Consider the following 47,003-nt stretch of genomic DNA (forward strand, 5'->3'; position numbering starts at 1 on the left):
GTTCTGGCGGGCCTGACGGCACGTCGAAACGCTGAAAAAAACCTGTTTTTATCCTGATCAATCACGAGGTGTATTTTTTTATTTTCATTCCTCCCACCTCTCACGCTTTTTTTCTTCCTCTCTGCTGCGATAATTACCCTAATGGCTTTGCAGAGGAAAATACTATGGATTACGAATTTCTGCGCGACATCACCGGAGTGGTGAAAGTGCGTATGTCGATGGGCCACGAAGCCGTTGGACACTGGTTTAACGAAGAGGTGAAAGAAAATCTTGCCCTTCTTGATGAAGTTGAACAGGCGGCAAATACGGTGAAAGGCAGTGAACGCTCCTGGCAGCGCGCCGGGCACGAATACACGCTGTGGCTGGATGGAGAAGAGGTGATGGTGCGTGCCAACCAGCTCGAGTTTTCAGGCGACGAGATGGAAGAGGGCATGAGCTACTATGACGAAGAGAGCCTGTCGATGTGCGGCGTCGAGGACTTTTTGCAGGTGATCGCTGCGTACCGGGCGTTTATGAAACAGAAGTAACGGACGTTCCCTCCGGAGGGTTCCGGAGGGAATCTGCGGGTTTCACCCTACAGTAAAAATCTCACAAAATTAGCGGTGGGGTTGGTTGCCGCAACCGGCGTTGCCTTCCCCGCGGTGAACGACCACGCCTGGCACTGGGAAGCGACTGGCATACCGTCGTTACGTACAAGGAATTTCACACCACCCGGGTTTTGCGGCGGCTCGCTGACCGGCATTCCGCAGGCTATCAAAAAATCAATGTCGCTGCTTTTGCTCTGCAGCTCCGCGACCCGTTGCTCCCAGCCCGCCGGGCGCACATTCCCCTGCGTGAAGTAATCCAGACAGATATCAATGCTGAACGGCTTATCGCCAGCATAGGTATTGGTGAAGTAATCGGTCACAACGATCCCATTCAGTGATTCTGCCGACACTTCACTGCTGTCGCCGATATGAACGATCTGGCCATCCGGCAATTGGACTGAAATATGGCCGGGGATCGCGTGACCCTCCACCTGAGGAAAGAAATCAATCGTGGAAACGTAGCGTTTTGGCCACATCGTCAGGGATTTATCGCTACGGGTGTTTTGCCCACACAGCAGCCAGTTCACGGCGTGAAAAACAGGGTCGTGACAGGGCGTCTTCTCACTTTCGTTATCGTCGCGATACAGGATGGCACAGGTTCCCGCCAGAAAGGTGATCGCCGAAGAGGGATCCCCGGAACGGGCAGGGAAGGCATCAATCAGTTTGTTAACGACGTCGCTAACATTGCTCATGTAGAAGTCACCGAGCTTCATGATGTCGTCTTCACTGTGCACATTAGACCAGCGGGTATTCCAGAAGAATTCTGGAAGCGTGACAAAGGTATGATCCCAGCTACCCGCGTCGGTTTCGAGGACCGTTTTGAGCTGAGCAATGACCTGACTCAGACGCAACGCCATCCGCTCTTTGGCGTGTGCCAGCAGATCTTCATCCGCACCTCGCAGGTCGTCTGCCTCGTGCGTAAAGGAGTCAGCACGCCAGGAAAGAATTCGAATTGTCATGTTACACCTCGTGATTGATCAGGATAAAAACAGGTTTTTTTCAGCGTTTCGACGTGCCGTCAGGCCCGCCAGAACCTGGCCACCGGCATGGTTCCATTTCGGAAATTCTTCCGCTGCGCCGTTGAAGTCGCCGCTGTTCACTTTGCGCAGCAGGGTTGAGCTCTTGAGATTGGCTGGCCCCAGATTAAAGGCGAAGCTCACCAGGGCATCGAACTGGTTCTGGGTGACGTCCACCGTCAGCATGCTGTTGACGTCATGCTCAAACCGCTGCAAATCCTCACGAAGGATCTGTTCCGCGGTTTCCGCGGTGATGGTTCGCGTGCCGCCTGGGGGGATCGGGTTTTCGACATGGCCATAACCGATGGTCGGAATACCGACGGCATCTTTGTAGGTGGTTAAGCGCAGGCCTTCATACTGTTTGATAAGGGCAATGCCGCCATTGCCGGTTGTTTTCACAGCATTACTCATGGTTTTTCTCCTTTATGGGGACGGGGGTCATACGGTGGATGAATTCATCAAGCAGGCGGAGCACCGCTTCTGGCGGCTCCTGAGCGACAAAATCAATTTCAATATCAATGTTTTGGCTGTCCGTTTTACCCTCATGAGGCTGGGGCGCCATGGTGACGTGGAAGTGTCCGCGCTCTCCCTGTCCCGTCAGCGTGCTTATGGATTCGGTCGCATCGCCGCGAACGGTCAGGCGCATCTTCATTCTCTCCATCGAGAGATTGCGCGGTGGTGCAAGCGTGACCAGCGGCACGTTCAAACGGTGCTCATCATCCAGCTGAAGCTCGGCGTAGTCCGGCCTGTAGCTGCCGTCCGGGGCCTGCTCAAACAGCTGGGAGAGCACGGCGATGTACTGATGGGTCATATACTGGTTGGCACTGAACGCCGCGTGCTGGAGCCCTTGTACCAGGGCATCTAAGCCCATAGCGTGGTTGCCCTTGTTGCCGGCAGGAGGCGGTGGCGTACCGTTATCGCCTCCACCGGCACCGCCGTTGTTTCCCCCACCATTGCCCCCGGTGTTGCCACTTTCCCCGGAGGGAGCGGGGGACGGTGTTACGTCCAGGGGCGCTTCAGACGCCAGCGTTGGCGGTGTATCCGCCGGGGTTTCGGGACTGGCTTCAGGCGTAGCAGCGTCGGGCGATTTACGGCTGAACCAGAATCGACGTGAATCAGGCATGCTTTTTCTCCTTCAGGCAGGTGCCCGCTAGCCGGGCACCTGTCAGGGGTAATAAATGCGTTTGAACGTGTGGCGTGGGTTAACCGTTACCCCCTTGAGGCGGCGCGACCGGGGCTGGGGCCGGTGCTGGGGTAATCAGACCTGAACTGTTGGTCGCAGGCAGTGTTGCAGGCTGATCTTCTGCGCGTTGCGCCGGTTTGGTGGCAGCATTTGTCAGATAATCGACCACGCGGCTGAGCGCCTCCGGCATTGGCTGACGTTTTACAGAGGTGTGGATGGAGTATTTGGCGCGGGTATCGGTCGAGCGGGTCTGTTCTGACTTATGGCTAACGCTCCCCTTCACGCTGACGGAAAATGGACCCCAGCCGATTTTGCCCTCCAGGGAGCCTTCCTGGCTGCTGCTTTCGTTGCTGGCCGCGCTCTGATGGATCTCAAGCTCGAAGTCGATAGTCCCTTCTTCGATACAGATGATGGGATGCACGACTGCCGCGAGCAGGGGAATACGCATGACTTTGGTCTGCGTACCGGTCGTCACGCCTTTCTCATCGACGAGCGTTTCTTCATAATCAAACTGTACCGAAACGGCCTTGCCGTCCTTAATACAGACGCTCAATAAGAAATCGGTATAACTTTTTGCCGCCTGGGTTTGAGCTTTAATCATTGCCTGCAGTGGCGCAGAAATCATACTGTCTAGCGGCAATGAACTAATAACTGAACCTATAAATCCGGCATCAACATTTGCATCTGGCATAATTCATTCCTCAATATTCGTGTGGTCGCAGAATATGTCTGCCCCTTAATCATGGATATCGATGAATAAAGCATCTATGAGCCTAAAGTTATGTTTTCAGAAATCATTGCGTCCGTATGGAACGGCCTGTATCGAAAGTTACATGGCGAAATGTGACGGGCTGTGCTTAATAAATTAAACCAGCATTATTCCTGCAGTTGAAAATTTCATCTGGTGTTATTGCTTTTCATCGCACAGCAGCTCTCGCGTTGAGGTCTGTATGAGAGTTTTAAGTGCCGCTAACAAGATAACGATTATTTAAGTGGGACGACAATGAATATACTTATTTATGATGAATTGCCGCTGTTCATTCATGGCATCCGCTGCCGTTGGGCTGAGCTTGCGCCCGCGCTGCACATCACAGCTGCACATAGCGAAGATGAGGTCTGGAAAGGTTTAATAAAAAACCGGGCTGATGTTATTATTCTGGATGCCGATTATGAAATTGAGAAAAAAAGAACATTATTAACGCAGTTAACATCACAGGCGGATAATGGTTTCGTGTTGATGAACTTTTCTCGTCTGGATAATGTGAATCCAATTTATTTTCTGGAGAATGGTGCGGCTGGCATTTTGACAAAGAAAATGGAGTCGGAAGAGTTATTGCAGGCAATCGAATGGGTGCGGCAAGGAAGAATATATTTACCGGATTGTTGCCTGCGCGAGCCTAAATTAATACGGATGCAAAATTACCCGTCCCCTCTGCGCGCGCTTTCACCCCGGCAGCGCGAGATCCTGCATCTAGTTGTACAGGGAAATAGTAATAAACAAATTTGTCGTGTACTGGGGATTGCGGAAGGAACGGTTAAGAATCATCTCCATGCCCTGTTTCGTCAACTGGGCGTCAGAAATCGTACGGAAGCGGCAATGATACTGGCCCAAACGCCGGTCTAGAAAACAGACAGAATAGTAAAGAAGGAAAAATCATCGCTTTTCCTTCTTTATCTACCTGCATGCGCGTTACACGGTCGGAATATTACGGCCGTAGTAGATCTCGCGCATCTCTTTCCAGAGCAGATCGGTAATCGCCTGACGCTCTTCTTCGCTTAAATCTTCCGGCTTCGTGTGGAACATATAGTGCTTAAGGTCGAATTCCTTAAGCAACATCTTGGTATGGAAGATGTTTTCCTGGTACACGTTCACGTCCATCATGTCGTACAGCGATTTCATGTCCTCGGACATAAAGTTCTGGATGGAGTTGATCTCGTGGTCGATGAAGTGCTTCATGCCGTTGACATCACGGGTAAACCCGCGCACGCGATAATCAATGGTCACGATGTCCGATTCAAGCTGGTGGATGAGATAGTTCAGCGCGTTCAGCGGAGAAATCACGCCGCAGGTTGACACTTCAATATCCGCGCGGAAGGTACACAGCCCGCCTTCCGGGTGGCTCTCCGGATAGGTATGGACGCAGATATGGCTTTTATCCAGATGGGCAACCACCACTTCCGGCAGCGGGCCCGGATGTTCCGTTTTGTCGATAAGCTGCGGGTCGACCGGCTCTTCGCTGACCAGGATGGTCACGCTCGCGCCCTGGGGTTCATAATCCTGTCGGGCGATATTCAGGATGTTGGCGCCGATAATGGAACAGGTTTCTGACAGGATCTCGGTCAGACGGTTGGCGTTGTAGAGTTCGTCGATATAGGCGATGTAGCCATCGCGCTCTTCCGCTGTTTTGGCATAGCAGATATCGTAAATACAAAAACTCAGGCTTTTGGTCAGGTTGTTAAAGCCATGCAGCTTAAGCTTTTTCAATTAGCTCACCCCCTTAGTGGATAATGCGTCTTGCAGGTACTGCGGCAGCGCAAACGCTGCGGTATGAATGGCCGGATTGTAGTAGCGGCACGTGAGGCCGGCGTGATGGAAGCGAGCCTGAATAATTTCGGTGGAGAGATGGCGTAATACGTCGTTATCCGTCGCCCAGGCGAAGGTCATGATCCCGCCGTAGTACGTCGGAATGGCGGCCTGGTAGAAGCTGACGTCATCGAAATAGGTGCCGAGCTTGCGATGGCTATCCAGCGCTTCATCCTGCTGCAGGAAGCAGACGCCGTTTTGGGCGACGAAGATCCCGCCCGGGTTCAGGCAGCGTTTGCAGCCTTCGTAGAAGGAGGAGGTAAACAGCGACGCGCCGGGACCGATAGGATCGGTGCAGTCGGAGATGATCACGTCAAAGGTCTGGGAAGTCTGGTTAACAAAGTTAACGCCGTCGTCAATCACCAGGCTAAAGCGCGGATCGTCATAGCTACCGGCATTGTGGTTGGGCAGGTACTGGCGGCAGAAAGAGACCACGCCCGCATCGATTTCCACCATGGTGATGGTTTCAATGGAACGATGGCGGGAGACTTCACGCAGCATTGCGCCGTCGCCACCGCCGATAATCAGGACATGCTTCGCGTGCCCGTGCGCCAGCAGCGGAACGTGGGTCATCATCTCATGATAGATAAACTCATCCCGCTCGGTGGTTTGCACCACGCCGTCCAGCGCCATGACGCGGCCAAAGGCGGCATTCTCGAAGATGATCAGATCCTGGTAATCGGTTTTCTCATGATAGAGCACGTTATCAACGGCAAAGTACTGCCCAAACTGGTCATGCAGCGTTTCATGCCACAACGTGTTGTCGGCCATACGCGGACTCCTCCTTTGTTAACATCCGTAACACTCATTAAAAATGAGCGAAACATCATAGCTAACTCTAACCGTGGTTGCACGGTCAGAGGTTCAACAGGAGGCGTCGTCGGGAAGGTTATTTGACGTAGGCGAGCAGGCTGAGTGAATCGCGAGCCAGCGCTTTACATTTTTTGGCGGTGGGAATACCAATACCGCTCAAGTCACGGTAGCTGTCTTCACCGAGCGCCTTCATGTCGAAGCTATCGTAGTTGCTGAGATCCCACTGGTTCTGCTGGGCAAAAAAGACCAGCGCGCGGCGAATTTGCCCGTTGGGTAAATTCTGGTAGCCGCAATCATTTTTCAGGAATACAAAAACCGCCGTTAAATCGGCCATATCTTCCGCTTCATTTTCACTGAGCGCATAGCTGTTCGCACACATTGCCATCAGGCTTCCGAACAAAATTGTCCTGAAAAACGTCTTCATTGCTTCTACCACTTCTTCACGGAAAATTAACGTTAGCATACTTGATGCCGGTGCGACGATCTTTATTATTGCCGCTTGACTTGACCTTCCGGTAAGGGGAGGGTTTATGCTCAAAAGATCGCCTGCTGGAAATAAGGAAATGAACATGCAACGTCGTGATTTTTTAAAATATTCCGCTGCGCTGGGTGCTGCCAGCGCATTACCCCTCTGGAGCCGCGCGGTTTTCGCCGCTGAAAGGCCTGCCTTACCCATCCCTGACCTACTGACCGCGGACGCCCGCAGCCGAATCCAGCTTGTGGTTCAGGCCGGTAAGACGGCGTTTGGCGCACACAACGCCACGACGTGGGGCTATAACGGCAATCTGCTCGGCCCTGCGCTGCAGCTGCGCAAAGGGAAGGCGGTGACGGTGGATGTCCACAACACGCTCGCCGAAGAGACGACGGTGCACTGGCACGGGCTGGAAGTGCCTGGCGAGGTAGACGGCGGGCCGCAGGGCATCATCAAAGCGGGCGGCTCGCGCAGCGTGACCTTTACGCCCGACCAGCGCGCGGCGACCTGCTGGTTCCATCCGCATCAGCATGGCAAAACGGGCCACCAGGTGGCGATGGGGCTGGCGGGGCTGGTGCTGATTGAAGACGACGAAAGCCGCCTGCTGCGCCTGCCGAAGCAGTGGGGCATCGACGACGTGCCGGTGATTGTGCAGGACAAGAAATTCACCGCTGACGGGCAAATTGACTATCAGCTGGACGTGATGAGCGCGGCGGTAGGCTGGTTTGGCGACACGCTGCTGGCCAACGGCGCGATTTACCCGCAGCACGCCGCGCCGAAAGGCTGGCTGCGCCTGCGCCTGCTTAACGGCTGTAACGCGCGTTCGCTTAATTTCGCTGCCAGCGATAAGCGCCCGCTGTACGTGGTCGCCAGCGACGGCGGGCTGCTGCCGGAGCCGGTAAAAGTGAGCGAGCTGCCGATGCTGATGGGCGAACGCTTTGAGGTGCTGGTGGATATCAGCGACGGCAAACCGTTTGACCTCGTGACCCTGCCGGTGAGCCAGATGGGGATGGCGGTTGCGCCCTTCGACAAGCCGCATCCGGTGCTGCGTATTCAGCCGCTGCTGGTGGCCGCTTCCGGCACGCTGCCCGATACGTTGACCACGCTGCCAGCCCTCCCGTCGCTCGATGGGCTTACCCAGCGCAAGCTGCAGCTCTCCATGAATCCGATGCTGGATATGATGGGGATGCAGGCGCTGATGGCGAAATATGGCGATAAGGCGATGGCGGGGATGCACCACGGGCAGATGATGGGCCACATGAATATGGACCACGGCAGCATGGGCGGTATGGGGAACATGCATCACGGCGACCGTGGCTTTGATTTCCACAACGCCAATACGATCAACGGCAAAGCGTTCGACATGAACACGCCGATGTTTGCTGCGGCAAAAGGCCAGCCTGAGCGCTGGGTGATTTCAGGCGAAGGGGACATGATGCTGCATCCGTTCCACATCCACGGCACCCAGTTCCGCATTCTTTCCGAGAACGGCAAAGCGCCTGCTGCGCATCGCGCGGGCTGGAAGGATACGGTGAGAGTGGAAGGCGGCGTCAGCGAGGTGCTGGTGAAGTTTGACCACGAGGCGCCGAAAGAGTTTGCCTATATGGCGCACTGCCACCTGCTGGAGCATGAGGATACGGGGATGATGCTGGGCTTTACCGTATAAAAAAAGCCGGGTGGCGGCTACGCCTTACCCGGCCTACATTTCGCTGGTGCGGCCTGATGCCCTCACCCTGACCCTCTCCCACGGGGAGAGGGAACAAACACAAAAACGGCAACTTTCGTTGCCGTTTTGCTTTTATTTGCCTTCGTCAGGCAGCGCATACGCGACGATATAGTCGCCCATCTTCGTGCCAAACGAACCGTGACCGCCCGCGGAGATGACAACGTACTGCTTGCCATTCACCTCGTAGGTCATCGGCGTGGCCTGTCCACCCGCTGGCAGACGGCCTTGCCACAGTTTTTCACCGTTGGTCATGTTGTACGCGCGCAGGTAGTTATCTGCGGTTGCCGCGATGAACAGCACGTTACCGGCGGTGGAGATTGGGCCACCCAGCATTGGCATACCCATATTGAACGGCACCGGAACCGGCATCGGGAACGGCATGCTGTCCTGCGGCGTACCAATACGTTTTTTCCACACGATCTGGTTAGTTTTCAGATCCAGACCGGAGATATAACCCCAGGCAGGCTGTTTACACGGCAGACCAAACGGCGACAGGAACGGGTTCAGCGTTACGCCATACGGTACGCCGTACTGCGGCTGGATACCGGCTTCGGTACCGCTGCCTTTCGCGTCTTTCGGCTGCTCCATTGGGTTGCCCGGACCGCGTGGGATCAGACGAGAAACGAACGGCAGCGCCATTGGGTTCGCGATAGCAACCTGACGGTTAGGGTCGACGGAGATCCCGCCCCACTCGAACATCCCCAGGTTACCCGGGAAGACCAGCGTGCCCTGCTCGGAAGGCGGCGTGAAGATGCCTTCATAGCGCAGCTGGTGGAACATCACGCGGCACACCAGCTGGTCAAACATGGTGGCACCCCACATGTCTGCCCCGCTCAGGTCTTTCTTCGGACGGAAGCTCAGGTCAGAGAACGGCTGCGTTTTAGAGACGTAGTCGCCTTTCGCCGCGCCCTGCGGAACCGGTTTTTCCGGCGCAGGTACAACCAGCTTGCCGTTGCTGCGATCCAGCACGAAGATGTTGCCGGTTTTCGCCGGGGCGTAAATTACCGGCACGGTTTTGCCGTTAACGGTAATGTCGGCCAGCGTCGGCTGGGACGGCATATCCATATCCCACAGATCGTGGTGTACGGTCTGGTAGCTCCACGCCAGCTTACCGGTGGTCGCGTTCAGCGCCACGATGGCGCTCGCATAGCGCTCCTGCTCCGGCGTGCGGTTACCGCCCCAGATATCCGGCGTGGTTACACCCATCGGCAGGTAGACCAGGTCCAGCTTCGCGTCATACGCGGCGGGTGCCCAGGAGTTTGGCGAGTTGAAGGTAAACGTATGTTCGTCTGACGGGATCGCGTTAGGATCTTTCGCACCCGGGTCGAAGGCCCACAGCAGTTTACCGGTGTTCACGTCGAAGCCGCGGATCACGCCGGAGGTTTCGCGCGTGGAGAAGTTATCCGTTACCGAACCGGCAATCACGATGGTTTTATCGGTGATGATTGGCGGTGAGGTTGGTTCATACAGACCCGGCGTGGTGTCCGGCATGTTGGTCTGCAGGTTCAGAATACCTTTGTTGGCAAAGGTTTCGCACAGCTTGCCCGTTTCGGCGTTAATCGCGAACAGGCGACCATCGTTCACCGGCAGCATGATGCGGCGCGGGCAGTCGGCAACCACTTCCGGGCTCGCATTATCGGCGCGCGCTTCGTGGTAAGAGACGCCGCGGCAGGTCACGTGCTGGAAGGACGGGTTGGAGTTCAGCTGCGGATCGAAGTGCCATTTCTCTTTACCGGTGGCCGCGTCGAGCGCGAACAGACGCTGGTGCGCCGTACACAGATAAAGCATGTTGCCGACCTTAATCGGCGTCACTTCGTTGGTCAGCTCGCCTGGATCGTTCGGCATCTTCAGGTCGCCGGTACGGAATACCCAGGCTTCCTTCAGGTTTTTAACGTTGTCCGCGTTGATTTGCTTCAGCGGTGAGTAGCGTTGACCTTCCTGGTTACGACCATAGGCCGGCCAGTCACCGTCAGCAACCTGCGAGATAGCCGCAGCTGGCGTCGATTCGGTGTTCAGCGTGCCGTGAATTTCCTGCGGGTCGTTAAAGCCGGCCCAGGTGAGGATACCGCCGCTGATCAGCAGGGCCACCACCAGCGCCGCAACGGCACCGCTGGACGGCACGATCAGGCGACGCCAGACGAACGGCAGGATCAGCCAGATGCCGAAGAAGACCAGGATGTCGCTGCGCGGCGTCAGCGCCCAGAAGTCAAAGCCGACTTCCCAGACGCCCCAGATCATGGTGGCAAGGAGGAGTGCAGCATACAGCCACAGAGCAGATTGTTTTCTACGCAAGAGCAGGACGGTTACGCCAAGCATAACCAGGCCTGCAATCGGGTAGTACCAGGAGCCGCCGATCGCGACCAGCCAGACGCCACCGATTAACAGATACAGCGCGCAGAAGGCTGCGAATGCTGCAGTTAATGTCACCAGTAGACGCGGCTGTTTAGAGTGTGTTTCAGCCATAGAAAGTGTACTCGTCAGTTTTTGTTAATAATTTGCTAGCAACTAATTATAGGTATTAACAAGTGTGATCGGAATCACAATATTTGCTTTTTATAACTCATACGCCAGGGTTATCCATTTGCTGGTATAATAGCTGGCTTGCGTATCAGTGCTGGATATTAACGCATCCGTATTGAGAGATTTTCATTAAAATCATTTGGTTAGTTATATGAAACATACTGTTGAAGTGATGATCCCGGAAGCCGAGATCAAAGCGCGTATCGCCGAACTGGGTCGTCAAATCACCGAACATTACAAGGACAGCGGCAGCGAAATGGTGCTGGTCGGTCTGCTGCGCGGCTCTTTCATGTTCATGGCAGACCTGTGCCGTGAAGTGCATGTGCCTCACGAGGTCGATTTTATGACCGCCTCCAGCTACGGCAGCGGCATGTCTACCACTCGTGATGTGAAAATCCTGAAAGATCTGGATGAAGATATTCGTGGCAAAGACGTGTTGATCGTTGAGGACATTATCGACTCCGGCAACACGCTCTCTAAAGTGCGCGAGATCCTGAGCCTGCGCGAGCCGAAATCGCTGGCGATTTGTACGCTGCTGGATAAACCTGAGCGCCGTGAAGTGCAGGTGCCGGTCGAGTTCGTCGGCTTCTCGATTCCCGACGAATTCGTGGTGGGTTACGGTATCGACTACGCGCAGCGCTATCGTCATCTGCCGTATGTGGGAAAAGTGGTATTACTGGACGAGTAGTTGCGGTTTGTTGCCCGGTGGCGCTACGCTTACCGGGCCTACGAATGGGCACATGTAGGCCGGGTAAGGCGCAGCCGCCACCCGGCTTTTTAACGTGCACTTATTTGTGGTTCACATGCTTAAGCTTGAGGTTGGCGATCCCTGAACGGTAGCGCTGCTCCAGCGTCTCGCGGTTGGTGGCGGTGACTTCCAGATTGCGCAGCAGACCGTCGTGAATGCCGTACGCCCAGCCGTGGATCGAAACCTTCTGCCCGCGCTTCCACGCTGACTGCATGATGGTCGAATGCCCAAGGTTATACACCTGCTCCATCACGTTGAGCTCGCACAGGGTGTCCATGCGGCGCTCCTGCGGCATTTCGCCCAGCAGTGAGCTATGTTTGAACCAGATATCGCGGATGTGCAGCAGCCAGTTATCAATCAATCCCAGCTCCGGGTTTTCCACCGCCGCCTGCACGCCGCCGCAGCCGTAGTGGCCGCAAATAATGATGTGCTCGACTTCCAGAACGTCAACGGCATACTGAACCACAGAAAGACAGTTGAGATCGGTGTGAATCACCAGGTTGGCAACGTTGCGGTGAACAAACAGCTCGCCAGGCTCAAGACCGGTCAGACGTTCGGCGGGCACGCGGCTGTCGGAACAGCCAATCCAGAGAAAGCGCGGGTTTTGGGCCTGTGCGAGTTTTCCAAAAAATCCGGGGTCTTCCTCCACCAGCATTTTTGACCATAGTGCATTGTTGCTAATGAGTGTATCTATGTCGTTCATGGAGGTTAGCGACCTGTAACCAAGTAATTGCGTTGCGCTACTATAGGGTAACCCGACTTTTAATGAAACCACACAACGTGTGTCAGAACTGAAGGTAAGTTAAATTCATGGCAATTGCACTGGAGCTTGAGCAGCTTAAAAAAACCTATTCGGGTGGCGTTCAGGCGCTACGCGGAATAGATCTTAAAGTAGAAGCCGGGGATTTTTACGCGCTTCTGGGGCCGAACGGGGCGGGAAAATCCACCACCATCGGGATCATCAGCTCGCTGGTGAACAAAACCTCCGGCCGCGTGAGCGTGTTCGGCTACGATTTGCAAAAAGATGTGGTTAACGCCAAGCGCCAGCTGGGGCTGGTACCGCAGGAGTTCAACTTCAACCCGTTCGAGACGGTGCAGCAAATTGTCGTTAACCAGGCGGGTTATTACGGCGTTGAGCGCAAAGAGGCGCTGGAGCGCAGCGAAAAATACCTGAAACAGCTCGATCTGTGGGAAAAGCGTAACGAACGCGCGCGGATGTTGTCCGGCGGGATGAAGCGCCGCCTGATGATTGCCCGCGCGCTGATGCACGAGCCTAAACTGCTGATTCTGGACGAGCCGACGGCGGGCGTAGACATTGAGCTGCGCCGCTCCATGTGGGGCTTCCTGAAGGATCTCAACGACAAAGGCACCACCATTATTCTGACCACCCACTATCTGGAAGAGGCAGAAATGCTGTGCCGCAACATCGGCATCATTCAGCACGGCGAGCTGGTGGAAAACACCTCGATGAAAAATCTGCTCTCCAAGCTGAAATCCGAAACGTTCATTCTCGATCTGGCGGCAAAAAGCCCGCTACCGAAGCTCGAAGGGTATCAGTATCGCCTGGTGGATACCTCGACGCTGGAGGTAGAAGTGCTGCGCGAGCAGGGGATTAACAGCGTGTTCTCCCAGCTGAGCGCGCAGGGGATTCAGGTCTTGAGTATGCGTAACAAAGCGAACCGACTGGAAGAGCTGTTTGTCTCTCTGGTGCAGGATAAACAAGGAGACAAGGCATGACGCATCTTTACTGGGTCGCGCTGAAAAGTATCTGGGCGAAAGAGATTAACCGCTTTATGCGTATCTGGGTGCAAACCCTGGTGCCGCCGGTGATCACCATGACGCTCTATTTCATCATCTTCGGTAACCTGATTGGCTCCCGGATTGGTGAGATGCACGGCTTTACCTATATGCAGTTTATCGTCCCGGGGCTGATCATGATGGCGGTGATCACCAACGCCTATGCGAACGTGGCGTCGTCGTTCTTTAGCGCCAAATTCCAGCGCAATATCGAAGAGCTGCTGGTAGCACCCGTGCCGACGCACGTGATTATCGCCGGTTACGTGGGCGGCGGCGTGGCGCGCGGGCTGTGCGTGGGGATCCTGGTCACTGCTATTTCGCTGTTCTTCGTGCCGTTCCAGGTCCATTCGTGGCTGTTTGTCGCGCTGACGCTGCTCCTGACGGCAATTCTGTTCTCGCTGGCCGGTCTGCTGAACGCCGTGTTCGCCAAAACGTTTGACGACATCAGCCTGATCCCGACCTTCGTGCTGACGCCGCTGACCTATCTCGGCGGGGTGTTCTACTCCCTGACGCTGCTGCCGCCGTTCTGGCAGGCGCTGTCGCACCTGAACCCGATTGTTTATATGATCAGCGGCTTCCGCTTTGGCTTCCTTGGGATCACCGACGTGCCGCTGTTTACCACGGTGGCGGTGCTGGTGGTGTTCATCATTGCCTTCTACCTGCTGTGCTGGTATCTGATCCAGCGCGGGCGCGGTCTGCGCAGCTAATCTTTTGCCCGGCGACGTTCTGTTTGCCGGGCGCTTTCTTTGACAGTTATCACCGAAAGCTAACCTTCACTCCGCTAAACTACTTGCCTGCTAAGGAGAGAGTTATGCTGGGATGGGTTATCACCTGCCACGATGAACGGGCGCAGGACATGTTGCTGAAGCTGGAAGCCAGGTTTGGTCCGCTGCCACAGTGTCGCGCCGTCAACTACTGGCGCGGCTTAAGCACCAACATGCTGGGCCGCATGATGTGCGATGCCCTGCACGAAACCGACACCGGAGAGGGCGTCATTTTTCTTACCGATAAATCCGGCGCGGCGCCTTACCGTGCTGCGGCCCTGCTGAGCCACAAGCACGACTGCTGCGAAGTGATCTCCGGTATCAGCTTTCCATTACTTGAAATGATGTATACCCAGCGCGCAACATTAACCAGCGCGGCGTTCCGTAACGCCATCGTCGAGCAGGGGGCACCGGACGTCAGCAGCCTGTGGCATCAGCAGCAAAAAAATCCGCCCTTCGTCCTGCTTCATGATCTGTATAAGAATTAAACGTTGGTATTGATGTCGCTTTTGCTACAATGGCATAAGTATTTCCGCTTCGACTAAGATCCTCATGTTCACGCGTATTGTTTTCCTGCTTTTGATGTTCGTGTCCGGCACGTCTTCTGCCAGTTTATTAAGTCAGCAAAGATTGCCTGCTCAATATATGCAAACCACCGAAGATGCCGCGATTTGGGCCCAGGTCGGCAATAGCGTCATTAACGTTGGCAACGTGCGGGCAGGGCAGATCCTCGCGGTGGTGCCTGCGGCGGCGGACTACTATGAATTTCGCTTCGGATTCGGCACGGGCTTTATCGACAAGGGGCACCTGGAGCCGGTTCAGGGTAAACAGCGCGTTGAGGATGGCCTGGGGGATTTGAATAAACCGCTGAGCAATCAAAACCTGATAACGTGGAAAGACACGCCCGTTTATAACGCCCCAAACAACGGTAGTGCCCCCTTCGGCACCTTAAGCGCCAACCTTCGCTATCCGATCCTGAACAAACTCAAGGACCGTTTGAACCAGACCTGGTTCCAGATCCGCATCGGCAACCGCCTGGCGTGGATCAGCAGCCTGGACGCGCAGGAAGATAACGGCATTCCGGTGATTACCTATCACCATATTCTGCGCGACGAAGAAAATACCCGTTTTCGCCATACCTCCACGACGACCAGCGTGCGTGCGTTTAACAACCAGATGACCTGGCTGCGCGACCAGGGCTATACCACCCTGACGCTCTATCAGCTGGAAGGGTACGTGCGCAATAAGATGAACCTGCCGGCGAAATCGGTGGTGATTACCTTCGACGATGGCCTGAAGTCCGTTAACCGCTACGCTTACCCGATCCTCAAAGCGTATGGCTTTAAGGCCACGGCGTTTATCATCTCGTCGCGCATCAAGCGCCACCCGCAGAAGTGGGCGCCAAAATCCCTGCAGTTTATGAGCGTGTCGGAGCTGGAGCAGATGCATGACGTGTTCGACTATCAGTCCCACACGCACTTCCTGCATCGCGTTGACGACAACCATCAGCCCATTTTGCTGAGCCGCAGCTATCACAATATTTTGTTTGATTTTAAGCGCTCACGACGGGATCTGGCGCAGTTTAACCCGCACGTGCTTTACCTCTCTTACCCGTTCGGCGGTTACGACGACAAGGCGATCAAAGCCGCAAATGACGCCGGGTTCCATCTGGCGGTGACGACGGTACGAGGGAAGGTTAAGCCGGGGGATAATCCGTTCTTGCTGAAGCGGCTGTACATCCTGAGAACGGATTCGCTGGAGACGATGTCGCGGCTGATTAGCAACCAGCCGCAGGGTTAACTTACTCGTAGGTGACCTGGAAGGTGACGTTAGCGCCGAAAACGCCCGGCGTCACGGGATCGCTGCCATATTTAACCAGCCGCGCGTGGAAGGCCTGATCAAAATCCATGCTGATGGGAGTCCACTCAGGACTTGCTGCGATAGCCTGTTTGTTCATGCTTTTTGTCATGCGGCTGTTGCCATCCATCCGGATTTCGACACCCACACCGCTGGCTTTGGTTACGCTCTCTCCGTTGACATCATTCTTGATGTATTGACCGTCGTCCGTCCAGTTATTTGACGAGGCTTTCAACCATACTACGGTTGTGTTGATACAGTTGCCGGTAATATCGAACTGTACCTGCGTTGTACCGGTGCTGGTGATTTCCTGCGGCCACCAGTCACCCAAGTCAACGGTCGTAGGGCCTCGTACGGCGCAGGTGGGTCTGTCCAGCGGGATGTCAAAGTTCATCTGTGATAGCTCGACGAACGGGCTCGGCTCTTCTGAACCGCTATCGTGATAGGGATCGCCCAGGACCATCTGCCCAACTGGACCAGGACCGATGCTCAGAAAATTGACGTCTTTAGGTACGCCGGTAAAACCATTGGTTTGATAAAATTCCATGCGCACATGCCATTTTTTTCCGTCCACAAGCGATTCGTTTTCGTGAATATCGCCGGTTTTAGCCCACTGCCCACCGCCGGAGGGTGGAAACCACGCCGTCACGCCGTTGCCGTCGGGATAGAATGCCAGGGTGAAATAAATACCAGGAATATTGGTGTTGAATAATGCCTTACCTTCGGATGTTTGAGCAGATGACATGGCATAGTCGGTCCACATGTAGACGTTATCGCCATCATTACCCGCGCGGCATGATGATGAGACCATCGGTGTGGTTTCCATGATAATGGTGTCACTGATCTTAGTGGGGCCTACGACCGTGCCAACAGGGCGTGGCACAATATTCGGCTTTACGCCCGGTGACATAATTTGCAGCGTGGCGCCGCTGTTAAATACACATTCAATAGCCGCATGGCTGAGGCCGGAAACCAGCATCAGCGCAGCAGCGATAAAGACTTTACACTTCATCCTAATTCCCTTTATTCGTAACGTACATCGACCAGAACATTGCTGGTGACGGACCCGCCCGCCACTGCACCGGTATTCTGATAGCGCACGCTGAATTCATAATCCGTTAAAACATTCCCGTTTTCCGCAATGTCATAGGCCACGTCTGAACTACCATCGCTTTTCAAAACGTTGGTATTGTACTTTGCAGAAAAAATAACCAGGCCGACGTTCTGTGCGGCACCGGTAGTGGCATCATTTTTAAATACCTGATTCTGCCCGCTCCAGAATCCATTTTGCGGGGAAAAGCTGAAATGCAGCTGTCTGATCCCAGAGGTGTCTTCTCCGCCAGTGTGGCAGTCCGTTACCGACACGGTAAACGGCGTACCGGAGACGTAATCCGTCGGCGCGAGCCGGGTGGTGTTATCGCTGTTGTAGAACCAACTACGCGTAACCGTTGGCAGATAGACGTTCCCGCCATTGTTCACACTGACCTGACAGGTCGAGTTAACAATATTGGCCGTCATGTTCACATCCAGGCCTGAACTTGCCTGGCATACGCCAGGCAAAAGCCCACCAGCCAGGCCGACAAGCAACACAAGACCGGGCTGGCTAAATAAAATCGGTGATTGTTGCATGACAATTCCTGTATTACTGATAGGTGACGGTGAAGGTCACGGGTGCAGTTACCGAACCTGTACCGACGTCGGAGATGGTTTTATCTTTCGCGACCACAATACGGGAGTTCATCGGGAACTCACCTGCGCCGCTGGTGATGTTAACCGTCTGTGCTGCAGGTGGCGTCTTACAGCTCAACTGCACGCCGGAATCCACCGCGCCAGACCAAATTTCAAAGGCGGTGTTCTGGCCTGCGGCATAAGAGCTACCGTCCTTATTAGTACCTGAACATGAGCCACCTGTACCGGCCGCCGCAGAGACCGCAGCTTTTTTCACACCTGCACAACCCGTGAATGAGATTTTCAGCGGTTCTACGCGACTTTTGTTCGCAATATCAGATTTATACACATCACCAAAATTCACCACAGCGGCATCAGCACCCGCGCTGTTGGTGACTTTAGCCGTACAGGTGCCCGCAGTAATCGTCGACTGTACGGTTAGCTTGACGCTGGAGGTGCCGGTGATGGCCGCATTTGCCGCGCTAGTAGCGAAAAGGGCAGCAACGGACAGGGCGAGTAATGTTGAGTTAAATTTCATTGGAGTGCTCCGTTATCTGCACAAATCATTCGTAGCTGAATTCAAACGTCACCACGGCTTCGAAATCGCCTGTGGTCATTTTGCCGGTTTGGGTTTCTTTCAGGGTCGCTACCAGAGGGACTTCCTTGCTGGTGATTTCCGCCGCGCTCCAGACCAGACGCTGAGCATCGTTAGTCGAGTTAATGGTGAACGGTGCGTTTGTCGCGGATGCACGGGCAATGGTGACGGCCGCATAATCGGCACCACCGCTGGCGACGGATTTCGAGTTGCTCACGCCCGTTGTCAGATCGGTGTTCTGTGTACCCTTCACCGTGGTTTTCAGTGAGGTCAGCGATGACGGACATTCAACGATCGCCAGCTTGAAGCTGGCTGTTGCCGTACCCGCCTGCACCTGGTCGAGACCAATTTTGCCTTGTGAGTCGCCGATTTTGATCGTCTGCTCGGTATCGGAACCTGAGCCGCCCACCAGCTTCATATCACAGGTGGTTTCCTTGATATTGGCGATAAAGTTAACGTCAAGATCGGTGCTGCGTGCCGTCCCTGAGAGAGTCAGCGCTGTCACTGCAATGACAGACAGGCTGAGAAGCGTCTTTTTCATATGATTTCTCTTGATTTCCCTGATTACATTTCACAAGTTTGGTTATTGAGGAGGGTGATAAGCCCGGCTTTTTCTGCATCTGGTTTCAGCTGATAGCGCACCGTGCAGGAACCGTCCTTGTCACCACTCCAGACCACGCGGAGCACGCCGCTGTTCTCGATGCCGCGAACATAGGCCTGGCCCGCCTGGCCAACTGTGCCCACAGATTCATTTTTTTCGTTCAGCACATCAGCGCCCAACGGAATAAAGCCGTTATCGTTGCGCTTAAGCTCCAGAATGACCGAACGTCCTTCGTCGGTTTCAAAATTCACCAGCACGACAGAACCGTTGCGCGGTACGGTGGTGGCAGTGGTGTTTTTCACTTCAACGTCATTTTCGAGGGTGCTGATATCCAGCGAAACCCGGTTTTCCCGATAGGGGGACATATACGGCAGAATGCCGTACCCGGAGCCGTCAATCTTGCCTGCGCCATAGCCCACGCCGGCTCCTTTCGCACCGCTGGCCTTGACCACCGCGATGGAATCGTTATCGCCAATGCTGCCTGGTGCAAAGGCGATACCGCCTGCGTGCGCTACCATGCCGCCGCTGTAGGAGGCGGAGAATTGCTTGCTGTTATCGTCACCAAATGAGGCGGAGAGGCCAAGTGGACCATAGCCGCTATTCAGCGAGCCATAGCCGCTGACCTGGTTCAGGTTGCCGTAGTCACCGCTGCTGGACGACGCGCTGACGGAGTAGCTGACCTTGCTGTCACTGGTGCTGCCGCTGGCGGAACTGTTGAAGTTGGTGCCGCCTTTAAGATCGGAACGCAGGCCCATGTTGAGGTTAGAGAACCCCGCCATGCGTGAGTTATCCGGCGAGAAGACGCTCAGCGGCACGCTCAGGCTGAGGTAAACGCTGTCATCCTGCTTACCGCGCTGGTCGTAGGTGCGCTGCAACGACAGGCTATAGCTACCGTAGGTAAAGCTGTTGTTGTAGCCCACGTTGTAGTTAGAGTTCGAGCCTTCCCCGTTCCAGTAATCCTGCCAGGTACCGCTAACGTACAGTGAACCATAATCCTTTTTATCCGCCCTCAACGGCTGGTTGAGACTGATTTGGACCTGGTTTTTAGTACGCTGGAAGTCATCGTACAGCGCGGTATTCGACGGATAGCTACGGTTCGCATAGTTCTGCTGTTTGATGCTGTTGCTCAGCTGCGCGGCATCGTTCAGGCTCAGGTAGTCTTCCGTTGAGAAGCGATAGGCCGCCACGTTGAACGAGGTATTCGTGGTTTCGATGCGCTTGCTGTATGTCAGACGATAACTCTGCCCGCTACGCGTGCCCAGGTCTTCGATATCCGCATGCGACTGGGTAATATCCAACGCGAAGGCACCGATCCCGGTGTTCATCGCCAGGCCGACAATACCTGCATAGAAGTCCATGTCGGTGTACTGTGCACCCACATAGCCCGTGAAGGTGTTGTTGATGCCGTAGTAGAGCGTACCGTAGCCCACCTGAGGTTTGTCGATCAGCGAGTCGTCGTTGAGCTCACCCATGCCAACGTCCCAGCGCGAGGAGCCCGGGCGTAGCATCTGGGTAACGGACGAGAACGGCACGGTAAACGAGCGCTTGCTGCCGTCTGCCTCTTCGATGGTGACCAGCAGATCGTTACCGTAGCCCGTGGTGCTCAGATCGTTGATCTCAAACGCGCCCGGCGGTACGGAGGTTTCGTAAATTTTGTTGCCGCTCTGCGTGACGCTGACTTTGGCATTGCTGTTTGCCACGCCGCGAATCACCGGAGCGTACCCCGTCGTGCCGGTTGGCAGCATACGTTCGTCGCTGTAAAGGCGTGTACCGCGCAGGCTTAACGAGTCGAAGGCTTCACCGTTGGTATAGGAGTCACCGATTATCCATTGCGCATCCAGGGCGGTGATGTCGCGCTGGAGATAAACATCCTGGGTGTTGTAGTGCGTACCGTTGTCTTTATCCCAGTTCAGACTGCCGCGCGAGCGCAGGCGCCATGGTCCCATGTTGAGGCCATAGCGCAGGCCTGCATAGGCGCTTTCTGACGTTGAGCCGCTGTATTCACTGTGCCAGCCGTTGAGATCGTAAGACAGAAGCGCAGCCGGAATGCCGTTATCCCAGAGGGACGGATCGACATAGCCTACCGGGCGCTTAATCACGTAGATCTGCGGGAAGTCGAGGTTCAACTCCTGCTTAGCACTGTCGTAGATTACCGACGCTTCAGGATAGAATTTTTTAACATCGACGCAGGTCTCGTTGTCGTCGTCGGCCAGCTCGTCGCCGAGTTTGCTTGCATCAACCCCGGCCTGTACGAGCAGTTGTTTCGTGATACACGGCGTCGCGCGCGGCGTTCCGTTATCTTTAAAGACAACATTGACCGTCAATTTTAACGTGCCGTTTAAATTGATTTTGGTACGGTACGTCCCCGGAGCTACCGGGTTACCGTGCGCAAAACGGCTTACGTCAATATTCGTACTGCCAGAAAGAAGAAACTGATCGTTAAACTCGACCGTATCTTCATTTTCCGGCGCGGTCTTGGTCGCTTCGTTATTTTCAGCACAAACATGTAAGGGGAATGCCGTGCCGATCGCAAGGCATAAAAGAGAACGTCGGAACACCATGGCACATCCATTTATCAGTGCGGATAAAAAATATCCGCAGACTTCATGCTATCTATCGTTATATTTCGCGAAGGAATTACTTCAGCGTGGTTTCGTGGTTGTCGACGCCGCCGTGATCGTTGATCGTTTCGTATGCCACTTTACCGGTCGTGGTGGTGGTTAATCCTTTGACCATCATGGCTTTTTCGCTGAAAGGCAGTACAGACTGGTGCGCGACCTCATAGGTCTTTTGACCCGACTTAAGCTTCACCATTGAAATGGCGACGTTGTATGGGGAATCGTTATGGGCGACGAGGCTGACGCCGTTGCCTTCTTTCTTCATGGTCCAGGTAACATGATCGGCGGCGTCCAGCGCGTTGCCTTTCAGTCCGTCTGGGCGGAAGAAGAATTTAATGCGGGTGCGAAACGCCAGCTGGAGTTGGTTTGTGTTCTCGGCGTTGGCATTTTTAGATTTTGGTGGAATTTCCAACACGTTAAACCAGAACAGCGATTCGCGGTCTTTTGGCAGCGAATGACCCATGTAGGTAATACGCAGAGACTGACCTTGCTTAGGATCGATACGTGAAACCGGTGGGGTGATCACGAACGGTAACTTAAGTTCTTCTGGGTTTGTTTCGTCACGACCGTCGTCCAGCCAGGATTGAACCAGCAGAGGTTTTCCCCCACGGTTATCCAGGTTAACGATCACGTCTTTTGATGATTCAGGATAAACAATACGAGTGCCAGAAATAACGATATCGGCACTGGCGTGTGATGCTGCAAATACAGCAGTAGTAAACAGCGCGGTCTTTAATCCTTTAATTACGGATGCGTTTAACATTTTTCCACTTCCTGTTGGAATGATACGAATAATCCCCCGAAAGCGGGGGATTAATTACAACTTAACTAAACGAATGGATTATTCGTAGATCATGGTGAAGGCAACCTGTGCCTGCACGGTACCCGCGGTTACTGGGTTAGTGGTTTTATCCCAGCCTTGACCCTGAGTGTAAGCCACTTTGTAGTACAGGTTAGCAGCACCGTTTGCATCAACAGTTGCCTGCTGGGTATTGTTGGTCTGGTCAACTTTTACCACGTCAGTTTTGGTGTTGCCGTCGTTGCTCAGCACCAGGTTAACGTTTTTCGCTGCGCCTTTAGCGTTTGCTGGTGGAACCAGCAGGCCGCCTTCGGTAGAAGAAGAACCCGCCCAGGAGTTGAACTGTGCAGATGCTTTAGCAACGGTATCAGTATCACAACCGGTCAGTGACAGGTTGAATTTCTTCTGGCCCAGGGTGCTGGTAGTACCCAGTGCAGTGGTGCCAAAATCAGCAACAGATACGGTGTCCAGCGTTACGTCGAAATCGTTACCATTCTGGTCGATTTTCTGATCCAGGGAAACTTTACAGGTAGTGTTAGAAACCATACCGTGGAAAGTGATAGTACCTGTGTCACTTGGAACTTCCGCTGCAACTGCAGAACCTGCGCTCAGAGCCAGTGCAATTGCCATACCCATGCCAACTTTTTTAAAAGACATACAAATATCCATATTTTGAGGTTAATATATTTAAATTAATAACTTAATATAAAGTTATTAATTGACAGCCTGAAATTTTATTTCGGGGTGGATTTTAGTGTTTTTTTTGAAACAGCGATAGTCAAAGGGGGTGATTAAAACTGCAGGTTGGTTTAAGTATTTCTTAATAGGTGAGGGCTATACGTTTATATTATGTAAGGAAATCATATAAAATTTATTATGTTATATATTTAATTTATTGATTGGCCCGTTAATAAGCGCGATTTGTGCAAAAAAGATTGGACTCATTTTTATGGTGAATGGAATTAAAATGAGTCCACGGAAAAATTAGGCAACCTGAACCGGAATCGCCTTCGCGGTGCGCTTCATTTCATTGTCGCCTTCAAAGTAGGCAACTTTTGGCTGCCAGCGACGCGCCTCTTCGTCAGACATCATCACGAAGCTGGCGATGATCACGATATCGCCCACGTCCGCGCAGTGCGCTGCCGCGCCGTTAACGGAGATGATTTTTGACCCGCGCTCGGCGGCAATGGCATAGGTGGAGAAGCGTTTGCCGTTGTTGACGTTCCAGATATCAATGGCTTCGTTTTCAAGAATACCCGCCGCGTCGAGGAAATCCTGGTCGATGGCGCAGGAGCCTTCATAGTGCAGGTCGGCCTGGGTGACTTTTACACGGTGAAGCTTACCTTGCAGCATTTTGCGAATCATTACGTTTACCTTTTATCTTCCGGCCAGGAAAACCTACGCCAGTTCAACCACTTTGTTGTCGATTAGGCGGGCTTGACCAAGCCATGCCGCCACCAGAATGACCGCACGTTTGCTGGTCTGTACAAGCTCCAGAAGCGTGTCGGCATCGCGAATTTGAATATCATCAGCGCGGAAGCCTTTATCGTTCAGCGCCTGTTCAGCGAGGGCGATAATCTCTTCTGCCGCCAGCTCTTTTGCCAGAAGCTGCTCCGCCATGGCGTTCATGACCTTGCTTAAGCCCGGGGCGATTTTACGCTGGTCGGCGGTCAGGTAGCCATTTCGCGAGCTGAGCGCCAGGCCGTCTTTGGCGCGGACAATCGGTACGCCGACAATCTCGATATCGTAACCCATATCCGCAACCATCTTGCGGATCAGCGCCAGCTGCTGGAAATCTTTCTCGCCAAAACAGGCCACGTCCGGCTGTACCAGGTTGAACAGCTTGCTGACGATGGTCGACACGCCGCGGAAATGGCCCGGGCGGCTGGCGCCTTCTAGCATGGTGGAAATGCCCGGTACGTCAACGTAAGTGGCCTCATCGGTGCCCTGAGGGTAGACGTCCGACGGTGCCGGAGAGAAGACAATATCCGCATGGCGTTTTTTGAGCTTCTCGCAATCTTCCTGCAGGGTGCGCGGGTAGCGCGCCAGGTCGTCGGCGCGGTCAAACTGCATGGGGTTTACGAAGATACTGACCACCACGATATCCGCGCGGGCTCTGGCTTCGTCGACCAGCTTCATATGGCCGTCATGCAGGTTGCCCATGGTCGGGACCAGTGCGATACGTTTACCTTCCTGACGCGCGCGGCGGATATGCTGGCGAAGCAGCGGCAGGGTTTCAATGATTAGCACAACGAGACTCCTTAATGGAAACTGTGTTCTTCACCCGGGTAAACACCGGATTCAACGTCGGCAATATACTGCCTGACCGCAGCGCGCATGTCGCCCGCTTCGGTGAGGAAATTTTTGGCAAACTTCGGAATATGCCCGCCGGTGATGCCAAAGGCGTCGTGCATTACCAGAATCTGGCCGTCGGTGACGTTGCCCGCACCAATACCAATGACCGGAATGGACAGCGCGTCGGTGATACGCTTCGCCAGCTCAACCGGCACGCACTCCAGCACTAGCAGCTGGGTGCCCGCGGCTTCCAGCGCCAGGGCATCATCAAACAGCGTCTGGGCGGCGTCACCGCGGCCCTGCACCTTATATCCACCAAAGATGTTGACGGATTGCGGCGTCAGGCCCAAATGGCCGCACACCGGCACGGCGCGTTCGGTGAGCATTTTCACCGTCTCCACCAGCCAGGCGCCACCCTCAATTTTGACCATATTAGCACCGGCACGCATCACAGCCGCCGCGTTTTCAAACGCCTGCTCCGGCGTGGCGTAGGCCATAAACGGCAGATCGGAGAGCAGCAGGCAGGCTGGAGCACCCCGGCGCACGGCGCGGGTATGGTAAGCGATATCCTCAACCGTGACCGGCAGGGTGGAATCATGTCCTTGTACCGTCATCCCTAACGAATCTCCCACCAGCATGACGTTGATACCCTCTTCGGCAAAGAGTTTGGCGAAGCTGTAGTCATACGCGGTGATGGTGGCGAAGCGTTTTTTTTCCTGTTTGCATTTCTGCAGTAAGGAGATGGTGGTTGGTTTCATACTGTTTCCTGATAGCCCAAAAGCGAATCTTTGCGCATTCTAACAGTAACATTCGAGGGAACAATGATTTTAGGCAACCGATTAACCACAATTATTTCGCGGTCAATCGGTGGGTGGAGAGGATCACCAGAGTGCGGGTTTTTCCGCGTTGAGGTTTTCCAAAATGATCTTTAGCGAGGTACCGTCCGGGAAAGTAAGATCGGGAGCGACTTCAAAGAGCGGCCAGAGCATAAACCCGCGGTTTTTCATGTCGTAATGCGGAACGGTGAGGCGATCGGTATGAATAACCTCATGACCAAACAGCATAATATCGAGATCGAGGGTGCGCGGACCCCAGCGTTCGGCTTTGCGCACGCGTCCCTGCTGTAGCTCGATGCGCTGGGTGTTATCCAGCAGCGCTTCTACCTCGAGGCCCGTTTCCAGCACCACGGCAGCGTTCAGGTAATCAGGCTGATCCTGCGGGCCCAGCGGCGGCGTGCGGTAGAACGAGGAGACCGCCACGATCTGACTCTGTGGGATCTCGCCCAGCGCCTGTACGGCGGCATTAACCTGCTCCAGCGGAGAGGCTAAATTACTGCCGATAGCGATATACGCGAGGGTCATGCTGTCCCTTCACGACGCGGCGCGCGCTTGCGCGGACGACGATGGCGGCGACGCGGTTCCGGCTCTTCATCCAGCCCGGTAAGCATATCTTTTTGCTCCGGCGGGGCGGAGACCTGGAATTCGGCCCACCACTGTGACAGGCGCTGCAGCTCCTGGTTTCTTTCAATTTCGGCCCGCAGGGACAGCAGATCGAACGCGGCGCGGAACTTAGGATGCTCCATCAGCTTCCAGGCGCGTTTGCCCTGACGGCGGGACATGCGCAGCTGAAGCTGCCAGATATCGCGCACCAGGGTGGTAATACGTTTCGGAATGGCGAGCGTGCGGCATCCTTCGTCCAGCACGTCGTTGGCGGCCAGCGCGAAGGCATCGTAATAGGCGAGCCCGCTCTCCTGGGTAATGCGCTGTGCCGTTTCCAGCAGCGGATACCAGAACATCGCCGCAAACAGGAACGCCGGGTTAACGCGCATGTCGTTGCGAATGCGGGTGTCGGTGTTTTTCAGCACCTGCGCAATCATCCGCTCCATTGGGCTGTCACCGTTTTCGGTGAAGTAGCGGGTAATGGTCGGGAACAGCGGCTGGAACAGGTTGTATTCGCGCAGCAGGTTATAGGTGTCAAAGCCGTGACCGGCCTGCAGCAGCTTCAGCGCCTCTTCAAACAGGCGGGCAGGCGGCACGTCGTTGATCAGCGTCGCCAGACGCGGAATAGGCTCTGCCGTTTCCGGGCTGATGCGCATATTGAGCTTGGCGGCGAAACGCACGGCGCGCAGCATGCGCACGGGATCTTCACGGTAGCGCGTTTCCGGCGTGCCGATCAGGCGAATCAAACCCTCTTTCAGGTCCTGCATACCGCCGACGTAGTCGCGCACGGTGAAATCCGCCACGCTGTAATACAGGCTGTTGATGGTGAAATCGCGACGCTGGGCATCTTCTTCGATAGAGCCGAAGATATTGTCGCGCAGCAGCATGCCGTTCTGGCCGCGCTGCGACGTGGTGCGATCGGACGCGCCCGCTTCGTGGTGGCCGCGGAAGGTCGCCACTTCGATAATTTCCGGCCCAAACATCACGTGAGCCAGGCGGAAGCGGCGGCCAACGAGACGGCAGTTGCGGAATAATTTGCGCACCTGCTCAGGCGTGGCGCTGGTCGTCACGTCGAAATCTTTGGGTTTTTTGCCCAGCAGTAAATCACGCACTCCACCGCCCACGAGATAGGCCTCGTAGCCCGCTTTATTCAGACGATAGAGCACCTTGAGGGCATTTTCACTGATATCTTTGCGGGAAATAGTGTGCTGCTCACGCGGAATAACCGACATGTGTGGCTGCGCAATAGCATCGTTCGCCATGCTCTCTTCGCGGCTTAGCACTTTACGGCAAAAATTAGCGACTCGGGTAAAAATGGTACACCTCGTAGTGTGTTTTGTTATGAAAAAAGCGGCTAATCATAGCTCAGCGCAACGCATTTGAGAATGCTGGATTTTTGGCACCGCCGCGAGCGTCCAGTTGGCAACGGCCATTTTCAGCAGTTCGTCAATATGCAGATCCTGCCATTCGTTGGTTACATTCTGGTTGAGAAATCGCAGCGCGTCGATCAAAACAGGACGCGGATCGCCGTCCGGCAGGGCCGGGGCGTGGTTCTGCTTTGACAATTTTAAGCCCTGCGCATTGACCGCCAGCGGCAGATGAATATAGTCCGGCGCCGTCCAGCCAAACTGGTGATACAGCGAGATTTGCCGCACGGTCGGCTCGACCAGATCCGCCCCGCGCACAATTTCCGTCACGCCCTGAAAACGATCGTCCACTACCACGGCAAGGTTGTAGGCGAACAGGCCATCACGACGGTGAATAATAAAATCCTCACCCGCGAGACGTTCATCGGCATGGATCTCGCCGGAGAGTAAATCGTTAAAGCGCGTCACCGGGGAGCGCTGCTTAATACGCACGGCGGCGTTTTCCGGAGGGTGGTTAAGCGTGCGGCAGTGGCCGTCATAGACGCCCCCCACGCTCTGGATACGCGCGCGGGTGCAGGTGCAGTTATAGGAAAGCCCCTGCTCAGCGAGCCAGGCCAGACGTTCCCGATACGCTTCGTGGCGTTTTGACTGCCACAGAACCTCGTCATCCCAGTGAAGACCGTAATGTTCCAGCTGACGCAGTATGGTCTCTGCTGCACCGGGAACTTCACGCGGAGGGTCAATATCTTCAATGCGGACGAGCCATTTTCCCCGACGGGCGCGAGCCTGCAGGTAGCTGCCGAGCGCGGCAATTAATGAGCCGAAGTGTAATTCACCGGAAGGAGATGGCGCGAAGCGCCCAATATAGTGTGATTCAGACATATCAACAGTAACAAGGCGGGAGAGACTCCCGCCTTTGAGTGGGTAAACAGCGCTGGTATTAACCGGCCATCTGTTTTTCGCGGATTTCGGCCAGCGTTTTACAGTCGATGCACAGATCGGCGGTTGGACGCGCTTCCAGGCGACGAATGCCAATTTCAACACCGCAGGATTCGCAGTAGCCAAAATCTTCGTCTTCGACTTTTTTCAGCGTTTTCTCGATCTTTTTGATCAGTTTGCGCTCGCGGTCACGGTTACGCAGTTCGAGGCTGAACTCTTCTTCCTGAGCGGCACGGTCTACCGGATCCGGGAAGTTAGCAGCTTCATCCTGCATATGAGTAACGGTGCGATCGACTTCATCCCTGAGTTGATTACGCCATGCTTCAAGAATACGCTTGAAGTGCGACAGCTGGGCTTCGTTCATATACTCTTCGCCCGGCTTCTCTTGATACGGCTCCACCCCAGCGATGGCGAGAATACTCAGGGACGATGTTTTACGGTTTTGCCCTTCTTGCATGTTGCTTCTCCTTAACACGCACTATCGATCCCCGTGTTGGGGGAAAAATCAGGTCGCTATAAATAGCAGATGCTTTTCCGGATGGCAATTATCTAAACGTAACACTTGACAAGCCTGTGAGGAAAAGCGTATTTGCGCACGCGGCCAGAACACTTAATCGTCAATCGTCTAATCCCTTATAAGACAATGGGAAGAGAGGATCTCAGAGTCATATTATCGGCAGAAAGTTCCGCTTTATAAGCGAAAACCTCTACCCCCTGCTTTTGTGCCTCATTCAACAATTGCGCGTATTTAGGATCGATATGGCGGGCAGGGGAGAAACGTTCAATGGCTGAATGCAATACCGCAAACAGCAATACGGCGCGTTTGCCCGCCGCCGCAACACTCATTAGCTCTCGCAGGTGCTTCTGACCACGTAGCGTCACCGCATCCGGGAAGTAGCCGTTTTCCTGTTCTGCTAACGTCACTGATTTCACTTCAATATAGCACTCCGGCCTGTCTTCCGCCTGTAACATGAAGTCAATTCTGCTGCCTTCATCGCCATATTTCACTTCGCTTTTATGCGTGCCATAACCGACCAGTTCGGGAATTGTGCCATGGGTCAGCGCTTCCTTAACCAGCTGATTTGCGCGCAGGGTGTTAACGCAAATAAATGCCCCATTTTGGGTTTCAGTCATTTCCCAGGTATGGGCATATTTACGTTTAGTATTTTCTGATGTGGAATACCAGACCGTGTCACCCGGCGTGGCGCAACCGGTCATGGCTCCGGTATTGGGGCAGTGCAGAGTGAGCGTTTCCCCCTCAGGTGTCACCACGTCGGCGAGGAAGCGTTTGTAGCGTTGGACAAGCGTAGCGTGCTGCAGGGGAGGACTAAACTTCATCAGAATTCCTTTCGGTGTCGCCCAGCGTCCAGCGCTGCAGCGGCGTGTAGCGTGTGCGTCCTTGAGCAAAGACGGATTCGTAAAGCGCGAATTCATTGACCGGGAAGGCCCAGTGAAAGCCGGGGGCCGGGAGGGCAACGGCCTGACCGGCATCGCGCAGCAGCGTGATATGCGGATGAAACGGCTGCGGGCTCTGATAACAGCCGCTGCGGGCCGCCTGCGCGCGCAGCATATTTGCCAGCTGTAACAAACCGCGCGGCGGCTGGCGCGTGCCCAGCCAGACCACGCGCGAACGCAGCCACTGTCCCGCGTCGTCGAGATGAAGCGTAAACGGCGGCTGAGAAATCCGCCCGGCCATGGCGGCTAGCGCCCGCTGTTTTTCGGCGCTGACGTCGCCCAAAAAGGCCAGCGTCAGGTGCAGGTTGGCCGCCGCTACGGGGCGGCCTGCCTCCGGCGGGAAGCGATCGGCGCGCCAGCGAACAATCTGACGCTGTATCGTGGTGGGCAATTCAATGGCAAAAAACAGCCGTTTCGACTCAGGCATACGGAGGACTCGGTAATGATATGCGCCGATGCTACAATGTACGCCGACTAATGTTAACCCTCTGGAGCTGTTAGTGTCCTCATTGCCGGTCGCCGTCATTCTTCCCGAGCTTCTCGCTGCCTTACGCCATGCCCCGCAGGTTTTGCTGAATGCCCCGACGGGCGCGGGCAAGTCCACCTGGCTGCCGCTGCAGATCCTGAAAGACGCAAACATCAGCGGGAAAATTATCCTGCTGGAGCCGCGCAGGCTGGCCGCGCGCAACGTGGCGCAGCGTCTGGCGGAACTGCTGAATGAAAAGCCGGGCGAAACCGTAGGTTACAGGATGCGCGCCGAGACCTGCGTTGGAGCGACCACGCGGCTTGAGGTGGTCACCGAGGGGATTCTCACCCGCATGCTGCAAAACGATCCGGAGCTGACCGGCGTCGGGCTGGTGATCCTGGATGAGTTCCACGAGCGCAGCCTGCAGGCGGATCTGGCCCTCGCGCTGCTGCTGGACGTTCAGCAGGGGCTGCGCGACGATCTTCGGCTGCTTATTATGTCGGCCACGCTGGACAACGCGCGGCTACGGCAGACGCTGCCCGATGCGCCGGTCATCAGCTCGGAAGGGCGGGCCTTTCCGGTTGAGCGCCGCTTTCAACCGCTTCCCTCGCATCAGCGCTTTGACGAGGCGGTCGCCATTGCCGCCGCCGAGCTGCTGCGTCAGGAAGCCGGTTCCCTGCTGCTGTTTTTGCCGGGCGTCGGTGAAATCCAGCGCGTGCAGGAACAGCTTTCTTCCCGCGTAGATGGCGATGTGCTGCTTTGCCCGCTCTACGGCGCGCTGTCGCTTCAGGAGCAGCGTAAAGCCATTCTTCCTGCCCCGGCGGGGCAGCGCAAGGTGGTGCTGGCCACCAACATTGCTGAAACCAGCCTGACCATTGAAGGTATTCGCCTGGTGGTGGATAGCGCGCAGGAGCGGGTGGCAAGTTTTGACCCGCGTACCGGGCTGACGAAACTCCTGACGCAGCGCATCAGCCAGGCGTCGATGGTGCAGCGCGCGGGCCGTGCGGGGCGTCTTGAGCCGGGTATCTGCCTGCATTTGACCAGCGCCGAGCAGGCCGAGCGCGCTGCGCAGCAAAGCACGCCGGAAATTTTACAAAGCGATCTGTCAGGCCTGGTGATGGATCTGCTGCAGTGGGGCTGTCCGAACCCCGAGCAGCTCACCTGGCTTGATGCCCCTCCAGTGGTGAACCTTGCCGCCGCGCGCAATCTGTTAACGGAGCTTGGCGCGCTGGAAGGCGAACGTCTGACGGCGCGCGGCCAGAAAATGGCGGCGCTGGGCAACGATCCGCGTCTGGCCGCGATGCTGGTAGCCGCGCGGGGGGACGATGAAATTGCCACGGCGGCCAAACTGGCGGCTATCCTTGAGGAGCCGCCGCGCGGGGGCAGCAGCGATCTGGGGCAGGCCTTTTCACGCAATCAGGGGAACTGGCAGCAGCGGGCGCAGCAGCTGTGTAAACGACTGAACAGCCGGGGAGGCGCGCCCGACAGCGATAAGATCGCCTTCCTGCTGGCGCAGGCCTTCCCGGACAGGATTGCCCGTCGGCGCGGGCTGGACGGTCGCTACCAGCTGGCGAACGGCATGGGGGCGATGCTGGACAGCGATGATGCGCTGACGCGTCACGAATGGCTGATTGCACCGCTCCTGCTCCAGGGGAGTCACTCCCCGGATGCGCGCATCCTGCAGGCGGTAGCGATAGAGATAGACGCCCTGGCGCGAGCCTGTCCGCAGCTGCTTAAGCAATCGGACATCGTTGAGTGGGATGATGCCCAGGGCACGCTGAAGGCGTTTCGCCGTAGCCAGATTGGTAAGTTGACGCTCGGGACGACGCCGCTGGCGAAGCCGTCGGAAGAGGAGTTACACCAGGCGATGCTCAACGGTATCCGGGAAAAAGGGCTGAGCGTCCTGAACTGGACGCCGGAAGCGGAGCAGTACCGCATTCGTCTGCGCTGCGCCGCGAAGTGGTTACCGGAAAACGATTGGCCCGCGGTAGATGATGAGACGCTGCTGGCTACGCTTGAGCGCTGGCTACTGCCGCAAATGAGCGGCGTGCACTCCCTGCGCGCCCTTAAGGCGATTGATGTTAAGACCGCGTTACAGAATTTACTGGACTGGTCATTACGTCAACGTCTGGATAGTGAACTGCCGGGGCATTACACTGTGCCGACCGGAAGCCGGATTGCCATCCGTTATCATGAGGATAATCCGCCGGCGCTGGCCGTTCGGATGCAGGAGATGTTTGGTGAGGCCACCACGCCGTCCGTTGCTGACGGGCGCGTGCCGCTAGTGCTTGAGCTGCTGTCGCCAGCGCATCGCCCGCTACAAATCACCCGGGATTTGGGTGCGTTCTGGGCGGGCAGCTACCGTGAAGTGCAGAAAGAGATGAAGGGGCGATACCCCAAACACGTGTGGCCGGACGATCCGGCGAATACGGCGCCGACGCGGCGAACGAAGAAGTATTCGTAAGTTAGGTGAAAAAAGGGGAGTGCGGCCTGTTATGTGCGGCCTGTTATGTGCGGCCTGTTGCCCTCACCCCGGCCCTCTCCCACAGGGAGAGGGAGAAAACACTAAAAACGGCAACTATCGTTACCGTTTTGCTTTTGTTTTGAGAGATTTCTTCTTTCACTGGTCAGTGGAAGAAATGAGAATCGGGCCTTTGCGCCTGAACGTTGCGGAGAAAAAGCATGGCGGGGAATGACCGCGAGCCAATAGGACGTAAGGGAAAACCCACGCGTCCGGCGAAAGAAAAAGTAAGCCGTCGTCGCCTCAGAGATGAGGACTATGACGATGACTATGAAGACGATGATGAGGATGAAGAACCGATGCCGCGTAAAGGAAAAGGCAAAGGGCGCAAGCCTCGGGGCAAACGCGGCTGGTTCTGGCTGCTGCTGAAGCTGTTTATTGTTTTTGTTGTGCTGATGGCAATTTACGGCGTGTACCTGGATCAGAAGATCCGCAGCCGTATCGACGGTAAAGTCTGGCAGCTACCTGCGGCCGTGTATGGCCGCATGGTGAACCTTGAGCCAGATATGTCCATCACGAAGAACGAAATGGTGAAGCTGCTGGAAGCCACCCAGTATCGCCAGGTGTCAAAAATGACGCGGCCCGGCGAATTTACCGTGCAGGCGAAAAGCATCGAGATGATCCGCCGTCCGTTTGATTTCCCGGACAGCAAAGAAGGCCAGGTGCGCGCGCGTCTGACCTTTGACGGCGATCGTCTGGACACCATCGAGAACATGGATAACAACCGTCAGTTCGGTTTCTTCCGTCTCGATCCGCGTCTGATCACCATGCTTTCGTCGGCAAACGGCGAGCAGCGTCTGTTCGTGGCGCGTAACGGCTTCCCGGATCTGCTGGTGGACACCCTGCTGGCAACCGAGGACCGTCATTTCTACGAGCACGACGGCATCAGCCTTTACTCTATCGGCCGTGCCGTACTGGCGAACCTGACCGCGGGTCGTACCGTGCAGGGGGCGAGCACGCTGACCCAGCAGCTGGTGAAGAACCTGTTCCTCTCCAGCGAACGCTCTTACTGGCGTAAAGCCAACGAAGCGTACATGGCCGTGCTGATGGACGCGCGCTACAGCAAGGATCGTATTCTTGAGCTGTACATGAACGAGGTGTACCTCGGTCAGAGCGGCGATAACGAAATCCGCGGCTTCCCGCTGGCCAGCCTGTACTACTTTGGCCGCCCGGTGGAAGAGCTGAGCCTGGACCAGCAGGCGCTGCTGGTGGGCATGGTGAAAGGGGCGTCCATCTATAATCCGTGGCGTAACCCGAAGCTGGCGCTGGAGCGTCGTAACCTGGTGCTGCGTCTGCTGCAACAACAGCAGGTGATTGACCAGGAGCTGTACGACATGCTGAGCGCGCGTCCGCTTGGCGTTCAGCCGCGCGGTGGGGTGATCTCGCCTCAGCCTGCGTTTATGCAGCTGGTGCGTCAGGAGCTGCAAAGCAAGCTGGGTGATAAGGTCAAAGATCTCTCCGGCGTGAAGATCTTCACCACCTTTGACTCGGTCGCCCAGGACGCGGCGGAAAAAGCGGCGGTGGAAGGTATTCCGGCCCTGAAGAAGCAGCGCAAGCTCTCCGATCTGGAAACCGCGATGGTGGTGGTTGACCGAAACACCGGCGAAGTGCGCGCGATGGTGGGCGGCGCCGAGCCGCAGTTTGCAGGCTACAACCGCGCCATGCAGGCGCGCCGTTCGATTGGTTCTCTGGCAAAACCGGCGACCTACCTCACCGCCCTGAGTCAGCCGAATCTGTATCGTCTGAATACCTGGATTGCGGATGCGCCGATCTCCCTGCGCCAGCCTAACGGCCAGGTCTGGTCCCCGCAGAACGATGATAAACAGTTCAGCGGCCAGGTCATGCTGGTGGATGCGTTGACTCGCTCCATGAACGTGCCAACGGTGAACCTGGGCATGTCGCTGGGCCTGCCTGCGATTGTCGACACCTGGCAGAAGCTGGGCGTATCGAAAGATCAGCTGCACCCTGTGCCGGCAATGATCCTCGGTGCTCTTAACCTGACGCCAATTGAAGTCGCCCAGGCATTCCAGACCATTGCCAGCGGCGGTAACCGTGCGCCGCTGTCGGCCCTGCGTTCGGTGATTGCCGAAGATGGCTCCGTGCTTTATCAGAGCTTCCCGCAGGCGGAGCGCGCCGTTCCGGCTCAGGCCGCCTATATGACGCTGTGGACGATGCAGCAGGTTGTGCAGCGCGGTACCGGGCGTCAGCTGGGGGCGAAGTATCCGGGCCTGCATCTGGCGGGAAAAACCGGGACCACCAACAACAACGTCGATACCTGGTTTGCCGGTATTGATGGCCGCGAAGTGGTGATCACCTGGGTAGGCCGCGACAACAACCAGCCGACCAAACTGTACGGGGCGAGCGGGGCGATGTCGATTTACCAGCGCTATCTGGCCAATCAGTCCCCGGTACCGCTGAACCTTGTCGCGCCGGAAGATATCGTGGATATGGGCGTTGATGGTTCCGGTAACTTTGTCTGCGGCGGCGGGATGCGCACCCTGCCGGTCTGGACGACCAATCCGGACTCGCTGTGCCAGCAAAGCCAGCCAGAACAGCCAGCGGGTAACCCGTTCGACCAGTCTTCTCAGCCTCAGCAGCCGCAGCAACAGCAGCCGCAGCAGAACGAGAAGAAGGACAGCGATGGCGTAGCCGGCTGGATTAAGGATATGTTTGGCGGTAACTAATTAGTTCGCTGAATAAAAGGCCGCTTTATTATAAAGCGGCCTTTTTTTATGATTCACAATTTGTAATTCTTTAATAAAGATAAATCCATAATTAAGAATTGCTAAGGTTTGTTATTTCTTATTTAAAACATGCTCTTGTGAAAGTTTGCTTTTGGTTGGTTTGTATACGGTCTGGACACTCGCAAGAATAATCTGATGTAATGTTCTTAAGGAATTATTGGTTTTCCTCAAATGTCGCTGGCTAAATCGCCTGGCGTGAGTGATATAAAAGATTAAATAACATTCTGACGCACTGTACAGTGGCGGGAATGGATGACTGCATCGAAATATATAAGGATATGAATATGAACAAGTCTGTTATTTCTTCATTTTTGGCTGGAAGCATTTTGGCTGCGCTGTCTCTGCCAGCATTAGCCTCGAGCGATTCAGGCACGGTGAATTTTGCCGGAAAAGTGGTGGCTGACACCTGTGAAATCAATGTCGACGGCTCCGGCACGACATCATCAACCGTGACGTTCGCCGATACCTATCCTTCCGACTTTGGCTCTGACGGCGCGGTGGGCACCACCAAAGCGTTTAAGATCGAAGTGAAAAAATGCGACCCGCTGGTTGCCAAGCTAAACCTCAAGTTCAGCGGTACGACGACGGACGCCGGGAAAAAACGGCTCAAAAACGATCTCAGCGGCGCGGGCAATGCCAGCAACGTTGGCATTATCGTCAGCAATGAAAACGGCTCGAAAGGCGACGTGGTGTTTGACGGCTCCGTGCCCGCTGCGGGCACCGATGTGGCAAACGATGAGACAGGAGCCACCGCGTCGGTCTTTAACTATACCGCGAAGGTGATTCAGATAGGCGATACGGCACCTACCGCTGGCCATTATTCCTCTTCGGCAACGTTCGAGGTTGTGTATCGCTAAATTATGACAGGCAGCCTTCACGGCTGCCATTTGGAACGCAGTATGAAGACTTTATTTAAATTGTTATGTGGTTGTTTAGTTATTTCTTGCCTGTCAGCGCAGGCCAGCGTGGTTCTTGGCGGAACGCGTATTATTTATCCTTCAAATAAATCTGAAGTACAAATAGCCCTTAAAAATAAAGATCCGCATACGCGTTATCTGGTGCAAAGCTGGGTCAGCTACGTCAATAATGCCAAAGCGCCCTTCGTTATTACGCCTCCTGTTTATAAGCTGCAGGAGAATCGTCAAACCCTTTTACACATTATTTTCACCGGCGATAAAAAAAGCCTGCCGTCAGACCGCGAATCGCTGTTCCTGGCAAACGTGAAATCGGTCTCCGCGCTGTCCCCGGAGCTGAAAGAGAAAAACACCCTGCAGTTCGCGATGAAAACGCGGCTGAAGCTTTTTTGGCGCCCGTCTCAGCTAAAAGAGGCCGATGCGCTGGTTGCGGATGAAAAAATGACGTTCCGTCGCCAGGGCGACACGCTTATCGCCAAAAACCCGACACCGTATTACATCTCCTTTGGCGACCTGGCCGTGGGCGGGAAAAGCGTACCGGTGGAAGAGACGGAAGCCACGCCGGGGGCCATCTCGATGATGGTCGCGCCGTTTAGCGAGCAGCGTTTTGCGTTGCCGAAAGGGGCGGCGGGTGCGGTGACCTGGACGGCAATCAATGATTTCGGGGCGCAAACTCCTCAGCGCAAGCAGGCCCTTTAACGAGATCGTGTTGGAATGCTATGTCATCGTCCTCTCACCATAAGCAGGTATTGTCCGGGATTGTGCTCGTGCTGTTCGCCGCGATCCCGCCTGCGTGGGCCGATGACGAATTCAACCTGCGGATCCTCGAGCTGGATACCCCGCTAGAAAATACCGCTACGCTCAAAAACTTCATTAACGATAACGGCTTGCTGGCAGGAAGCTATCTCACCACCATCGTGTGGGATCGGGACGTCGTGGACAAACGCGTCGTCAACTATGTGCTTTCTGACGATAAGCAGCGTCTTCTGCCGGAGCTGACCAAAGCGGACCTGCGTGAATACGGCGTGAACGTCGACGCCGTTCCGGATCTTAAAGATCTCGACGACACGACCTGCATCCGGGATATCTCCCATTTTATTGAACATGCTCGCTACGATTACAATCAGGATAACCAGACTCTGACGCTGGTCATTCCGCAGGTTTATCGTAGCCGCGCGGCTGCGGGCGCGATTAACCCGAAATTCTGGGATGACGGCGCCCCGGTGGCGTGGACAAGCTATCAACTCAGCGGTTCTCAGCAGCACTACAGCACCGGCCAAACCTCATCCACCTGGCTTGGCCTGACGTCGGGTCTTAATTTCGGCGCGTGGCGGCTGCGTAACAACAGCACCTGGAGTGATGCCTCGAGCTGGGAAGCCATCGCCACCACCCTTCAGCGCGATATCAAAACGCTCAAAAGCCAGCTTGAGCTGGGCCAGACGTACACCAACAGCGAGCTGTTCGACAGCGTGCAGATGACCGGCATGACGCTGGAGACGGATACGGCGATGCTGCCGGTCAGCCAGCAGGGGTTTGCGCCCGTCGTGCGGGGAATTGCCAACAGCGATGCAAAAGTCACCATTAAGCAAAACGGCTACATCCTTTATCAAACCAACGTCTCACCGGGGCCGTTTGAGATCCGTGACTTAAGCCAGGTTGCCTCCGGCTCGGATCTGGAGGTGACCGTTGAAGAGGCGGATGGCACGGAACACAGCTTTATACAGGCCAGCGCCTCGGTGCCGGTGCTCCAGCGCGAGGGCGGGTTTAAGTATTCGCTGGCGGCCGGACGTTATCGCGGTAATGAAGGGGAGGAGGAGCCTGCCTTCGTGCAGGGCACGGCCATTTATGGCCTGCCGTACGGCGTAACGGCCTACACCGGTGCGCAGGGGGCGTCGTTGTATCATGCGCTGCTGCTGGGCGTTGGCGCGGATTTGGGCCGTCTGGGCTCAGCCTCGGTGGATCTCACCTCCGCCCGAACCGCCTTTGACGACGGGCGTGACGACGCAAACGGACTTTCATGGCGAGCACAATATTCGAAAGATATTCCCGATACGGATACCACCGTTACGCTTGCCAGCTACCGCTATTCCACGTCCGGGTTTTATACCTTCCAGGAGGCCATCGATCAGCGCGACAGCGAGATTGATGACGGTATTTATACCTATCGCAGAACCAACAACCGCCGAAGCCGCATGCAGGTAAACCTTTCCCAGCAGCTTTCTGACTGGGGCTCGGCGTATCTTAACGGCTATCAGCAGGACTACTGGGATATGGACGGTCACGAGCGCAGCGTCAGCGCCGGGCTGAGCTCCAGCTGGCGGGATATTACCTGGTCGATAAGCTATAACCTGACCCGCACGCCAGATGCCGATACCGATCGGCAACTGGCGCTGAACGTCAACATCCCACTATCGCGCTGGCTCTCTAACGCATGGGCTAACTACAGCGTTAATACCGCAGGCGACGGGTTTGCCTCCCACCAGGTGGGGATCGGCGGTACCGCGCTTGAGGATAACAAGCTGAGCTATAACCTGCAGCAGACCTACGCCAACAAGGATACGGGCTATGGTGCGAGCGTATCAGGACGCTACCGCGGCTCGTCCGGCGAAGTTGGCATGGGGTACAGCTATGGTGGGGATAACCGGCAGTGGAACTACAGCGCGCAGGGGGCCATCGTGGCCCACGGACAGGGCATTACGCTGGGGCAGCCCGTGCGGGACGCCTTTGCGATTGTCCACATCGACGACGGAGATAACGTCAACGTTCAGAACGGGCGTGGCATTTATACCGATGCCTTTGGCAATGCGATCGTGCCGTCGCTGACGGCGTACCGACACAATACCCTCACGGTCAACACGCAGGATCGCAGCGATATTGATATTGACGCGGCAACGTTAGATCTCGTGCCGACAAAAGGGGCGGCGATACTGGCGACCTTTGACGCCCGCGTTGGGCGTCGCGCGCTGGTCGCCCTGCGCCACCAGGGGAAACCGGTGCCGTTTGGCGCCATCGTGGCGCTCGATAACACCACCGCGATTGTCGGTGATGAGGGCGAAGTCTACCTCTCCGGGCTCAAAGGACATACCTCGTTCAGCGCACAGTGGGGAGAGGCGCACGACGAACAGTGCCATGGGGACATCGATTTGCCGGATGGCAAAGCCGAGGGAATTATTAACACCGCGGTCAATTGCCGCTGAAGCAGGAGTAAATGCGCGTGAATATGCTGGTTAGAAGCTTTATCTCAGTCGTCGTGCTGGCATCCGCCTTGTTGATCCATCCGGCTTTTGCCGAATGTTCCTTCAGCGGCGGGGAGGGCGGCGTCGTGACCTTTCAAATTCCTCAGACCATTATTCTCGACCCCGATACGCCTGTCGGCACCATCATCTATGACAACAACGTCGAAAGCGACCTCATCACGGTACACTGCGGTGGCGCAGACGAGAAGATCCGACGCGGCTATTTAACCCTGACGGACGCCGACGCCCGCGAGGACGTTTTGCCCGGGGTTTATAAAACCAACCTGCCGGGTATTGGTATCCGCGCGGCTGCCTCGACCGAGCGGCTCCCCGTCTACACTGAGGATGATTTTGTGCGCCCCTGGCAATATTACGGTTCCATTCATGGCTATTCTGACGCTAAGGTTACCTTTCGCGCCGCCGCCCAGCTGGTGGTGATCGGTAAAGTTCAGGAAGGGGATGTGGATACCTCGCGCCTGACCGCGCAGGATACGCTAGGCGGGGCCGTGATTGGCGAGATGCGTTTTTCGCCCACCAGCGTTCATATCGTAACCAACACCTGTAACCTGGTTGACCGTAACATTTATGTCCCGCTCAAAACGATCAACTCGCAGGATTTTGTTGGAGACTACTCCGACATACTGACTGACAGCAGCTTTAAAATTGCAATAAACGACTGCAGGGCGGGGACGAAGGTGGATTATCAGTTTGTCAGTTCGCGATCGACGGGGCTGATTAACGACAATATTCTGGACATTGCCTCCGGCGATGCCGCCGCCCAGGGATTAGGCATTCAACTTCTCGACAACAATAACAATGTGCTGCAGTTCGACCAGACCTATACCGCGTTAACCACCACGGAGGACAACGCGCCGGTGGAGATCCCCCTTAAGGCGCGCTATGTCAAAATGGGGCCAATCAGACCCGGAAAAGTCGAAGCTGTCGCCACGTTCGAGCTGTTTTATCGCTAATGCTACCCACCCGCTGCGGCGGGTTTTGGCGATCCTTTCGCTAACATCATTAACCCCCTGTTTTCATCTGGTTAATTCTTAATCCCTTAATTCTGGTAGGGCCGCTTATTGCTTGCTATGCAACCGGCGTTTCGCCTATTATTCTTGCGCTCATAATAATAATTCTCGTTTACGTTATCATTCACTTTCACATCAGAGATTCAACATGGCGCTTTCCAATACTGCTCAGCCCATTAACACGTCGCGGCATAAAATCGCGATCGTCGTCGCCACAGCGGTTGCCGGCATGTCGGCGTATGCACATGCTGCCGAAACCCCGAAAAAAGAAGAAACCATTACGGTAACGGCCGCACCAGCAGCACAGGAAAGTGCGTGGGGACCTGCTGCGACGATTGCGGCAAGACAGTCTGCTACCGGCACGAAAACAGACACGCCAATCCAGAAGGTGCCGCAGTCTATTTCTGTGGTCACGGCCGAAGAGATGGCGCTGCACCAGCCTCGCTCGGTGAAAGAGGCCCTGAGCTATACGCCGGGCGTAGCGGTCGGCACGCGCGGTGCGTCGAATACCTATGACTATCTGGTGATTCGCGGCTTTGCGGCCGACGGTCAGAGCCAGAACAATTACCTCGACGGCATGAAGATGCAGGGCAACTTCTATAACGACGCGGTGATTGATCCCTACATGCTGGAGCGCGCCGAAATCATGCGCGGTCCGGTTTCCGTTCTGTACGGCAAAAGCAGCCCCGGCGGTTTGCTGAATATGGTAAGCAAGCGCCCAACCACCGAACCGCTGAAAGAAATTCAGTTCAAGATGGGCACCGACAGCCTGTTCCAGACCGGCTTTGACTTCAGCGATGCAATTGACGATGACGGCGTTTACTCATACCGTCTGACGGGCGTTGCGCGTTCGAACAATTCGCAGCAGGAGGGGAAAGGCGAGCAGCGTTATGCTATCGCGCCATCGTTCTCCTGGCGTCCGGATGACAAAACGACCTTCACGTTCCTCTCTTACTTCCAGAACGAGCCTGAAACGGGCTACTACGGCTGGCTGCCAAAAGAGGGAACGGTCGATCCGCTGCCAAACGGCGATCGTCTGCCGACGAACTTCAACGAAGGTGCGAAGAACAACACCTATTCCCGTAACCAGAAAATGGTGGGATACAGCTTCGACCACGAATTCAACGATACCTTTACCGTGCGTCAGAACCTGCGCTATGCGCAGAATAAAACCTCGCAAAACAGCGTTTACGGCTACGGCATGTGTTCCGATCCGCTTTACTCGAGTAATCCGGCATCCAGCCCTTGCGCGAGCGTTCCTCAGTCGCAGTGGGGACATACGCTGACTCGTCAGTATGTAATTGATAACGAGAAGCTGGAAAACTTTACTGTTGATACGCAGCTGCAAAGCAAGTTCGCGACGGGTTCTGTCGATCATACTCTGCTGACGGGCGTTGATTTCATGCGCATGCGCAATGACATTGATTCGTGGTTTGGCTATGCCGGCTCCGTTCCTCCCTCTGATATCTACAACCTCGATCGTAGCGACTTCGATTTCGGTTCACATCCTGGACCGTCAGGCGCCTATCAGGTGCTGAACAAGCAAAAGCAGACCGGTATTTATGCCCAGGATCAGATCGAGTGGGATAAAGTCCTGGTGACGCTGGGCGGTCGTTATGACTGGGCCAATCAGGAGTCTTACAACCGCGTGTTGAATACCACCTCTGAGCGTAATGACACTCAGTTCACCTGGCGTGGCGGCGTTAACTACCTGTTTGATAACGGTGTCACCCCTTACTTCAGCTACAGCGAGTCGTTTGAACCGGCTTCTCAGACCGGAGCGAACGGCAACGTCTTTGCACCGTCTAAAGGCAAGCAGTACGAAGCGGGCGTGAAATACGTGCCGAACGACCGTCCGATTGTTGTCACCGGTGCGGTATACCAGCTAACCAAAACCAATAACCTGATGGCGGACCCTGCGGGATCCTTCTTCTCCGTCGAAGGCGGTGAAATCCGCGCGCGTGGCGTTGAGCTGGAAGCGAAAGCGGCGCTGTCGGCGAGCGTGAACGTCGTCGGTTCCTATACCTATACCGATGCGGAATACACCACCGATACGAACTACAAAGGCAACACGCCTGCCCAGGTGCCGAAACACATGGCATCCGTATGGGGTGATTACACGATGTTTGATGGCCCACTGTCCGGCCTGACGCTGGGTACCGGCGTTCGCTACACCGGCTCCAGCAAAGGCGATCCGGCGAACACCTTCACGGTAGGCAGCTACACCGTGGTTGATGCGCTGGTCAGATACGATCTGGCGCGCGTGGGCATGGCAGGCTCGAACGTGGCGCTGCACGTGAACAACCTGTTCGATCGCGAGTACGTTGCCAGCTGCTTCAACACCTACGGCTGCTTCTGGGGTGCTGAACGTCAGGTTGTCGCCACTGCGACCTTCCGCTTCTAACCGCTCTTTGGGCACGGTTCGCCGTGCCCTTTTTATTTAAGTTGGCTGATATGCAGGATAATCAAACGCAATCCGACACCACCTTCACGCTCAATCATCTCTCCTTTCGCGTACCCGGACGCACGCTGCTGCATCCGCTCTCTCTGACGTTCCCGGCCGGTAAAGTGACGGGCCTGATTGGCCACAACGGCTCCGGTAAATCCACGCTGCTCAAGATGCTGGGGCGCCATCAGCCGCCGTCTGAAGGGGATATCCTGCTGGATGACCAGCCGCTGGAGAGCTGGAGCAGCAAGGCCTTTGCGCGCAAAGTGGCCTATCTGCCGCAGCAGCTGCCGCAGGCGGAAGGGATGACGGTACGCGAGCTGGTGGCGATTGGGCGCTATCCGTGGCACGGGGCGCTGGGACGCTTTGGCGTGGCCGACCGGGAGAAAGTGGAAGAGGCGATTGCGCTGGTGGGGCTCAAGCCGCTGGCGCACCGTCTGGTGGATAGCCTGTCCGGCGGCGAGCGTCAGCGGGCGTGGATTGCGATGCTGGTGGCGCAGGATAGCCGCTGCCTGCTGCTGGATGAACCCACCTCTGCGCTGGATATTGCCCATCAGGTCGACGTGCTGGCGCTGGTACATCGCTTAAGCCAGCAGCGCGGCCTGACGGTCATTGCGGTCCTGCACGATATCAACATGGCGGCGCGCTACTGCGATTATCTTGTGGCGCTGCGCGGGGGTGAGATGATTGCCCAGGGCACGCCGTCAGAGCTGATGCGCAGCGATACGCTGGAACATATTTACGGTATTCCGATGGGTATTCTGCCTCACCCTGCCGGGGCTGCACCGGTGAGCTTCGTCTACTGATGCTGGACAACATGCGCATTAGCCGCCGTCGCCTGCTGACGGCGATGGCCCTCTCACCGCTGCTGTTAAAAATGAATACGGCGCGTGCCGCCGTCGATCCACACCGCATCGTGGCCCTGGAGTGGCTGCCGGTCGAGCTGATGATGGCGCTCGGCGTGACGCCCTACGGCGTGGCGGATATTCCCAACTATAACCTCTGGGTGAACGAGCCGAAGCTGCCGGACTCGGTGATCGATATCGGCCTGCGTACGGAGCCAAACCTTGAGCTGCTTACCCAGATGAAACCCTCGTTCCTGTTCTGGTCTGCGGGCTATGGCCCGTCAGAAGAGATCATGGCGCGCATTGCGCCGGGGCGCGGTTTTTCCTTTAGCGACGGTAAAAAACCGCTGACCGTGGCGAAAAAATCCATAAACGAGATGGCGCATTTCCTCAACCGCGAGGGGGAGGCCAGAAAGCATCTCGACGAATTTGACGCTTTGATTGACTCGCTTAAGCCGCGCTTTGCGCACCGGGGCGATCGCCCGCTGCTGATGGTAACGCTGCTGGATGCCCGCCATGTGCTGGTCTTCGGTAAAAACTGCCTGTTCCAGGAGGTGCTGGACAGCTTCGGCATTCGCAACGCCTGGGAAGGGGAGATGACCTTCTGGGGCAGTACCGCCGTGGGGATCGATCGTCTGGCGGCGTTTCGCGATGTGGACGTGCTGTGCTTCGACCACGGCAACGAACGCGACATGCAGGCCCTGATGGCGACGCCGCTCTGGCAGGCGATGCCGTTCGTGCGCGAGGGGCGCTTCCAGCGCGCGCCCGCAGTGTGGTTTTACGGCGCGACGCTGTCGGCCATGCATTTTGCCCGCGTGCTGGATAACGCGCTGGGAGGCAAAGCATGAGCCAGCGTGTTGCCCGTTTCCCGCTGCTGCTGCTGTCCGCGCTTTTGCTGGCCGCGCTGGTGCTCACCGGGTTCAATCTCTCGACGGCGTTACCGCGCGCGCAGTGGGGCGTCGCGCTGGCCTCGCCGGACATCGACAATATTCAGCAGATGCTGTTCCACTACAGCCTGCTGCCGCGTCTGGCAATCTCCCTTTTGGTCGGGGCCGGTTTAGGGCTGGTGGGCGTGCTGTTCCAGCAGGTTTTACGCAACCCGCTGGCGGAGCCGACCACGCTTGGCGTCGCGACCGGGGCGCAGCTTGGGATCACCGTCACGACGCTGTGGGCATTGCCCGGCGCGTTAACCTCGCAGTTTGCGGCCCTCGCGGGGGCGTGTGTCGTGGGGGCACTGGTCTTTGGCGTGGCCTGGGGAAAACGTCTTTCGCCGGTTACGCTGATCCTGGCCGGGCTGGTGGTCAGCCTCTATTGCGGGGCGATCAACCAGCTGCTGGTGCTGTTCCATCACGACCAGCTGCAAAGCATGTTCCTGTGGAGTACCGGCACCCTTACTCAGACCGACTGGAGCGTTGTTGAGCGCCTGTGGCCGCAGCTGGTTGGCGGCGCGCTGCTGACGCTGCTGCTGCTGCGTCCGTTAACGCTGATGGGGCTGGATGATGGCGTGGCGCGTAACCTGGGCCTGGCGTTATCACTGGCGCGCCTGGCGGCGCTGGCGCTGGCGATTGTGCTCAGCGCGCTGCTGGTGAATGCGGTGGGGATTATCGGCTTTATCGGGCTGTTTGCGCCGCTGCTGGCGAAAATGCTCGGGGCGCGTCGCCTTCTGGCGCGTCTGATGCTGGCTCCGCTGATCGGGGCGCTGATCCTCTGGCTTTCCGATCAAATTATTCTCTGGCTGGCCCGCGTCTGGATGGAAGTTTCTACGGGCTCGGTGACGGCGCTAATCGGTGCGCCGCTGCTGCTGTGGCTGCTGCCGCGTCTGCGCAGCATCAGCGCGCCCGCGATGGATGCGGGCGATAAGGTTTACGCCGAGCGCCAGTCCGTGCTGTGGTTTAGCCTTGCGGGCCTGGCCGTGCTGTTGCTGGCTTCCTTTGCGGCGCTCGCTTTCGGGCGCGATGCAACCGGCTGGCACTGGGCCACGGGAGATTTGCTCAATGAACTGCTGCAGTGGCGCTGGCCGCGCATCTTCGCTGCGCTGATCGCGGGGGTGATGCTGGCGGTGGCGGGCTGTATTATTCAGCGTCTGACCGGCAACCCGATGGCGAGCCCTGAAGTGCTGGGGATCAGCTCCGGCGCCGCCTTTGGCGTGGTGCTAATGCTGTTCTTCGTGCCGGGTAACGCGTTTGGCTGGCTGATGCCTGCCGGGAGTATCGGTGCGGCAGTCACGCTGATGATTATCCTGATAGCCGCCGGTCGCGGCGGGTTTTCGCCACACCGCATGCTGCTGGCCGGGATGGCGCTCAGCACCGCCTTTACCATGCTTCTGATGATGCTGCAGGCCAGCGGCGATCCGCGTATGGCGAAGATCCTGACCTGGATTTCCGGCTCGACGTACAACGCCACCGGCAGCCAGGTGCTCTGGTCCGGAAGCGTGATGCTCGTGCTGCTGGCGATGGTGCCGCTGTGCCGCCGCTGGATGACCATTCTGCCGCTCGGCGGGGAAACCGCGCGCGCGGTGGGGATGGCGCTGACGCCAGCCCGCGTCGCGCTGCTGCTGCTCGCTGCGTGCCTGACGGCGACGGCAACCATGACCATTGGCCCGCTGAGTTTCGTCGGATTAATGGCACCGCACATTGCCAGAATGATGGGATTCCGCCGGACGATGCCGCATATCGTGATGTCGGCCCTGACGGGCGGGGTAATGCTGGTGCTGGCGGACTGGTGCGGAAGAATGGTGCTGTTCCCGTACCAGATCCCGGCGGGGCTGCTGTCGACCTTTATCGGCGCGCCGTATTTTATTTATCTGTTGAGAAAGCAGAGCCGGTAATAAAAGTAAACGGCAATCCTTAGATTGCCGTTTTAGGGTTTGCTCCCTCTCCCTGTGGGTGTACGGTCCGGGGACATGGTAGACAGGTGTTCGGGGACATGGTGAACACTTTTTAACATCCTTTACCCATGGT

General features: G+C 56.1%; 43 protein-coding genes. 18 read left to right on the top strand and 25 right to left on the bottom strand.

Annotation, left to right across the window (positions count from 1 at the left end; all coding sequences use genetic code 11):
* Positions 1 to 164: 164 nt before the first annotated feature.
* Positions 165 to 527 (top strand): protein YacL, encoded by a 363-nt coding sequence (gene yacL / locus L6R44_RS22740; protein ID WP_237425494.1) that lies wholly within the window; start codon positions 165 to 167, stop codon positions 525 to 527.
* A gap of 47 nt (positions 528 to 574) precedes the next feature.
* Here yacL and L6R44_RS22745 read toward each other — a convergent pair whose 3' ends face one another.
* The 4 genes from L6R44_RS22745 to L6R44_RS22760 form a co-directional block, all read right to left on the bottom strand.
* Entirely contained in the window at positions 575 to 1,546 is a 972-nt protein-coding gene (locus L6R44_RS22745; RefSeq protein WP_237425495.1) for a hypothetical protein, read from the bottom strand.
* 18 nt (positions 1,547 to 1,564) lie between these two features.
* Positions 1,565 to 2,014, bottom strand: a complete 450-nt coding sequence (locus L6R44_RS22750) for a lysozyme (RefSeq protein ID WP_237425496.1) — start codon at positions 2,012 to 2,014, stop codon at positions 1,565 to 1,567.
* Positions 2,007 to 2,726 (bottom strand): DUF2589 domain-containing protein, encoded by a 720-nt coding sequence (locus tag L6R44_RS22755; protein ID WP_237425497.1) that lies wholly within the window; start codon positions 2,724 to 2,726, stop codon positions 2,007 to 2,009. Before L6R44_RS22755 ends, L6R44_RS22750 begins: the two co-directional genes overlap by 8 nt.
* Before the next feature lie 79 nt (positions 2,727 to 2,805).
* Complete coding sequence (locus L6R44_RS22760) at positions 2,806 to 3,477, bottom strand: DUF2589 domain-containing protein (protein ID WP_023332101.1); 672 nt, start codon at positions 3,475 to 3,477, stop codon at positions 2,806 to 2,808.
* Positions 3,478 to 3,789: 312 nt separating this feature from the next.
* Here L6R44_RS22760 and L6R44_RS22765 point away from each other — a divergent pair, with 312 nt between their 5' ends.
* Positions 3,790 to 4,410, top strand: coding sequence for a LuxR C-terminal-related transcriptional regulator (locus L6R44_RS22765; RefSeq protein ID WP_237425498.1), 621 nt, complete (start codon positions 3,790 to 3,792; stop codon positions 4,408 to 4,410).
* A 66-nt stretch (positions 4,411 to 4,476) separates the two neighbouring features.
* Here L6R44_RS22765 and speD read toward each other — a convergent pair whose 3' ends face one another.
* From speD to L6R44_RS22780, 3 genes are all read right to left on the bottom strand, one after another.
* Positions 4,477 to 5,271 carry an adenosylmethionine decarboxylase gene (gene speD, locus L6R44_RS22770; protein WP_032644094.1) on the bottom strand — a complete coding sequence of 265 codons (795 nt, stop codon included), beginning with the start codon at positions 5,269 to 5,271 and terminating at the stop codon, positions 4,477 to 4,479.
* On the bottom strand, positions 5,272 to 6,141 hold the full coding sequence (gene speE / locus L6R44_RS22775) for a polyamine aminopropyltransferase (protein ID WP_237425499.1): 870 nt from the start codon (positions 6,139 to 6,141) through the stop codon (positions 5,272 to 5,274).
* Positions 6,142 to 6,259: 118 nt separating this feature from the next.
* Entirely contained in the window at positions 6,260 to 6,607 is a 348-nt protein-coding gene (locus tag L6R44_RS22780) for a YacC family pilotin-like protein (RefSeq protein ID WP_014882582.1), read from the bottom strand.
* A gap of 145 nt (positions 6,608 to 6,752) precedes the next feature.
* Here L6R44_RS22780 and cueO point away from each other — a divergent pair, with 145 nt between their 5' ends.
* On the top strand, positions 6,753 to 8,321 hold the full coding sequence (cueO, locus tag L6R44_RS22785) for a multicopper oxidase CueO (RefSeq protein WP_237425500.1): 1,569 nt from the start codon (positions 6,753 to 6,755) through the stop codon (positions 8,319 to 8,321).
* A gap of 132 nt (positions 8,322 to 8,453) precedes the next feature.
* On the opposite strand, the gene L6R44_RS22790 is transcribed toward cueO, so the two are convergent.
* Positions 8,454 to 10,844 carry a glucose/quinate/shikimate family membrane-bound PQQ-dependent dehydrogenase gene (locus L6R44_RS22790; protein ID WP_032644097.1) on the bottom strand — a complete coding sequence of 797 codons (2,391 nt, stop codon included), beginning with the start codon at positions 10,842 to 10,844 and terminating at the stop codon, positions 8,454 to 8,456.
* 208 nt (positions 10,845 to 11,052) lie between these two features.
* Between L6R44_RS22790 and hpt the strand changes: the two genes are divergently transcribed.
* Complete coding sequence (hpt, locus tag L6R44_RS22795) at positions 11,053 to 11,589, top strand: hypoxanthine phosphoribosyltransferase (RefSeq protein WP_032644098.1); 537 nt, start codon at positions 11,053 to 11,055, stop codon at positions 11,587 to 11,589.
* Positions 11,590 to 11,689: 100 nt separating this feature from the next.
* On the opposite strand, the gene can is transcribed toward hpt, so the two are convergent.
* The gene (gene can, locus L6R44_RS22800) at positions 11,690 to 12,352 is read right to left on the bottom strand and encodes a carbonate dehydratase (RefSeq protein WP_014882586.1); all 663 of its coding nucleotides are present in this window, start codon (positions 12,350 to 12,352) and stop codon (positions 11,690 to 11,692) included.
* Between the two features lie 107 nt (positions 12,353 to 12,459).
* Between can and L6R44_RS22805 the strand changes: the two genes are divergently transcribed.
* The 4 genes from L6R44_RS22805 to L6R44_RS22820 all read left to right on the top strand — a co-directional run bounded on the left by L6R44_RS22805 (position 12,460) and on the right by L6R44_RS22820 (position 16,010).
* A complete protein-coding gene (locus L6R44_RS22805) occupies positions 12,460 to 13,386 on the top strand; it encodes an ABC transporter ATP-binding protein (protein WP_023332105.1) in 927 nt (308 codons plus the stop codon).
* A complete protein-coding gene (locus L6R44_RS22810; RefSeq protein ID WP_023334536.1) occupies positions 13,383 to 14,153 on the top strand; it encodes an ABC transporter permease in 771 nt (256 codons plus the stop codon). Before L6R44_RS22805 ends, L6R44_RS22810 begins: the two co-directional genes overlap by 4 nt.
* Positions 14,154 to 14,257: 104 nt before the next feature.
* Positions 14,258 to 14,698, top strand: coding sequence for a PTS sugar transporter subunit IIA (locus tag L6R44_RS22815; RefSeq protein WP_237425501.1), 441 nt, complete (start codon positions 14,258 to 14,260; stop codon positions 14,696 to 14,698).
* Between the two features lie 64 nt (positions 14,699 to 14,762).
* On the top strand, positions 14,763 to 16,010 hold the full coding sequence (locus L6R44_RS22820) for a polysaccharide deacetylase family protein (RefSeq protein ID WP_032644100.1): 1,248 nt from the start codon (positions 14,763 to 14,765) through the stop codon (positions 16,008 to 16,010).
* Position 16,011: 1 nt separating this feature from the next.
* On the opposite strand, the gene L6R44_RS22825 is transcribed toward L6R44_RS22820, so the two are convergent.
* From L6R44_RS22825 to thpR, 16 genes are all read right to left on the bottom strand, one after another.
* Positions 16,012 to 17,079: a fimbrial protein gene (locus tag L6R44_RS22825; RefSeq protein WP_237425502.1), complete on the bottom strand. Its 1,068-nt coding sequence runs from the start codon at positions 17,077 to 17,079 to the stop codon at positions 16,012 to 16,014.
* A gap of 11 nt (positions 17,080 to 17,090) precedes the next feature.
* Entirely contained in the window at positions 17,091 to 17,696 is a 606-nt protein-coding gene (locus L6R44_RS22830) for a fimbrial-like protein (protein WP_237425503.1), read from the bottom strand.
* Between the two features lie 13 nt (positions 17,697 to 17,709).
* The gene (locus tag L6R44_RS22835; protein WP_237425504.1) at positions 17,710 to 18,273 is read right to left on the bottom strand and encodes a fimbrial protein; all 564 of its coding nucleotides are present in this window, start codon (positions 18,271 to 18,273) and stop codon (positions 17,710 to 17,712) included.
* Positions 18,274 to 18,298: 25 nt separating this feature from the next.
* Positions 18,299 to 18,871 (bottom strand): fimbrial protein, encoded by a 573-nt coding sequence (locus tag L6R44_RS22840; RefSeq protein WP_237425505.1) that lies wholly within the window; start codon positions 18,869 to 18,871, stop codon positions 18,299 to 18,301.
* A gap of 23 nt (positions 18,872 to 18,894) precedes the next feature.
* On the bottom strand, positions 18,895 to 21,492 hold the full coding sequence (locus L6R44_RS22845; RefSeq protein WP_237425506.1) for an outer membrane usher protein: 2,598 nt from the start codon (positions 21,490 to 21,492) through the stop codon (positions 18,895 to 18,897).
* A gap of 76 nt (positions 21,493 to 21,568) precedes the next feature.
* Positions 21,569 to 22,312, bottom strand: a complete 744-nt coding sequence (locus tag L6R44_RS22850; protein WP_237425507.1) for a fimbrial chaperone — start codon at positions 22,310 to 22,312, stop codon at positions 21,569 to 21,571.
* A 78-nt stretch (positions 22,313 to 22,390) separates the two neighbouring features.
* The gene (locus L6R44_RS22855) at positions 22,391 to 23,005 is read right to left on the bottom strand and encodes a fimbrial protein (RefSeq protein WP_237425508.1); all 615 of its coding nucleotides are present in this window, start codon (positions 23,003 to 23,005) and stop codon (positions 22,391 to 22,393) included.
* Between the two features lie 327 nt (positions 23,006 to 23,332).
* On the bottom strand, positions 23,333 to 23,713 hold the full coding sequence (gene panD, locus L6R44_RS22860; protein ID WP_003856284.1) for an aspartate 1-decarboxylase: 381 nt from the start codon (positions 23,711 to 23,713) through the stop codon (positions 23,333 to 23,335).
* Between the two features lie 33 nt (positions 23,714 to 23,746).
* A complete protein-coding gene (gene panC, locus L6R44_RS22865) occupies positions 23,747 to 24,598 on the bottom strand; it encodes a pantoate--beta-alanine ligase (protein ID WP_032644107.1) in 852 nt (283 codons plus the stop codon).
* 11 nt (positions 24,599 to 24,609) lie between these two features.
* Complete coding sequence (gene panB / locus L6R44_RS22870; protein ID WP_237425509.1) at positions 24,610 to 25,401, bottom strand: 3-methyl-2-oxobutanoate hydroxymethyltransferase; 792 nt, start codon at positions 25,399 to 25,401, stop codon at positions 24,610 to 24,612.
* 123 nt (positions 25,402 to 25,524) lie between these two features.
* Complete coding sequence (gene folK, locus L6R44_RS22875) at positions 25,525 to 26,004, bottom strand: 2-amino-4-hydroxy-6-hydroxymethyldihydropteridine diphosphokinase (protein ID WP_237425510.1); 480 nt, start codon at positions 26,002 to 26,004, stop codon at positions 25,525 to 25,527.
* Positions 26,001 to 27,398 (bottom strand): polynucleotide adenylyltransferase PcnB, encoded by a 1,398-nt coding sequence (gene pcnB, locus L6R44_RS22880; protein WP_077064275.1) that lies wholly within the window; start codon positions 27,396 to 27,398, stop codon positions 26,001 to 26,003. The genes folK and pcnB overlap by 4 nt, the downstream gene beginning before the upstream one ends.
* A 42-nt stretch (positions 27,399 to 27,440) precedes the next feature.
* Positions 27,441 to 28,331: a tRNA glutamyl-Q(34) synthetase GluQRS gene (gene gluQRS, locus L6R44_RS22885; RefSeq protein ID WP_237425511.1), complete on the bottom strand. Its 891-nt coding sequence runs from the start codon at positions 28,329 to 28,331 to the stop codon at positions 27,441 to 27,443.
* A gap of 58 nt (positions 28,332 to 28,389) precedes the next feature.
* Positions 28,390 to 28,845: an RNA polymerase-binding protein DksA gene (dksA, locus tag L6R44_RS22890; RefSeq protein ID WP_001155232.1), complete on the bottom strand. Its 456-nt coding sequence runs from the start codon at positions 28,843 to 28,845 to the stop codon at positions 28,390 to 28,392.
* 176 nt (positions 28,846 to 29,021) lie between these two features.
* Positions 29,022 to 29,726, bottom strand: coding sequence for a DNA/RNA nuclease SfsA (sfsA, locus tag L6R44_RS22895; protein ID WP_237425512.1), 705 nt, complete (start codon positions 29,724 to 29,726; stop codon positions 29,022 to 29,024).
* The gene (gene thpR / locus L6R44_RS22900; RefSeq protein ID WP_237425513.1) at positions 29,716 to 30,270 is read right to left on the bottom strand and encodes an RNA 2',3'-cyclic phosphodiesterase; all 555 of its coding nucleotides are present in this window, start codon (positions 30,268 to 30,270) and stop codon (positions 29,716 to 29,718) included. The genes sfsA and thpR overlap by 11 nt, the downstream gene beginning before the upstream one ends.
* Before the next feature lie 73 nt (positions 30,271 to 30,343).
* On the opposite strand from thpR, the gene hrpB reads away from it, so the two are divergent.
* The 10 genes from hrpB to fhuB all read left to right on the top strand — a co-directional run bounded on the left by hrpB (position 30,344) and on the right by fhuB (position 46,870).
* Positions 30,344 to 32,773 carry an ATP-dependent helicase HrpB gene (gene hrpB / locus L6R44_RS22905; RefSeq protein WP_237425514.1) on the top strand — a complete coding sequence of 810 codons (2,430 nt, stop codon included), beginning with the start codon at positions 30,344 to 30,346 and terminating at the stop codon, positions 32,771 to 32,773.
* A 218-nt stretch (positions 32,774 to 32,991) separates the two neighbouring features.
* A complete protein-coding gene (gene mrcB, locus L6R44_RS22910) occupies positions 32,992 to 35,514 on the top strand; it encodes a bifunctional glycosyl transferase/transpeptidase (protein ID WP_237425515.1) in 2,523 nt (840 codons plus the stop codon).
* Positions 35,515 to 35,822: 308 nt separating this feature from the next.
* Positions 35,823 to 36,431 carry a fimbrial protein gene (locus L6R44_RS22915; protein WP_442876519.1) on the top strand — a complete coding sequence of 203 codons (609 nt, stop codon included), beginning with the start codon at positions 35,823 to 35,825 and terminating at the stop codon, positions 36,429 to 36,431.
* A 42-nt stretch (positions 36,432 to 36,473) separates the two neighbouring features.
* Positions 36,474 to 37,187: a fimbrial biogenesis chaperone gene (locus tag L6R44_RS22920; RefSeq protein WP_032644117.1), complete on the top strand. Its 714-nt coding sequence runs from the start codon at positions 36,474 to 36,476 to the stop codon at positions 37,185 to 37,187.
* 20 nt (positions 37,188 to 37,207) lie between these two features.
* Positions 37,208 to 39,685: a fimbria/pilus outer membrane usher protein gene (locus L6R44_RS22925; RefSeq protein ID WP_237425517.1), complete on the top strand. Its 2,478-nt coding sequence runs from the start codon at positions 37,208 to 37,210 to the stop codon at positions 39,683 to 39,685.
* 23 nt (positions 39,686 to 39,708) lie between these two features.
* On the top strand, positions 39,709 to 40,695 hold the full coding sequence (locus L6R44_RS22930; protein WP_237425521.1) for a fimbrial protein: 987 nt from the start codon (positions 39,709 to 39,711) through the stop codon (positions 40,693 to 40,695).
* 205 nt (positions 40,696 to 40,900) lie between these two features.
* Positions 40,901 to 43,156, top strand: coding sequence for a ferrichrome porin FhuA (gene fhuA, locus L6R44_RS22935; protein WP_237425518.1), 2,256 nt, complete (start codon positions 40,901 to 40,903; stop codon positions 43,154 to 43,156).
* A 50-nt stretch (positions 43,157 to 43,206) separates the two neighbouring features.
* The gene (gene fhuC, locus L6R44_RS22940) at positions 43,207 to 44,004 is read left to right on the top strand and encodes a Fe3+-hydroxamate ABC transporter ATP-binding protein FhuC (protein ID WP_032644120.1); all 798 of its coding nucleotides are present in this window, start codon (positions 43,207 to 43,209) and stop codon (positions 44,002 to 44,004) included.
* Entirely contained in the window at positions 44,004 to 44,891 is an 888-nt protein-coding gene (gene fhuD, locus L6R44_RS22945) for a Fe(3+)-hydroxamate ABC transporter substrate-binding protein FhuD (protein ID WP_237425519.1), read from the top strand. Before fhuC ends, fhuD begins: the two co-directional genes overlap by 1 nt.
* Positions 44,888 to 46,870, top strand: coding sequence for a Fe(3+)-hydroxamate ABC transporter permease FhuB (gene fhuB, locus L6R44_RS22950; protein ID WP_237425520.1), 1,983 nt, complete (start codon positions 44,888 to 44,890; stop codon positions 46,868 to 46,870). Before fhuD ends, fhuB begins: the two co-directional genes overlap by 4 nt.
* Positions 46,871 to 47,003: the final 133 nt, after the last annotated feature.

This window comes from Enterobacter cloacae complex sp. ECC445 (genome assembly GCF_021892025.1).
GTDB lineage: Bacteria > Pseudomonadota > Gammaproteobacteria > Enterobacterales > Enterobacteriaceae > Enterobacter > Enterobacter chengduensis.

What these genes read in the sequence shown, in the direction of transcription:
- yacL (WP_237425494.1), top strand. Translation starts at nt 165, where the DNA reads ATGGATTACGAATTTCTGCGCGACATCACCGGAGTGGTGAAAGTGCGT.
- L6R44_RS22745 (WP_237425495.1), bottom strand. Translation starts at nt 1,546, where the DNA reads ATGACAATTCGAATTCTTTCCTGGCGTGCTGACTCCTTTACGCACGAG.
- L6R44_RS22750 (WP_237425496.1), bottom strand. Translation starts at nt 2,014, where the DNA reads ATGAGTAATGCTGTGAAAACAACCGGCAATGGCGGCATTGCCCTTATC.
- L6R44_RS22755 (WP_237425497.1), bottom strand. Translation starts at nt 2,726, where the DNA reads ATGCCTGATTCACGTCGATTCTGGTTCAGCCGTAAATCGCCCGACGCT.
- L6R44_RS22760 (WP_023332101.1), bottom strand. Translation starts at nt 3,477, where the DNA reads ATGCCAGATGCAAATGTTGATGCCGGATTTATAGGTTCAGTTATTAGT.
- L6R44_RS22765 (WP_237425498.1), top strand. Translation starts at nt 3,790, where the DNA reads ATGAATATACTTATTTATGATGAATTGCCGCTGTTCATTCATGGCATC.
- speE (WP_237425499.1), bottom strand. Translation starts at nt 6,141, where the DNA reads ATGGCCGACAACACGTTGTGGCATGAAACGCTGCATGACCAGTTTGGG.
- L6R44_RS22780 (WP_014882582.1), bottom strand. Translation starts at nt 6,607, where the DNA reads ATGAAGACGTTTTTCAGGACAATTTTGTTCGGAAGCCTGATGGCAATG.
- cueO (WP_237425500.1), top strand. Translation starts at nt 6,753, where the DNA reads ATGCAACGTCGTGATTTTTTAAAATATTCCGCTGCGCTGGGTGCTGCC.
- L6R44_RS22790 (WP_032644097.1), bottom strand. Translation starts at nt 10,844, where the DNA reads ATGGCTGAAACACACTCTAAACAGCCGCGTCTACTGGTGACATTAACT.
- hpt (WP_032644098.1), top strand. Translation starts at nt 11,053, where the DNA reads ATGAAACATACTGTTGAAGTGATGATCCCGGAAGCCGAGATCAAAGCG.
- can (WP_014882586.1), bottom strand. Translation starts at nt 12,352, where the DNA reads ATGAACGACATAGATACACTCATTAGCAACAATGCACTATGGTCAAAA.
- L6R44_RS22805 (WP_023332105.1), top strand. Translation starts at nt 12,460, where the DNA reads ATGGCAATTGCACTGGAGCTTGAGCAGCTTAAAAAAACCTATTCGGGT.
- L6R44_RS22810 (WP_023334536.1), top strand. Translation starts at nt 13,383, where the DNA reads ATGACGCATCTTTACTGGGTCGCGCTGAAAAGTATCTGGGCGAAAGAG.
- L6R44_RS22815 (WP_237425501.1), top strand. Translation starts at nt 14,258, where the DNA reads ATGCTGGGATGGGTTATCACCTGCCACGATGAACGGGCGCAGGACATG.
- L6R44_RS22820 (WP_032644100.1), top strand. Translation starts at nt 14,763, where the DNA reads ATGTTCACGCGTATTGTTTTCCTGCTTTTGATGTTCGTGTCCGGCACG.
- L6R44_RS22825 (WP_237425502.1), bottom strand. Translation starts at nt 17,079, where the DNA reads ATGAAGTGTAAAGTCTTTATCGCTGCTGCGCTGATGCTGGTTTCCGGC.
- L6R44_RS22830 (WP_237425503.1), bottom strand. Translation starts at nt 17,696, where the DNA reads ATGCAACAATCACCGATTTTATTTAGCCAGCCCGGTCTTGTGTTGCTT.
- L6R44_RS22835 (WP_237425504.1), bottom strand. Translation starts at nt 18,273, where the DNA reads ATGAAATTTAACTCAACATTACTCGCCCTGTCCGTTGCTGCCCTTTTC.
- L6R44_RS22840 (WP_237425505.1), bottom strand. Translation starts at nt 18,871, where the DNA reads ATGAAAAAGACGCTTCTCAGCCTGTCTGTCATTGCAGTGACAGCGCTG.
- L6R44_RS22845 (WP_237425506.1), bottom strand. Translation starts at nt 21,492, where the DNA reads ATGGTGTTCCGACGTTCTCTTTTATGCCTTGCGATCGGCACGGCATTC.
- L6R44_RS22850 (WP_237425507.1), bottom strand. Translation starts at nt 22,312, where the DNA reads ATGTTAAACGCATCCGTAATTAAAGGATTAAAGACCGCGCTGTTTACT.
- L6R44_RS22855 (WP_237425508.1), bottom strand. Translation starts at nt 23,005, where the DNA reads ATGTCTTTTAAAAAAGTTGGCATGGGTATGGCAATTGCACTGGCTCTG.
- panD (WP_003856284.1), bottom strand. Translation starts at nt 23,713, where the DNA reads ATGATTCGCAAAATGCTGCAAGGTAAGCTTCACCGTGTAAAAGTCACC.
- panB (WP_237425509.1), bottom strand. Translation starts at nt 25,401, where the DNA reads ATGAAACCAACCACCATCTCCTTACTGCAGAAATGCAAACAGGAAAAA.
- folK (WP_237425510.1), bottom strand. Translation starts at nt 26,004, where the DNA reads ATGACCCTCGCGTATATCGCTATCGGCAGTAATTTAGCCTCTCCGCTG.
- gluQRS (WP_237425511.1), bottom strand. Translation starts at nt 28,331, where the DNA reads ATGTCTGAATCACACTATATTGGGCGCTTCGCGCCATCTCCTTCCGGT.
- dksA (WP_001155232.1), bottom strand. Translation starts at nt 28,845, where the DNA reads ATGCAAGAAGGGCAAAACCGTAAAACATCGTCCCTGAGTATTCTCGCC.
- sfsA (WP_237425512.1), bottom strand. Translation starts at nt 29,726, where the DNA reads ATGAAGTTTAGTCCTCCCCTGCAGCACGCTACGCTTGTCCAACGCTAC.
- thpR (WP_237425513.1), bottom strand. Translation starts at nt 30,270, where the DNA reads ATGCCTGAGTCGAAACGGCTGTTTTTTGCCATTGAATTGCCCACCACG.
- mrcB (WP_237425515.1), top strand. Translation starts at nt 32,992, where the DNA reads ATGGCGGGGAATGACCGCGAGCCAATAGGACGTAAGGGAAAACCCACG.
- L6R44_RS22915 (WP_442876519.1), top strand. Translation starts at nt 35,823, where the DNA reads ATGGATGACTGCATCGAAATATATAAGGATATGAATATGAACAAGTCT.
- L6R44_RS22920 (WP_032644117.1), top strand. Translation starts at nt 36,474, where the DNA reads ATGAAGACTTTATTTAAATTGTTATGTGGTTGTTTAGTTATTTCTTGC.
- L6R44_RS22925 (WP_237425517.1), top strand. Translation starts at nt 37,208, where the DNA reads ATGTCATCGTCCTCTCACCATAAGCAGGTATTGTCCGGGATTGTGCTC.
- L6R44_RS22930 (WP_237425521.1), top strand. Translation starts at nt 39,709, where the DNA reads ATGCTGGTTAGAAGCTTTATCTCAGTCGTCGTGCTGGCATCCGCCTTG.
- fhuA (WP_237425518.1), top strand. Translation starts at nt 40,901, where the DNA reads ATGGCGCTTTCCAATACTGCTCAGCCCATTAACACGTCGCGGCATAAA.
- fhuC (WP_032644120.1), top strand. Translation starts at nt 43,207, where the DNA reads ATGCAGGATAATCAAACGCAATCCGACACCACCTTCACGCTCAATCAT.
- fhuD (WP_237425519.1), top strand. Translation starts at nt 44,004, where the DNA reads ATGCTGGACAACATGCGCATTAGCCGCCGTCGCCTGCTGACGGCGATG.
- fhuB (WP_237425520.1), top strand. Translation starts at nt 44,888, where the DNA reads ATGAGCCAGCGTGTTGCCCGTTTCCCGCTGCTGCTGCTGTCCGCGCTT.